Here is a 57671-nt window from a genome sequence, read left to right as displayed (position 1 = left end):
AGGCGGGGCTCGTGTACCTGCCGATGATCAGGTTCAGCGACGCGTGGGCGGCCATGCCGGGCTTCCTCGCCGGCAGCATGCTGCTCGTCCTGCCCTCGGTGTTCGCCTGGCTCGCCTTCTGTGCGGTCGTGGCGAGTATGGGTGTGCTTCAGGCGGTGTTCACCGGCCCGCCGCTCGATATCGTTTACTCGTCCATTTCGACGATAACGACCGGACTCGTGGTCTACGGTCTCTCCCGGCTCGCCGCGCTGGTGGTGGAATTGCACGCCGCACGTGCCGAAATGGCGAAGATGGCGGTTGTGCGAGAGCGTTTGCGATTCGCCCGGGATCTGCACGACCTGCTCGGCTACAGCCTTTCCGCGATCACCCTGAAGAGCGAGCTGACCCACCGGCTGGTCACCAAGAACCCCGCGCAGGCCAAGGACGAGCTGGTCGAGATCCTGGGCATCGCCCGGCAGGCGCTCGCCGACGTGCGCACGGTCTCCAGCAGCTATCGTGAGCTGTCCATCGAGGACGAATGCCGCTCCGCGCGGTGGGTGCTGGCCGCCGCGGACGTCGAGGTGCGGATGAAGCTCGACTACCGGGACCTGCCGGTGGCGGTGAGCACGGTGCTCGCCACGGTGTTACGCGAGGGCGTGACCAACCTGTTGCGGCACAGCAAGGCGGAATGGTGCGAGGTGACCGTGCGGCAAACGCAGCAACAGGTCACGATCGAGATCGTCAATGACGGCGTGCGCCAGGTGTCGCACGATTCCGGCAGCCACGGCGGCGGCGGATTGCAGAATCTCTCCAGCCGCGCGGCGGAGCTCGGTGGCGAGCTGATGACCGAACGCACCGGCGACGACGAGTTCCGCCTCCGCGCCACCATCCCCCTCCCCGTCCGCAAAGAGGAACCCCCCGCGGAGCTGGTCGGCGCCTGACCCCTCCGCCTCCCCGGGATTCAAAGTGTTGGTTGCGTTCCGGCGGACGGTGCGGATCTCCGGTGGTTGGTGGCTGGGTGCCGTCACGGTCCCCTGAGCTTGCGTCGGTCGGGACGTGGCTTGTGCCAAGCCACGTCAAACCCGGGTTGGGAGGGCGCTATAACCATCCGGCCGTAGTGGCGATGCGGATCGCGTCCACGCGGTTGCGGGCGTTCAGCTTGCCGATGATCGTCGTCAGGTAGTTGCGCACGGTTCCCGCGGACAGGAAGAGCGCCGCGGCGATCTCCACGGCCTCCATGCCTTCCGAGGCCAGGCGCAGGACCTCGATCTCGCGGGCGGTGAGCGGGCAGTCGGCCGAGTCCCACGCGGCCAGCGCGAGCTGGCTGTCGATCACCCGGCGGCCGGCGGCGACGCTGCGGATCGCGTCGGCGAGCTCGCGGGGTGGCGCGTCCTTGAGCAGGAACCCGCCCACACGGGCCGACAGCGCTCGGCGCAGCGTCCCGGGTCTGCCGAGGCCGGTGAGGATCAGCGTGCGGATCTTCGGCAGCCGCTCGTGCAGTTCGCTCGCCGCGGTGAGGCCGTCCTTGCCGGGGAGGTCGATGTCGATCACCGCGACGTCCGGCTCGAACTTGAGCGCGGTCGGCATGATGTCGGTTCCGGTGGAGACGTCCGCGACGACCTCGATGTCCGGCTCGAGGTTGAGGAGGGCCACCAAGGCGCCGCGGACCATGTGCATGTCCTCGGCCAGCATCACCTTGATCATGTCGTCCTCTCCCCGCAACCCGTTGCGGCCGAAGGAGTTTCCAGCACTGTCATCGATCGTGAGTGTCCGATCGGAACGGCGTTGCTCGGTATCTTCCCCTACCGGGAGCCGAAAGGGGTCAATCCGCATGATCACTGGTCCGATCGGGTGAGGGAGGTGTCGCGGATGGACCAGGCGGTGGGGATGCCGTAGTCGGCCGGTCGCAGACCGCTACCCGGGACGCAGGCCCACGACGAACTCCCCGATGGTCACCTCGGCCGGCCAGTCCAGCCGCAGCGCCTCGATCGCGGTGTCGCTCGCCCCCGCCGCGAGCGCGCACGGTGCCAGATTCATTGCCGTAGCAACGAGATAGAGCGTCTGCTGCAGCACGCCGACGTGCTTGAGCGCGGTCGCGTAGGCGATCCCGTCGTAGACCCAGGACAGCCGCGCCATCCGTGCGGTCATCGTGATCAGCGCGGGTGGCCGCTGCATCGTGCCGGTCAGCACCTTCGCGGCGTCGAGCAGCTCGGCCAGCTGTGCCTCGTCGGTGCTGATCAGCGTGAGCGCGTGGTCGAACGGGTCGTAGTGATAGATCCCGCGGACCAGACCGTCGCAGTTCTCGATCGTGACGTACAGCTCCAGCTCGTAGAGCGCGTCACTGCTGGGGTACGGGCGGTCGGACACGGTGTAGCCCACCCCGCCCGCGCCGGTGGCGTCCACCAGCGAGCGGACTCGCGCCGTGCGGTACAGCAACTCACCGAGCTGACGTGCGGAAAGCGGTTGCTCGGCGAACCCGCGGTAGGACCGGCGGCCCTCGATGACCTCGGTGAGCGACGGCTCGGCGGCACTGGGACCGCCAATTGTTGGGCGGTGCAACGAAAAGCGCCGCCCGTCCGGCACCGGCCGCACCGCCGGCTGCGGGGGCAGCGCGTCGACGTGCCGGTACGTCGCGCCGAGCGGCTCGTCGTGGCGGCCCAGCCGGCTGCGGCCGTGGAACAGCAGATCGTGGTGGGACCACTGGACGAGCCGCGGGTCGATGTCCTCGGCGAACCGCGCCGAACCGTTGTAGCGCTCGCCGACGAGCACCATCTCCGCGCCGACGAGATAGGCGACGATCTCGGCCACGAGCCCCGGGTCCATCGCCAGGCTCGCGGCGAGGTCGGTGACGGCGATCGCGCGACCGAGCCCGCCCGCGACCGCGCCGGCGAGCGGGCGGTGCAACACAACACGATGGTGTGCCAGCGGGGACTCGACCACGAGCTCGTCCTCGGAGCTGCGCAGGGCGGCGAACCTGGACAGCCGCACGACATCCGTGGGGTGCACGTCAGGCAGCGTGAACCGGGCCCGCTCGGACACCGGCACCGCGGACAGCAGCGGGCCGGCGAGGTCGTCGATGTCCATCGTGTGCACGACGACGCCGGGCAGCTTGTCGAGCATGTCGGTCAGCTCGGAGATGTCCCCGCCGGTGATGTTGGCGAGCGACACCGGGCCGAGCGTCATCCGGTCCAGGCACTCGCGGAGCACCGGCTTGGCGGTGTCGACCTCCAGCTCGCCCCACCGGGTGGACAGCGTCTGGACGCCGGCGTATGGACCGTCGGCCACGATCACGTCGTCCCGCAACGAGAACAGCCGGAACGTTGCCGGCTGCGGTGCGGGCGGCTGGACGGGCACTTGTGGTGACCTCGTTCCTCAGACGAACAGCGGGATGGGGTTGAGCTCGTCGTACGCGATGGGTTCGGTCCGCCGGCCGAGCCGGACGGGTACGTCGTAGAGCCGGCCGGGCGCGAACCGGGCCCAGAAGTGCCGCATGCCAGGCACGATCACCTTCACGACCGGCAGCCCGATGTCGGGCCGGGTCTGGTCGAGCACGAGCACCTGCATTCCCCGCGCCTCGATCAGCCGCCGGATCGCGGCGACGTCCACGGCGAGGTCGTCGGTCGGCCGGTAGTCGAAGTCGGCCGGTCCGCGGGCCGGCCTGGTCGGGTCCGGCGCCACGTACGCCTGGTTGGCGATGGTGGCGGTCCGCCACCATCGCATCGCGTCCTGGTCGGTCCAACCGTAGTCGCGGTCGCTGTCCGCGCCGGCGCCGACGCACGCGACGGCGGGCATCAGCTGGTTCATCTCGGTCAGCGCGCGGACGACCGCGACCTTCGGGTCGAGATGCGCGCCGAAGCCGAACATGATGTCCTCGCACACCTTGTCCGTGCGCCGGGACATCGCGGCCACGGTGGGGATGCCCAGGTCGGCGGTGAGGTCGAGCAGCCACACCTCGCGGTGGAGTCCGGTGTAGACCTCGCGCAGCTCGTCGACCCACGGGTCGGCGAACGCGTCGAGGTCCAGCGCGGGCACGGGCGTGCGGTTGTACCACCACAGCGCGACCGCGTCCCGCTCGACGATCTCCAGGAGCCCCTGCAGCACGGCGTCCTCGATGCTCGTCCCGGCGGCGTTGCCGTTGGAGTCGGCCCGCACCTGGCATCCGGTGACGGTGCCGGGTGCCTCGAAGTACAGCTGCCCGGTGGGCAGCAGCCGGTGCCGCTCCTCGGTGAGCGACCACACCGGCGTCCAGTCGAGCTCGGTGGTCTCGTCGAACGGGTCGCACACGAACTGGGAGCCGGAGTGCGCCGGGTTCCATGTGGACGCGCCGGCATGCTGCCGCTCGGCGTAGAGCAGGCAGGCGTTCGGGTGGACGGCCTGCCCGGCAAGGGATGCGTAGCTCGCGCGGATCCGGGCCTCGTCACCGTGGAAGTAGCCGCTGTGCCGCTCGAGTGCCTCGCACAGCGCGCTGACCCTGCCGTGCAGCGGGGTCACGCCCTTGCCGCCGTTCTCCGCGCGGAGCCCTTCGCGCAGGCCGTCGAGCGAGCGCGCGCCCATCGCGACGTTGGGGCCGGCGCGGAAGGAGTTGAAGAACGACGGCCCACGGCGGTCCCGGGTGATCTCCTTGACCACGCCGGTGACCGGGCTGATCAGGTGCTGGTAGCGGTCGAGGACCTGCTGCGGCGGGAGGGACCGGTGGCCGCCGCCGCAGCGGGACGCCTTGGCGCGGCTCGAGATCCGGACCGGGTGGTGTGCCCTGGCACGCATCAGCGTGTCGTCCCCGCACTGGTGGCACTGGGGTCGCGGACGCAGCTCGTGGTGCGTGCCGGAGAGGTCGAGGGTGTCGAACGTCCACACCTGGCGCTGGCCGGCGTAGCGGTAGCCGGCGAGCCACTTCAGCGTCTCGAGCGCGACCAGGTGCAGGGCGGTGGCCGCGAGCGGCGGCACCGAGATCGGCGGGCGCGGCGCGGGGCCGCTGCGGCCGAGCGCGGCCTGCAGGTGCGCCTCGGCCTGCCGGTGTGCCCACTGCCGGGTGGCGAGACACTGCCAGCACGCGGTGTCCGGCGCGCCGAACACGGGGCCGATCCAGGTCTGGGTGCCGAGCGGCTTCGCGAGGAGCCACGGGCGGCCTGCCGCGCGGTGGGCCGCGTCGACCGCGGCGAGCGCGGGGGAGAGGTAGTCGTCGCACAGCACGACCGACAGCGCGCTCGTGGCGTCGAGCAGGCTGTCGGTGCGGGTGGTGACGGTGAGGCCGGCGGCGGTCAGCGCGGCCAGGGCGGCCGCGGCGTCGATGCCGCGGCCCGGCTGGTCGGTCCGGCCGACCACGATGAGTTGTGCGGTGGTGGTGCGGGTGTTGACGGTGGCCTCGTTCGGTTCGAGGCCACCGGCCTCCCAGTAGGCGAGCGCCTTCTCGTCCGCGCCTGGACTCGCCGGCGGCCGCAGCGCGACCAGCCCGGCCTCCATCAGACGCACGAGCAGGGCCCCCACCTCCTCGCCCGCGACCCCGTGGGGCAGTGCGCGGCGCAGGCCGGCCAGGTCTCGGGTGCCGTCCAGCAGGGGCACGAGTGCCTCCGCGTGGGTGCCCCGGAGCGCGGTCACGCCGCGCTCGGACAGCACGTAGACAGCCTCACCTTCGACCACGTCGACCCGCAGGTGCCGCTTGAAGCCGACCAGCGACGTCGCGGACGAGACCGGGGAACTCATGACACCGCGACCTCCAGCGGCGTCGCGTTCGAGACCTTGCACCAGATCGTGGGAATGGCCATGCCCGCCTCGGGAATGGTGGGGGAGTCCAGCTCGTCGATGATGAGGTCGACGTGTAACGGCCTGGCCATGCTGGGTCCATCAGCCAGTAACGACATCACAAGCTCGGCGGTGCTCGCAGACATCTCTTGCTCCTCATGGAATGGTGGTGTCCTGCCGGTGGTGGTGTAAGCGATCGCTTGCTAGAACCTTGCCTGAGCGCCGGTGGAGCCGGCCAGTGCCAGGGTCACGAACCCCCATGTGTGTCCTCACTGGGCATACGTGACGGTTTCACTATTAATCCGACCGGCCCTGTGGATACCGTTCTAGTCGCATTCAAGTGACCTACACATTGCGAGGTCGTCGACATGAGCGAGCCTGCGAGCGAATCAATGACACAGGGCGACCGCGAGCGGCATCACCGAGCCTGCGAGGGGATGACATGAGCGTTCACCTGAGCGAATTGGAGTCGTTGTCCGCGGCGGAGAAGAACGACCTCATCGCCCTTCTTCTGGAAAGCAACGAGCGGACCGACAACCGAATCTCGCCCGATCTGCGGTTCGAACTGCTCGGCCCACTCGTCATCCGGTACGGCGGAATCGACATCGCCCCGAGCGCGCCGAAACTGCGTGCGATCCTGGTGACGCTGCTGCTGAACGCCAACCGCGCGGTGGGGGCCAACGAGCTGCTGCGGGAGGTGTGGGACGACGCGCCGCCCCGGTCGGCGCCGGCCACCCTGCAGACCTACGTCTTCAAGCTGCGCGGCCTGTTCCGGACCAGCCTCGGCCTGTCCGCGGAGTACGTGAACAACAAGCTGCTGCTCACCTACTCGGGCGGCTACATCCTGCGCGTCGAGCCGGAGCAGCTCGACATCACCGAGTTCGAGCGCCTGGTCGACGAGGGCACCGCGGCGCTGCGCGACGGCCGCCACGAGCTCGCCGCGGAGTGCCTGCACCGGGCGCTGCGCAGATGGCGTGGCTCGATCATCCACTGTGGACACTGGGGGACCAGGACCAGGGCGCAGATCGTGCGCCTCGAGGAGCGCCGGTTCTACGCCCAGATGCTGCGCATCGAGGCGGACATGTGCCTCGGCGGCCACCAGGAGATGGTGAGCGAGCTGGCCTCGATGGCGGTGGAGAACCCGCTGCACGAGTCGGCGCACGCGCTGCTCATGATCGCGCTGCACCGGTCCGGCCGGACCTCCGCGGCGTTGGACGTCTTCCGCGACTTCCGCCGGCGGATGATGCACGAGCTCGGCATCGAGCCGTCGGTCCGGCTGCAGTCGCTGCACATGGCGCTGCTGTCCGCGGCGCCGGTGCTCGGCGACCGCAGGCTCACCTCGGAGATGCTGCTCGACCTGATCACCGCACCCAGCAAGGCTGCTTGACAACTGGAGGCATGCGATGACCCGCTCCATTGTGGACACGCCCGAACCGGTACTCGCGCCGGCACCGTCCCGGTTCGGGCCGGACCCGGCGCTGCTGACCCGAGTGCTGCGGCCCTACCACGAGGAATGCCGTTACCTGAAGTCGGCGACGGTGTCGGTGAAGGACGGCCTGGCGGTGGCGCGCGGCGAGTTCCACGTGCCGAGCCCGTGCTACCTGGACACGACCGCGCACGTGAACGTCGCGGAGTTCAACATCTGCTACGACCAGCTGGCCTACTACCTGATCGTGAAGTCGATCAAGGAGAAGGCCGTGCCGGAGCTCGCCGCGTGGACCGTGGAGAACTACTGGGTGCGGCAGCTGCCGAACATCCTGATCACCCGGTTCCGCAGCGTCTACCGGTCGCAGATCTACTCCTCGACGTTCCGCGGCGAGGTCGCGTTCACGAGCTTCACCGAGTCCAACGTGCGCCGCCCGGTCCTGCTCACCCAGACGACGTGCCGGTTCTGGGACCACGACAAGGGCCGCTCGGACGGCGAGGTCCTGCTCGCGCTGGTCGACCCGCCGGGGGCGAACGCCGCTCAGGTCGCGGCATGAGTCGTCTCCGCACCTTGGCGGATCTCGCGAGGGTGCACGCTTCGACCAAGGCCGATCATCCGGCCATGCTCTGTCAGGGCCGTCGCGTCGACTACGCGACGTTGTACAAGCGGGCCAAGCAGGCCGCGCACGGTATCCGGGCCGCGGGCCTTCGTCAGGGTGACCGGCTCGCGTACCTGGGCAAGGAGTCCGAGCACTACTACGAGCTGGTGTTCGGCGCGGCCAAGAGCGGCACCGTGCTCGTGCCGGTCAACTGGCGGCTCACCGCGGCCGAGGTCGAGCACGTGCTCGCCGACTCGGGCAGCGCGCTGCTCTTCGTCGACGCGGATGCGGCCGAGCTCGCCGAGAAGGTCGTCACCGGGCTGCCGCGGGATGTCCGGGTGGTCGCGCTCGACCGGCCCGGTGAGCCCGGCGCGGTGTTCGTCGACTGGCTCGACACCCAGCCGGACACCGAGCTGCTCGCCCGGGTGCGGCCCGAGGACCCGATCATCCAGATGTACACCAGCGGCACCACGGGCCTGCCCAAGGGCGTGGTGCTCGCGCACCGGGGCTTCTTCGCCGTCCGCGACGCGCTCGCGTCCGAGGGTCTGGACTGGATCGACTGGCAGCCGGGCGACCGGAGCCTGGTCGGCGTGCCGGGCTTCCACGTCGGCGGGCTGTGGTGGGCGGTGCAGGGCTTCGCCGCCGGCGTCACCAATGTACTGATGCGCGCATTCACCCCGCCGGACGCGGTCGAGCTGATCCGCTCCCTCGGCGTGACGACCACCTGCATGGTGCCGGCGATGCTGCGCCAGGTGCTCGCCGAGCCCGGGGTGTCCACCGATGACTTCGCCACGCTGCGCAAGGTCGTCTACGGCGGCTCGCCGATCTCGGAGTCGCTGCTGGACCGGTGCATCGAGGTGCTCGGCTGCGACCTCGCCCAGATCTACGGGCTCACCGAGACCGGCAACACCGCGCTGTGCCTGCCTCCCGCGGACCACGTGCCCGGGGGTCGGCTGCAGGCGGCGGGCCGGCCGTACCCGGGCTTCGCGGTCGAGATCCGCGACGTCGACGGGGCCGTGCTGGCGCCTGGTGAGGTCGGCGAGGTGTGCCTGCGCACGCCGGGCGCCATGCTCGAGTACTGGAACCGCCCGGAGGCGACCGCGACCACGCTGGTCGACGGCTGGGTCCGCACCGGCGACGCCGGCTACCTGGACGGCGACGGATACCTGTTCATCCGGGACCGCATCAAGGACATGATCATCGTCGCCGGCGAGAACGTGTACCCGGCGGAGATCGAGAACGCGATCAGCGGGCACCCGGACGTCGCCGAGGTCGCCGTCGTCGGTGTGCCCGACCCGCGCTGGGGCGAGGCGGTGCACGCCTTCGTGGTCCCGGTGCCGGGTGCCGAGCTGGCCGCCGCGGACCTGGCAGGCTACCTGCACGGCCGGCTGGCCACGTTCAAGATGCCGCTGCGCTACGAGCTCGTCGACGCGGTGCCGCGCAACCCGAGCGGGAAGATCCTGCGCCGCGAGCTGCGCGCGAAGTACTGGCGCGACCAGGCCAGGTCCGTCAACTAGCGCCCACAAAGTCGCGAGTCCAACGCTCACGACCCGCGAGTCCAACGTTCACGTCGCCGTCGTCCATGAGAAGGGCTTTCGCTGTGAGCACCGCCATCAGTCTCGAGTCCGCGGGCGACCCGCGTGCCCCGCTGACCCGGCTCGGCCGGCTGCTGGACCCCGGGTCGACCGAGGTGCTGCACGAGCCGGACCGCGTCGCGGTCACGGCGGCGCGCGGCTACGTCGGCGGCGAGCGGGTCGTCGCGTTCTGCACGGACGCGACGATCAAGGGCGGCGCGATCGGCATCGAGGAGTGCCGCCGGATCACCCGCACGATCGACCTCGCGGCCGCCGAGGGCGCGCCGGTTGTCGGCCTGTGGCACTCGGCGGGCGCGAAGCTCGCCGATGGCGTGGAGGCGATGCACGGCATCGGCCAGATCTTCCGGTCGATGGTGCGCCACTCCGGCAAGGTGCCGCAGATCTCGGTCGTGCTCGGGCCGGCCGCGGGCGGGGCCGCGTACGGTCCCGCGCTCACCGACATCGTGATCATGGCGCCGGACGCGAAGGTGTTCATCACCGGACCGGACGTCGTGCGCAGCGTCACCGGCGAGGAGATCGACATGGTCGGCCTCGGCGGCCCGGAGGCGCACGCCCGCAAGTCCGGCGTGACGCACATGGTCGCCGAGTCCGAGCAGGACGCCTACGACCGGACCCGCGGGCTCGTCACGCTGCTCGGCCGGCCGGGCTCGTTCGACCCGGCGAGCACCGGGCCGCAGATGGACCTGCGCACGCTGCTGCCGGCGTCGCCGCGCCGCGCCTACGACGTCAAGCCACTGGTCGCCGCGATGCTCGACCAGGCCGACGGGTTCCTCGAGCTGCAGCCGAAGTGGGCACCGAACATGGTGGTCGGCTTCGGCAGGCTCTGCGGCGGGACGGTCGGCGTGATCGCGAACAACCCGCTGCGCAAGGCGGGCTGCCTCGACTCGCTGTCCGCGGAGAAGGCGAGCCGGTTCGTGCGGATGTGCGACGGCTACGGCATTCCGCTGCTGGTGCTGGTCGACGTACCGGGCTACCTGCCGGGCGTCGGCCAGGAGTGGGGCGGGGTCGTGCGCCGCGGGGCGAAGCTGCTGTACGCGTTCGCCGAGGCGAGCGTGCCCCGCGTGACGCTGGTGACCCGCAAGTCCTACGGCGGCGCCTACATCGCGATGAACTCCCGCTCGCTCGGTGCCACCGCGGTGTACGCGTGGCCGGAGGCCGAGGTCGCGGTGATGGGTGCGGAGTCCGCGGTCGGGATCCTGTACCGCAAGCGGCTCGCGGCCGCCGCCGACGACGAGCGGGAGGCGTTGCGGGCGACGCTCGTCGAGGAGCAGCAGCGCACCGCGGGCGGGCTCGACCGCGGCATCGCGCTGGGCGTGGTCGACGAGATCATCGACCCCGGCACGACCCGCTGGCGGCTGGCGTCCGCGTTCGCCGACGCCTATGCCTTCGGCGACCGTCCACGTGGGACACACGGGAACATACCGCTCTAGAACTCCTCCGAAACCGCCCGTTCACATGTCGTGGACGGGTGGGTTTGTGCTGGGTATCGGGTGTTTCGGGAATGGCCCGCGAGTTACCGGGCGATAGGGCCCGCCCTGTTTGACTTTCTCTGATGGCCGAGGTGGAGGGGAGAACATGGCTACTTCCTCCGAGCAGCTCGTGGCCGCGCTACGGGAGTCGCTCAAGGAGAACGAGCGGCTCTGGCAGCACAACCAGCAGCTGATCGCCGAGTCCAACGAGCCGATCGCGATCGTCGGAATGGCGTGCCGGCTGCCGGGCGGTGTGCGTTCGCCGGAGGATCTGTGGGAGCTCGTCGCCTCCGGCGGGGACGGCATCTGCGACTTTCCCACCGACCGCGGCTGGGACGTCGAGAAGCTGTTCGACCCCGACCCCGCCGCACCTGGCAAGTCCTACGTCCGCCGGGGCGGCTTCCTCACCGACGCCGCCGGGTTCGACGCCGAGTTCTTCGGCATCTCCCCGCGCGAGGCGCTGGCCACCGACCCCCAGCAGCGGCTGCTCCTCGAGGCGTCGTGGGAGGCGCTGGAGTACGCCGGCATCGACCCGAACACCTTGCGCGGCAGCAGGACCGGCGTGTTCGCCGGCGTGATGTACCACGACTACGCCAGCGGGTTCGCCACCTACCCGGAGGAGCTCGAGGGCCTCGTCGGCACGGGCCACGCGGGCAGCGTCGCGTCCGGCCGGGTCGCCTACGTGCTGGGCCTCGAGGGTCCGGCGGTCACCGTGGACACGGCGTGCTCGTCGTCGCTCGTGGCGCTGCACCTCGCGGTCCGCGCGATCCGCGCGGGTGACTGCGACCTGGCGCTGGCCGGTGGCGTGACCGTGATGTCCACGCCGGAGGCGTTCACCGAGTTCTCCCGGCAGCGCGGGCTGGCCCCCGACGCTCACTGCAAGTCGTTCGCCGCGTCGGCGGACGGCAGCGGCTGGAGCGAGGGTGTGGGCATGCTGCTGGTCGAGCGGCTGTCCGAGGCGCGGCGACGCGGGCACCGCGTGCTGGCCGTGGTTCGCGGCTCGGCGGTCAACCAGGACGGCGCGTCCAACGGCCTCACCGCGCCCAACGGCCCGGCGCAGCAGCGGGTCATCCGCGCGGCGCTGGACAACGCCGACCTTTCACCGTCCGATGTGGACGCCGTGGAGGCGCACGGCACCGGGACCTCGCTGGGCGACCCGATCGAGGCGCAGGCGCTGCTCGCCACCTACGGCAGGGACCGCGGTGCCGGTGACCCGCTGTGGCTGGGCTCGATCAAGTCGAACATCGGCCACACCCAGGCCGCCGCCGGCGTCGCCGGCGTGATCAAGATGGTGCAGGCCATGCGCAACGGCCGGCTCCCGCGGACGCTGCACGTCGACGAGCCGACGCCGAAGGTCGACTGGGACACCGGCGCGGTGTCGTTGCTTCTCGAGCCGCGTGAGTGGCCGCGGGGCGAGGAGCCGCGCAGGGCGGCGGTGTCGTCGTTCGGCATCAGCGGCACCAACTCGCACGTGATCCTGGAGGAGGCCCCTCCGGTCGAGCCGGGCGCGCCGGGATCGGTGTCGCTGCCGGCGGTGCCGTGGGTGCTGTCCGCGCGCTCCGACGCAGCGCTCACCGAGCAGGCCGCGCGGCTCGCGTCCCACGTCTCCGCCGACCCGTCACTGTCCGCTGTGGACACCGGCTTCTCGCTCGCCACGACCCGCGCGGGGCTCGACCGGCGCGCGGTCGTCCTGGGTGCCGACCGCTCCGAGCTGCTCGCGGGCGTGTCCGCGCTGGCGGCCGGTGAGGCGGCGCCGAACGTGGTGCGTGGCTCCGTGTCGGCCGGCCGGCTCGGTGTGCTGTTCACCGGGCAGGGCGCGCAACGCGCCGGCATGGGTGGGGCGCTGTACGAGGCGTTCCCGGTGTTCGCGGCATCGATCGACGAGACGTGGGGGCACTTCTCGCACGACCTCCCGCTGTGGGACGTGCCGCAGGACGAGCTGAACCGGACCGGCCTCGCGCAGCCGGCGCTGTTCGCCATCGAGGTCGCGCTGTACCGGCTCCTCCAGTGGTGGGGCGTCGAGCCCGAGGTGGTGGCGGGTCACTCGATCGGTGAGCTGGCCGCCGCTCACGTCGCCGGCGTCTGGTCGCTCGCCGACGCCTGCAGGGTCGTGGCGGCCCGCGGTCGTCTGATGCAGGCCTTGCCGAGTGGTGGAGCGATGCTCTCGGTTCGGATCAGTGAGTCGGAAGTAGAGCTCCCGAACGACAGGGTGAGCATCGCCGCGGTCAATGGCCCTAGCTCTCTGGTCGTATCGGGTGACACAAACGAGATCAGTGCTCTCGAAGCGGACTGGGTGTCTCAAGGGCGCAAGGTGAAGCGGCTGAGCGTGTCGCACGCGTTCCACTCGCCGCTGATGGAGCCGATGCTCGACGAGTTCCGCGCCGTCCTGGAGACCGTTGAGTTCAACGCGCCGCGGATCCCGGTCGTCTCGAACCTCACGGGTGAGCTGGCGGAGCCGACCTCGCCGGACTACTGGGTGCGGCACGTGCGCGAGGCCGTCCGGTTCGCCGACGGCGTCGGCACGCTCGTCGCCGACGGGGTGACCACGTTCCTGGAGCTGGGACCCGACGCGGTCCTGTCCGGCATGGGCGCCGACTGCGTCGCGGCGCTGCCGGACGCCGACGAGCTCGTCTTCGTGCCGGCGATGCGTCGCGACCACGACGAGGTGGCTACGCTCCTGCGCGCGGTCGCCGCCCTGCACACCCGCGGCATCAGTCCCGAGTGGACAAAGGTATTCGTCGACGCGCGGCGGGTCGACCTGCCCCGCTACGCCTTCCAGCACCGGCACTACTGGCTGGCCGCCCCCGCCGACGCGGGCGACATCGGCGCGGTCGGCCTGGCCGCGACCGGCCACCCGCTGGCCGGCGCGGCGGTCGACCTGCCCGAGTCGGGTGGCCTCGTGCTCACCGGCAGGCTGTCGCTGCGCACGCACCCGTGGCTCGCCGACCACGCGGTGGCCGGCACGGTGCTGGTGCCGGGCGCGGCGCTGGTGGAGCTGGCTGTGCGAGCCGGCGACCAGGTCGGCTGCCCGCGGGTCGACGAGCTCACGCTGGCCGCGCCGCTGGTCGTGCCCGCGGCGGGCGATGTGTGGTTGCGGCTCACCGTCGGGGCACCCGAGGCGGACGGCCGGCGCTCGGTGGCATTGCACTCGCGGCCGGCCGAGGGCACCTGGACCCAGCACGCCACCGGTGTCGTCTCCGACTCGGCGGCCACCCCGGCCGCGCTCACGGAGTGGCCGCCGGCCGGTGCCGCTCGGGTCGAGGTCGACAACGCCGCACTCGCCGAGGCCGGCTTCGACTACGGGCCGATGTTCCAGGGGCTGCGTCGGGTGTGGACCCGAGGCGCCGAGGTGTTCGCCGAGGTCGAGCTGCCCGAGGCAGGCCACGGGGACGCGGACCGGTTCGGCCTGCACCCCGCGCTGCTGGACGCCGCCCTGCACGCCGCGCTGGTCGCCGGTGCCGAGCCCGCGCTGCCGTTCGAGTGGCGTGGCTTCTCCTTGCACGCCAGCGGGGCGACCGCCCTGCGGGTGCGCCTCGCCGGTGGCAAGGTGGAGCTGTTCGACACCGCGGGCGCCCCGGTGGCGACCGTCGAGTCGCTCGTCACCCGCCCGGTCGACCTCGCCGCCCTGCGGGCCTCGCCCGAGTCGCAGTGGCTCTTCGGTCTGGAGTGGACACCGGTTTCCGCCGCCCCGGCCGACATCGTGACGTTCGGCGGTGACCTGGCCCCCGTCGAGGCCGCCCCGGTCGTCGCCTACGAGCTGCCCGCGTTCGCCGGCGTCGCGGAGGCGACGCACCGGGTGCTCGCGATCATCCAGGAGTGGCTGGCCGAGCCGAGGTTCGCCGAGTCCCGCCTGGTGTTCGTCACGCACGGCGCGGTGGCGACCGATGGCGGCGATGTGACCGACCTGCCCGGCGCGGCCGTGTGGGGCCTGGTCCGCTCCGCGCAGGCCGAGCACCCGGGCCGCTTCGCGCTCACCGACACCGACGGCCCCCTGCTCGTCGCGCCGGACGAACCCCAGCTCGCCGTGCGCGACGGGCAGGGCCTCGTGCCCCGCCTGGTCCGCCGGCCCGGCACCGGTGACCGCCCCGCGATCGACGGACCCGTACTCGTCACCGGCGGCACCGGTGGCCTGGGCGCGGCGGTCGCTCGCCATCTGGTCACCGAGCACGGCGTCGAGAAGCTCGTGCTCGTCAGCAGGCGCGGGCCGGACGCGCCCGGCGCCACCGAGCTGGCCGAGGAGCTGACCGGGCTCGGCGCGGACGTCACCGTCGCCGCCTGCGACGCTGCCGACCGGGACCAGCTGGCCGCGCTGCTCGCCGAGCACCCGGTGACCGGCGTGGTCCACGCGGCCGGGGTGCTCGCCGACGGCATGGTCGAGTCGCTGACCCCCGAACGGTTCGACGAGGTGCTGCGGGCCAAGGTCGACGCCGCGGTGAACCTGCACGAGCTCGCCGGCGACGCCGGGTTGTTCGTCCTGTTCTCCTCCGCGTCCGGGGTCATCGGCACCGCCGGGCAGGCCAACTACGCGGCCGCCAACTCCTTCCTCGACGCGCTCGCCCAGCACCGCCGGGCCACCGGCCGCGCCGCAACGTCGCTCGCGTGGGGTCTGTGGGCCAGTGGCATGGGGGCGGGGCTCGACGCCCGCTCCGGCGCCCTTCCGCTGTCCACATCGGAGGGTCTGGCGCTGCTGGACACCGCGATCGCGAGCGGTGCCGCGCTGACCGTCCCGATCAAGCTCGACCTGCCGGCCCTGCGCACGGCCGCCCGCACCGCACCGGTCGCGCCGGTGCTGCGCGGCCTGGTCCGGGTGCGCCGCACGGCCGGCGCCACGGCCGGGGAGACCGGGCTGCGGTCGCGGCTCGCCGGGCTGCCCGAGGCCGACCAGGACCAGCTGCTGCTGGAGCTGGTGTCCGGACAGGTCGCGACCGTGCTCGGGCACGGCGACCCGGCGGCGATCACGCCCGGCCGGGCGTTCACCGAGCTGGGCTTCGACTCGCTGACCGCGGTGGAGCTGCGCAACCAGCTGAACGCCGCCACGGGCCTGCGATTACCGGCGACGCTCGTCTTCGACTACCCGACGCCCCGCGCGCTGGCCCGGCATCTGCGGGCCGACCTGGTCGGCGCCTCCGCATCGTCCACTGTGGACACGGTGGCGCCGGCGGCCGCACCGGACGAGCCGATCGCGATCGTCGGCATGGCCTGCCGCTACCCGGGCGGGGTCGGCTCGCCGGAGGAGCTGTGGCGGCTGGTCGCCGACGGCGTCGACGGCATCACCCCGTTCCCCACCGACCGCGGCTGGGACACCGACCTGTACGACCCGGACCCCGAGCGACCGGGCAAGTCCTACGTGCGCGACGGCGGCTTCCTGCACGACGCGGCCGCGTTCGACCCGGAGTTCTTCGGTATCTCCCCGCGCGAGGCGCTGGCGATGGACCCCCAGCAGCGGCTGCTGCTGGAGATCTCGTGGGAGGCGTTCGAGCGGGCCGGCATCGACCCGACCTCGTTGCGGGAGAGCAGGACCGGCGTGTTCGCCGGCGCCATGTACCACGACTACGGCACCGGGATCGCCACCGCGCCCGAGGACATCGAGGGCTTCGTCGCCACCGGCACCGCGGGCAGCGTCGTGTCCGGCCGGGTGTCCTACGCGTTCGGCCTGGAAGGCCCCGCGGTCACCGTCGACACCGCCTGCTCGTCGTCGCTGGTGGCTCTGCACTGGGCGGCGCAGGCGCTGCGGACCGGCGACTGCGGTCTCGCGCTCGCCGGCGGCGTGACCGTGATGGCGAGCCCCGACTCCTACATCGGTTTCTCCCGCCAGCGCGGGCTCGCGCCCGACGGGCGGTGCAAGGCGTTCGCCGGGTCGGCGGACGGCACCGCGTGGTCCGAGGGTGTCGGCATGCTCGTGCTGGAGCGGCTGTCCGACGCGCAACGCAACGGCCGCCGCATCCTCGCGGTGATCCGCGGTTCCGCGGTGAACCAGGACGGCGCGTCCAACGGGCTCACCGCGCCGAACGGCCCGTCGCAGCAACGCGTGATCCGCGCGGCACTCGCCAACGCCGGTCTGTCCCCGTCCGATGTGGACGCTGTGGAGGCGCACGGCACCGGGACGTCGCTCGGTGACCCGATCGAGGCGCAGGCGCTGCTGGCGACCTACGGCCAGGACCGGGACCGGCCGCTGTGGCTGGGTTCGCTGAAGTCCAACATCGGCCACGCCCAGGCGGCGGCCGGGGTCGGCGGGATCATCAAGATGGTGCAGGCGATGCGGCACGGCGTGCTGCCGCGAACCCTGCACGTCGACGAGCCGTCGCCGAAGGTCGACTGGTCGGCCGGCGCGGTGTCCCTGCTCACCGAGCCGCGGGACTGGCCGCGTGGCGCCACGCCACGGCGGGCCGCGGTGTCGTCGTTCGGTTTCAGCGGCACCAACTCCCACGTGATCGTCGAGGAAGCCCCACCCGCCGTCGAGGCGCCCGACGGCATCGCCCCGCCGGTGGTGCCGTGGGTCCTCTCGGCCCGCACGCCGGCCGCGCTCGCCGACCAGGCCGCCCGGCTGCGGGGCCACGACGGCTCGCCTGCCGACATCGGCTACTCGCTGGCGACGACGCGGGCGGCACTGCCTCAGCGGGCGGTCGTGCTGGGGGCCGACCGCGACTCGCTGCTCGCCGGCCTCGACGCGCTGGCCACGGGCGCCCCGTCCGCCGACGTCGTCACCGGCGAGGTCTCTTCGGGTCGGTTGGCGGTGTTGTTCACCGGTCAGGGGTCGCAGCGGGTGGGCATGGGCCGCGACCTGTACGAGCGGTTCCCGGTGTTCGCGGCTGCGTTCGACGAGGTGTGCGGTGAGCTGTCGCTGGACGTGTGGGGGCTGTCCGAGGAGGAGTTGGATCGGACGGGCAACACCCAGCCGGCGTTGTTCGCGGTCGAGGTGGCGTTGTTCCGGCTGGTCGAGTCGTGGGGTGTCCGGCCGGACTTCCTGGCGGGTCATTCGATCGGTGAGCTGGCCGCCGCTCACGTGAGCGGGGTGTGGTCGCTCGAGGACGCCTGCAAGGTCGTCTCCGCGCGCGGTCGGTTGATGCAGGCGTTGCCGAGTGGTGGAGCGATGCTTTCGGTTCGGATCGCTGAACCGGAGCTGGAGCTGCCGAGCGATCGGGTGAGTATTGCTGCTGTCAACGGCCCCAGCTCTCTGGTCGTGTCGGGTGACGCGGACGAGATCGGTGCTCTCGAAGCGGAGTGGGTGTCGCAGGGGCGGAAGGTGAAGCGGCTGAGCGTGTCGCATGCGTTCCACTCGCCGTTGATGGAGCCGATGCTCGACGACTTCCGTGCGGTGTTGGAGTCGGTCGAGTTCGGCGAGCCGAGCATTCCGATCGTCTCGAACGTGACCGGGGAGGTCACCTCGCCGACGACCGCGGAGTACTGGGTGCGGCATGTGCGGGAGGCGGTGCGGTTCGCCGACGGGATCACCACCTTGTGCGCGCAGGGGGTGACGACGTTCCTCGAGCTGGGGCCGGACGCGGTGTTGTGTGGGATGGGCGCGGAGTCGGCTGAGGACGCGGTGTTCGTGCCGGCGTTGCGGCGCAACCAGGACGAGGTCGCCACGCTGATGAAGGCGCTCGCCGGTCTGCACGTGCGCGGGGTCAGTCCGGTGTGGACGACCGTCTTCCCTGGCGCGGCGACCGTCGAGCTGCCCACCTACGCCTTCCAGCACGAGTCGTACTGGCTCGCCGCCGGCACCGGCGTTGTCGATGCCGCGGGGCTCGGCCAGACGGCCACCGAGCATCCGCTGGTCGGCGCCGCCGTCACGCTCGCCGGGGCCGACACGACCGTGCTCACCGGCCGGCTCGCGCTGGCCACCCACCCGTGGCTCGCCGACCACGCCGTCGGCGGCACGGTCATCGTGCCCGGCGCCGCGTTCGTCGAGCTGGCGATCCGCGCGGGCGACGAGGTCGGCTGCCATCACCTCGACGAGCTGACCCTGCACGCGCCGCTGGTCCTCACCGGCACCGTGCACGTCCAGGTCACCGTGCGGGACGGTGCCGTGTCCGTCCACTCGCGACCCGAGCGGGGCACCGAGTGGACCCGGCACGCCAGTGGCACCCTCACCGCCGAGGCGCCCGCCGGCAGCGGTCTCGCCGACTGGCCGCCCAACGCCGAGCCGCTCGACGTCGAGGACTTCTACGACCGGCTCGACGGGTTCGGCTACGGCCCGACCTTCCAGGGCCTGCGCCGCGCCTGGCGCGACGGGGACGACACCTATGCCGAGGTCGAGCTTCCCGAGTCGATCGACGCGGGTGGGTTCGGCATCCACCCGGCCCTGCTCGACGCGGCCCTGCACGGCCTCCTCGTCGAGGAGACCGGTCCGGCCCGGCTGCCGTTCTCCTGGACCGGGGTCACCCTGCACGCCACCGGCGCCACCGCCGCCCGCGTCCGGCTCACCCGCACCGGCGAGGACGGCGTCCGCGTCCTGCTCGCCGACCCGGCCGGCGCGCCGCTGGCCGAGGTGGCCACGCTGGTCGCCCGGCCGGTGGAGCTGGCCTCGCTCAACGCATCCGGCGCCGAGCGAAACCTGTTCGGTCTGGAGTGGACACCCGCACCCGTGTCCGTTGTCGAGCCGGCCGGCGAGTGGGTCGTGCTCGGCACCAACACGCTCGGCCTCACCGCCGACTGCCACCCGGACCCGGCCACCCTGGTCGAGTCGCTCGATGCCGACCCCGCGCCCAGCATCGTGATCCACCCCGTCCCGGTCACCCACGAGTCGGACCTCGCCTGCGCGGTGCGGAAAGCCACGCACGACACGCTCGCGCTCGTCCAGGCCTGGCTCGCCCAGGAGCGCCTGGAGGGCTCGCGCCTGGTGTTCGTCACCCGCGGCGCGGTGACCACCGATCCCGACACCGCCCCGGACCTGCCCGGTGCCGCGGTATGGGGCCTGGTCCGCTCGGCGCAGTCCGAGCACCCGAACCGGTTCGTGCTGCTGGACATCGAGCCGGCCGCCGAGCACGTCGGCCAGGCGCTGGCCGCGGCGATCACCGAGCACGCCCACGAGCCGCAGGTCGCCGTCCGCGACGGCCGCGTCCTCGTTCCTCGACTGTCCCGAGTGGACTCCGTCGACGCGCACCCCGCGATCACCGGCACCGTCCTGGTCACCGGCGGCACCGGTGGGCTGGGCGCGACCGTGGCCCGGCATCTGGTGGCCGCGCACGGCGTCGAGAAGCTGCTGCTGGTCAGCCGGCGCGGGCCCGACTCGCCCGGAGCCGGCGAGCTGGTCGCCGAGCTGACGAACGGCGGCGCCCGGGTCACCGTGGCCGCGTGCGACGTGGCCGACCGGGACCAGCTCGCCGCGCTGCTCGCCGAGCACCCGGTCGCCGGCGTCGTGCACTCGGCCGGAGTGCTGGCCGACGGCGTGATCGAGTCGCTCACCCCGGAGCGGGTCGACACCGTGCTGCGGCCCAAGGTCGACGCCGCCGCCAACCTGCACGAACTGGTCGGTGACGCCGAGCTGTTCGTGCTCTTCTCCAGTGCCGCAGGCGTCCTCGGCAACCCCGGGCAGGCCAACTACGCGGCCGCCAACTCCTTCCTCGACGCGCTCGCCCAGCACCGCAGGGCGTCCGGCCGGCCGGCCGTGTCGCTCGCCTGGGGCCTGTGGGCCGGCGGTATGGGGCATGAGCTGGCCGGCGCCGACCTCGCCCGCATCAACCGCGGCGGCGCGCACCCACTGTCCACGGCGGAAGGCCTGGCCCTGTTCGACGCGGCGCTCGGGGGCGCGGCGGTGGCCGTGCCGATCAAGCTGGACATGCCGGCGCTACAGGCCAACGCCAAAGCGGGCGCGGTGCCGGCGGTGCTGCGTGGCCTGGTCCGCGGCCGCCGAACGGCGAGCGCGGCGACCACCGGCCGGTCCGACGTGCTGCGTGCCAAGCTCGCCGAACTGTCCGAAGCGGACCGTGAGCAGGCGCTGCTCGACCTGGTGACCGGCGAGGTCGCGGCGGTACTCGGGCACGGCGGCGCCGGCGCGATCACGCCGGCCAGGGCGTTCACCGAGCTGGGCTTCGACTCGCTCACCGCGGTCGAGCTGCGCAACCGGCTGGGCGGGGTCAGCGGGCTGCGACTGCCGGCCACGTTGATCTTCGACTACCCGACACCCAAGGCGCTCGCCGCGTACCTGCGTGCCGAGCTCGTCGACGACCAGCCGGTCAGGGTCCCCGTGACCGAACAGATCGCCCGGCTGGAGGCGTCGCTCGCGGCGGCCGACCCGGCTGACACCGACGGCACCGAGATCACCGTCCGGTTGCGACTCCTGCTGAACAAGTGGACGGACCGCACCCGGTCCGGCGAGGACGACGACGACCTCGACTCGGCCACCGCGGACACCATCTTCGACCTGCTCGACGACGAGCTCAAGGCATCGTGACCCGCCGCAAGGGAGTGACAGACGTGGCGAACGAAGAGAAGTACCTCGAATACCTCAAGCGAGTGACGGCGGACCTTCGGGAGACCCGCCGGCTCCTGCGCGAGGTCGAGGAGCGGGAGAGCGAGCCGATCGCGATCGTGGGCATGGCGTGCCGGTACCCGGGCGGTGCGAACTCGCCGGACGAGCTGTGGCAGCTGGTCGTGGACGGCGTGGACGGCGTGTCGCCGTTCCCCACCGACCGCGGCTGGGACCTGGACAACCTCTACGACCCGGACCCGGACCGGCCACGCAAGTCCTACCTGCGGCACGGCGGGTTCCTCGACGACGTCGCCGGGTTCGACGCGCGGTTCTTCGGCATCCCGCCGCGGGAGGCGCTGGCGATGGACCCGCAGCAGCGGCTGCTCCTGGAGGCGTCCTGGGAGGCGTTCGAGCGGGCCGGGATCGACCCGACCTCGTTGCGGGAGACCAGGACCGGCGTGTTCGCCGGCCTGATGTACCAGGGTTACCTGCCGGGCCTGTCGACCGCGCCGGAGGACGTCGAGGGGTTCGTCGCCACCGGCACCGCGGGCAGCGTCCTGTCCGGCCGGGTGTCCTATGTGCTCGGTCTGGAGGGGCCGGCGGTCACCATCGACACCGCGTGCTCGTCGTCGCTCGTCGCGATCCACAACGCCGTGCAGGCCATCCGGTCCGGCGACTGCACGCTGGCGCTGGCCGGCGGCGTGACCGTGATGTCCAGCCCGGACCCCTACGTCGGCTTCTCCCGCCAGCGCGGGCTCGCGCCCGACGGCCGGTGCAAGTCGTTCGCCGCCTCCGCCGACGGCACCGCATGGGCCGAGGGCGTCGGCATGCTGCTGCTGGAGCGACTGTCCGACGCGCGCCGAAACGGCCGGCGCGCCCTCGCGGTGGTGCGCGGTTCCGCGGTGAACCAGGACGGCGCGTCCAACGGGCTCACCGCGCCGAACGGGCCGTCGCAGCAGCGGGTGATCACTGCCGCGCTCGCGAACGCCGGGCTCGCGGCGTCCGATGTGGACGTCGTCGAGGCGCACGGCACCGGGACCGCGCTCGGCGACCCGATCGAGGCGCAGGCCCTGCTCGCCACCTACGGCACGGATCGCGACGAGCCGCTGTGGCTCGGGTCGGTCAAGTCGAACATCGGCCACACGCAGGCCGCGGCGGGGGTGGCCGGCGTGATCAAGATGATCCAGGCGATGCGGCACTCGCACCTGCCGCGCACGCTGCACGCCGAGGAGCCGTCGCCGAAGGTCGACTGGTCGTCGGGTGCGGTCGAGCTGCTGACCGAGCCGCGCGACTGGCCACGAAACGGCCATCCGCGCCGCGCCGGCGTGTCCTCGTTCGGGTTCAGCGGCACCAACGCGCACGTGCTGATCGAGGAGCCGCCGGCGGACGACGAGTCGGAGCCCGCCCCGGCGGAGGCCGCCGTGCCGGTCGTGCCGTGGGTGCTGTCGGCGAAGACCGGCGACGCGCTGACCGCCCAGGCAGCGCGGCTCGCGGCCCACGTGGCGGCGCGGCCCACGCTCGACCCCGCCTCGGTGGGGCTCTCGCTGGCCACGACCCGGGCGGGGCTGGACCACCGGGCGGTCGTACTCGGCGCTTCCCGCGAGGAGCTGCTGGCCGGTGTCGAGGCGTTGGCCCATGGCGAGGGCAACTCGGTGCGCGGCACGGTGGCCGGCGGCAAGCTGGCGGTGCTGTTCACCGGCCAGGGCTCGCAACGCGTCAACATGGGCCGAGCGCTGCACGAGCGTTTTCCGGTGTTCGCCGCGGCGGTCGACGAGGTGTGGAAGCACTTCTCCTTCGACCGGCCGATCTGGGACGTGTCCGAGGAGGACCTGAACCGGACCGGTCTCGCGCAGCCGGCGTTGTTCGCGGTCGAGGTGGCGTTGTATCGCCTGTTCGAGTCGTGGGGCATCATCCCGGACCTGCTGGCGGGTCATTCGATCGGTGAGCTGGCCGCTGCCCAGGTCAGTGGTGTGTGGTCGCTGGCGGATGCCTGTCGGGTGGTTGCCGCGCGGGGTCGGTTGATGCAGGCGTTGCCGAGTGGTGGAGCGATGCTCTCGGTTCGGATCGCTGAACCGGAGCTGGAGCTGCCGAGCGATCGGGTGAGTATTGCCGCTGTCAACGGCCCCAGCTCTCTGGTCGTGTCGGGTGACGCGGACGAGATCGGCGCTCTCGAAGCGGAGTGGGTGTCGCAGGGGCGGAAGGTGAAGCGGCTGAGCGTGTCGCATGCGTTCCACTCGCCGTTGATGGAGCCGATGCTCGACGACTTCCGGGCCGTGCTGGAGACGGTCGAGTTCCACGAGCCGAGTATTCCGATCGTGTCGAACCTGACCGGAGAGCCGGCGTCGCCGACCTCACCGGACTACTGGGTGCGGCATGTGCGGGAGTCGGTGCGGTTCGCCGACGGGATCACCACCTTGTGTGCGCAGGGGGTGACGACGTTCCTCGAGCTGGGGCCGGACGCGGTCCTCTCCGGCATGGGCGCCGACTGTGTCGACGGGGCCGTGTTCGTGCCGTCCCAGCGGCGCAACCAGGACGAGGTCACCATCGTCACCAAGGCGCTGGCGCAGCTGCACACCCGCGGCTTCAGTCCGGAGTGGACGGCCGTCTTCCCTGGCGCGGCGACCGTCGAGCTGCCCACCTACGCGTTCCAGCACGAGCGGTTCTGGCTCGTCGCGAACATGGGCTACGCCGACGCCACCGGGCTCGGCCAGGCCGCCGCCGGGCATCCGCTGCTCGGTGCCACGGTCGACCTGCCCGACTCGGGCGGTTGGGTGTTCACCGGCCGGATCTCGCTGCTGACCCACCCGTGGCTCGCCGACCACGCCGTCGCCGACACCGTGCTCGTGCCCGGCGCCGCGCTCGTCGAGCTGGCGGTGCGGGCCGCCGACCAGATCGACGCCGCCGGGGTCGAGGAGCTCATGCTGCACGCCCCGCTGGTGGTCCCCGACCACGGCAGTACGTGGCTGCGACTCGCCGTCGGAGCGTCCGATGAGGACGGTCGGTGCCCGGTGACCATCCACTCCCGACCCGAGCACGGCGCCGACTGGACCCGGCACGCGAGCGGCACGCTCGCCTCCGGCGAACCCGGCGACGCGTTCGACCTGACCGAGTGGCCCCCCGCGGGCGCCGAGCCGGTCGACGTCGCCGACCTGTACGACGACCTGCTCGCCGCCGGGTTCGGCTACGGCCCGACGTTCCAGGGTCTCCGGCGCGCGTGGACGCGCGACGGCGAGGTGTTCACCGAGCTGGAGCTGGACGAGGCCGGTCACGGCGACGCCACCCGGTTCGGCGTGCACCCGGCGTTGCTGGACGCGGCGCTGCACGGCATGTTCGTCGGTGGTGCGGGCAAACCTGGTGACAGCGCCGAGGTTCGGCTGCCGTTCGCGTGGAGCGGGGTCACCCTGCACGCGACCGGCGCCACCGCGGCCCGGGTCCGGCTCACCCCGACCGGCGACGGCGTGCGGATCCAGGTGGCCGACTCGGCCGGCAGCCCGGTCGTCTCGGTGCGTTCGCTGGTCCTCCGCCCGATCGAGTTGGCCGCGCTGCAGGCCGCCGCAGGCAAGGAGGAGCAGCGCCCGCTGTTCGGTCTGGAGTGGACGGCCGGGCCGAGGCCCACCCAGACGGACGCGACCGGGGTGAAGGTGCACCGGCTCGTGGAGAGCGACGTCCGGAAAGCGCTCCACGGGACCCTCGCGCTGCTGCAGCGGTGGATCGCCGAGCCAGGCGAGACCCGGCTGGTGATCGTCACCAGCGGCGCGGTCGCCCCGGAGAACGGAGGCGACGGTGACGTCACCGACCTCGCCGGCGCCGCCGTCTGGGGCCTGGTCCGCTCCGCGCAGGCCGAGCACCCGGACCGGTTCGCCCTGCTGGATGTCGACACCGACGACTCCATCGCGTCCGCGCTCGCGGCCACCGCCGACGAACCGCAGCTCGCGGTCCGCGACGGCCGGCTCCTGGTCCCGCGCCTCACCCGCGCGGAATGCCCTGAACGCGTCGTTGGAGACGGTGAACGTCCCGAGCGCGTCGTTCAGGGCACGGTCCTGGTCACCGGGGGGACCGGTGGGCTGGGCGCGACCGTGGCCAAGCATCTCGTCACCGCGCACGGCGTTGAGAAGCTGCTGCTGGTCAGCCGCCGCGGCCCCGCCGCGCCCGGGGTCGACGCGCTGGTCGCGGAGCTGACGGAGCTCGGTGCCGAAGCGACCGTCGCCGCGTGCGACGTCGCCGACCGGGAGCAGCTCGCCGCGTTGCTGGCGTCCCACCAGGTCGACGGGGTCGTGCACTCGGCCGGTGTGCTGGACGACGGGCTCGTCGAGTCCATGACGCCCGACCGGATCGACACCGTGCTGCGGGCCAAGGTCGACGCGGCGACCAACCTGCACGACCTCCTGCCGGACGCGAGGCTGTTCGTGCTCTTCTCGAGTGCGGCCGGCATCCTCGGCAACCCCGGCCAGGCCAACTACGCCGCGGCCAACTCCTACCTCGACGCCCTCGCCCGGCACCGGCACGCCACCGGCAAGCCCGCCGTGTCGATCGCCTGGGGCCTGTGGGCGAGCGGCATGGGTGACGAGCTGGACGACGCCGACCGAGCCCGGCTCGCCCGCACCGGCGCCACCCCACTGTCCACAGAGGAAGGGCTGGCGCTGTTCGACATCGCGATCGGGTCTACCCGACCGGTGCTCGTCCCGATCAAGTTCGACCTCCCGACGCTGGCGGCCAACGCGAAGACCACGCCGCTGCCGCCCGTGCTCAGCTGGCTGGTCCGCGCCCGCCGCGCAGCCCGCAGCCAGCGCGCCGGCCAGGCCGACGCGCTGCGCCAGAAGCTCGCCGGAATGCCCGTGGCGGAACAGGAACGCGAGCTGCTGGAGCTGGTCGCCACCAACGTCGCGACGGTCCTCGGGCACGCCGGCACCGGCTCGATCACCCCGGACCGCGCGTTCACCGAGCTGGGCTTCGACTCGCTCACCGCGGTCGAGCTGCGCAACCGGCTGAACGCGATCACCGGCCAGCACCTGCCGGCCACGATGGTCTTCGACTACCCGACTCCCGGCGCGCTCACGAAGTTCCTGCTCGCCGAGTTGGTCGGCGGCGGCTCGCCCGAGTCGGTCGCCGGCTCGCTCATCGGCGAGCTCGACCGGGTCGAGACGGCACTGCGCGGCATCGAGCCCGGCGACGAGGCCCGCGACCGCGTGGTCACCCGGCTGCGGGCGCTGCTCGTCGCCGCCACCGAGGCCGGTCCGGGCGGCGAGGACAGCGACACCGAGGTGCTGGAGCGCCTGCAGACCTCCAGCAACGACGAGCTCTTCGACTTCATCGACAACCTCGGAATCTGATTCCGAACGCAAGGAGATGGGTGGGTTTCCGTGGGAGACGTCGACAAGCTCCGGGACTACTTGACCAAGGTGACCGGTGAGCTGACCCGGACCAGGAACAAGCTGCGCGATGTCGAGGAGCGGGGCGCCGAGCCGATCGCGATCGTCGGCATCGGCTGCCGGTACCCGGGCGGGGTGAGCTCGCCGGAGGACCTGTGGCGGCTCGTCGCCGGCGGAACCGACGGCATCACCGCGTTCCCGGACGACCGCGGCTGGCGTCACGACGAGCTGTACGACCCGGACCCCGACAAGGCCGGCAAGTCCTACGTCTGGGAGGGCGGCTTCCTCGACGCGGCGGCCGACTTCGACGCGGAGTTCTTCGGCATCAGCCCGCGCGAGGCCGCCGCGATGGACCCCCAGCAGCGGTTGCTCCTCGAGACCACGTGGGAGGCGCTCGAGTACGCCGGCATCGACCCCACCTCGTTGCGCGGCAGCAGGACCGGCGTGTTCGTGGGCCACATGAACCAGGACTACGGCTTGGAGCTGCGGGCCGGCTCGGTGGAGTACGAGGGCTTCATCGGCACCGGCACCCAGGCCAGTGTCGCGTCCGGCCGGCTGTCCTATGTGTTCGGTCTGGAAGGGCCGGCGGTCACCGTCGACACCGCGTGCTCGTCCTCGCTCGTCGCGCTGCACCTCGCCTCCCACTCCCTGCGGCAGCGGGAATGCTCGCTCGCGATCGCCGGCGGCTCGACCGTCATCGCCGGGGCCGGCGTGTTCGTCGAGTTCTCTCGCCAGCGCGGCCTGTCCCGCGACGGCCGATGCCGCGCGTTCGCGTCCTCCGCCGAGGGCACCGGCTGGGGCGAGGGCGCGGGCGTGCTGCTGCTGGAGCGGCTGTCCGACGCGATCGCCAACGGGCACGAGGTGATGGCCGTCGTTCGCGGCTCGGCGCTCAACCAGGACGGCGCCTCCAACGGCCTCACCGCTCCCAACGGTCCCTCGCAGCAGCGGGTGATCCGCGCCGCGCTCGCCAACGCCCGGCTGTCCACAACGGACATCGACGTGGTCGAGGCGCACGGGACGGCCACCACGCTCGGCGACCCGATCGAGGCGCAGGCGCTGCTCTCCACCTACGGCAACGAGCGCACCGCCGATCGGCCGCTGTGGCTCGGCTCGGTCAAGTCCAACATCGGCCACACCCAGGCCGCAGCCGGGGTGGCCGGCGTGATCAAGATGGCGATGGCCATCCGCGCCGGGCTGCTGCCGAAGACCCTGCACGTCGACGAGCCGTCGCAGCAGGTCGACTGGACCAGCGGCACGGTCCGGCTGCTCACCGAGGCGAAGGACTGGCCGGCCGACCGTCCGCGCCGCGCCGGGATCTCCGCGTTCGGCTTCAGCGGCACCAACGCGCACGTGATCCTTGAGGAGTACCAGCCAGAACCCGCCGAGTCGCCCGCGCCGCCGGCCGTCACGGCCGCGCCGTGGCTGCTGTCCGGCAGGACCGCCGCGGCACTCCGCGCCCAGGCCGCGCGGCTGCACGAGCACCTCACCGCGCACCCCGAGCTGGACCCGCTCGACGTCGCCGGCACCCTCGCGGTCAGCCGCGCCGCGCTGGAGCACCGCGCGGTGGTCACCGACGGGCTCGCCGGCCTGGCCGCACTCGCCGCGGGCGAGGTCGCCGGTGCCGTCGTGCTCGGCAAGCCAACGGACATCGACACCGACGTCCTGCCCACCGACCCGTTCGCGCTCGCGGAGCTGTGGTTGCGAGGCGTCCCCGTGGCCTGGGCACCGGTGTTCACCGGCACGAGGCGGGTGCCGCTGCCGACCTACGCGTTCCAGCGCAAGCCCTACTGGATCATCGGCGACGGCAGCAAACCCGTGTCCGATGTGGACGCATGGCGCTACCGGGAGAGCTGGGTGCCGGTCGAGACCACCCCGGCAACGGGTGACTGGGTGATCGTGGCGCCCGACGGCGGGCACCCGCTGGTGGCCGCCGTCGAGGAGGCGCTGACCGCGCGCGGGCTGAGCACCCGCACCGTGTCCGAAGTAGACGGCACGGTCACCGCCGACGGCATCCTGTCGCTGCTCGCCCTCGACGAGGCCGACGGCTTGGCCCGGACCCTCGAACTGGTGCGGGCACTCGATACCGTCAACGTGCCGCTGTGGTGCCTCACCCAGGGCGCCGCCGGACCGGACGGGGTCACCTCCCCGGCGCGGGCCGCGGTGTGGGGCCTCGGCCGGGTCGTCGGCCTCGAGCACCCGCAGCGCTGGGGCGGCCTGGTCGACATCGACACCGCCGACTCCGTGGGGCTGCTGGCCGACGTGCTGGGCGGCCGCGAGGACCAGGTCGCGATCCGTGCCGGTGCCGTCGTCGCCCGCCGCCTCGTGCACGCCGACCCGGCCACCGACGTTCCACAGTGGACCCCGCGGGGCACGGTCCTCGTCACCGGTGGCACCGGCGGCATCGGCGCCGCGGTCGCGAAGTGGCTCGCCGACAACGGTGCCGAGCACCTCGTGCTCCTGTCCCGCCGCGGCGCGGACGCTCCCGGGGTCGACGAGCTGACCGCGGACCTCACCGAGCGCGGCGCCCGCGTCACGGTCGCCGCCTGCGATGTCGCCGACCGGGACGCGCTGGCCGACGTCCTCGAAGGGATCCGCGACCTCACCGCCGTGCTGCACGCGGCAGGCGTCCCGCAGCTGACCATGCTCGCCGACACCACCCGGGACGAGCTGGCCACGGTCATGACCGCCAAGGCGGCGGGCGCGGCCAACCTCGACGCGCTCCTCGGCGACCGGGACCTCGACGCGTTCGTGCTGTTCTCCTCCATCGCCTCGACGTGGGGGAGCGGCAGCCAGGGCGCCTACGCCGCGGCCAACGCCTACCTCGACGGCCTGGCGCGCCGACGCCGCGCGCAAGGCCGCAAGGCCACGTCCGTCGCATGGGGACTGTGGGGCGAGGTCGGCATGGGCTCCGGCGAGGTCGCCGCGCAGTTCGGCGACCTTGGCCTGCGCGCCATGCCGCCGGACCTCGCCATCGAGGCGCTGCGCCGCGCGGTCGAGCGGGACGAGACCTGCCTGACCGTCGCCGACATGGCGTGGTCGACGTTCGTGCCCCGGTTCACCGCGCTACGCCCGAGCCCGCTGCTCGACGCGCTGCCCGAGGTCGCCGCCCTCGCCAAGGACGACGCGCCGAAGGCCGACACGAGCGCGCTGGTCGCCGAGCTGCTTGAGCTGTCCGACGCCGAGCAGGAGCAGCTGCTGCTCGACCTCGTGCTCACCCACACCGGCCAGGTGCTCGGGCTCGGCGAGGGCGAGACCGTCGAGCCCGCGAAGGCGTTCAAGGACCTCGGCTTCTACTCGCTCACCGCGGTCGAGCTGCGCAACCGGCTCGCCGCGGCCACCGGCCTGGACCTCGCGCCCACGCTGATCTTCGACCAGCCGACGCCCGCGCTGCTCGCCGAGTACCTGCGGGCCGAGCTCCTCACGATCCGGCACGAGGTCGTAGTCGGCACGCCACTCGTGGCCGGCACGCCGGTCCGCGCCGACGAGCCGATCGCGGTCGTCGGCATGGGCTGCCGGTTCCCCGGCGGCGGCACCGACCCGCGGAAGTACTGGGACGCGCTGCTCGCCGGCACCGACGCGGTCACCGAGGTGCCGCCGGACCGCTGGGACGCCGGCGTGTTCTACGACGACGACCGCGACGCGGCCGGCAAGTCCTACACCCGCAAGGGCGCGTTCCTCGACGACATCGCCGGCTGGGACAACACGTTCTTCGGCATGTCCCCGCTGGAGGCCCGCAGGCTCGACCCGCAGCACCGGCTGCTGATGGAGCTGGTGTGGGAGGCGCTGGAGGACGCCGGCATCGCGCCGGACACGTTGCGCGGCAGCCGAACCGGGGTGTTCCTCGGGCTCGTCGACTCGCTGCAGTACATGAACCGGCAGATCGAGGCCGAGGGCGACAACTGCATCAACGACCCGTACTTCGGCCTCGGCGGCTCGCCGAGCGCCGCAGCGGGCCGGATCGCCTACCACCTCGACCTGCGCGGCCCGGCGTTCACCGTGGACACCGCGTGCTCGTCCTCCTTGGTGGCCACGCATCTCGCGGTGCAGAGCCTGCGCCGCGGCGAGTGCGACCTGGCGCTCGTGTGCGCCAGCTCCGCGACGATGCACCCGGACCTGTTCGTGCAGACCTGCAAGATGGGCATGCTCGCCGCGGACGGTCGGGTCAAGGCGTTCGACGAGACCGCGGACGGGTTCGTCATCGGTGAGGGCGGTGGCGTCGTCGTCCTGCAACGGGTCGCCGACGCCACCTCGACCGGCCGCCGCGAGCACGCGCGCATCCGCGGCTCCGCCCTGTCCCAGGACGGGCAGAGCAACGGACTGACCGCGCCCAACCGGGCCGCGCAGCTCACCGTCGTGCGGGCCGCGCTCGCCGACGCCGGCCTGACCCCGGACGACATCGGCTACCTGGAGGCGCACGGCTCGGGCACCGAGCTGGGCGACACCATCGAGTTCTCCGTGCTGCGCGAGGTGTTCGGCGAGCGGCAGGCACCCGACCCGCTGATGGTCGGCGCGGTCAAGACCAACATCGGCCACCTGCTCGCCGCCGCCGGCATGGCCGGGCTGATCAAGGCCGTGCACGCGGTGAAGCACGGCGAGCTGCCGCCGAACCTGCACATGACCAACCCCAACTCGGTGGTCACCCTCGACGGCACGGTGCGCCCGTTGCAGGCACGCCAACCGTTCCCCGGTACCGGCGCGCCGAACCGGGCCGGCATCAGCTCGTTCGGCTGGTCCGGCACCAACGCGCACGTGATCGTCGAGCAGCCGCCACCGGCCGGCGAGCCCGCGCCGGCGCAGAACCAGCAGCTGGTCGCGGTGTCGGCCGCCGGGCCGACGAGCCTGCGCCAGTCCTCCGACCGGCTCGCCGACCACCTCGATGCTCACCCGGAGCTGGCGCCGGCCGATGTCGCTTACACGACCCAGACCGGCCGCGGCTCGCTCGACCTGCGCCGCACGGTCGTGGGCGTGGACCTGGCCGAGATCGTGCGGAAGCTGCGTGCGGAAGCCGAGCCCACCCCGGTGACGGTCACCAACCAGCGGGTCGGCGTGCTGCTGCCGGACGCCGGCGAGCTGTGGCCCGGCCTGGCCGACGGGCTGTACCGGACCGAGCCCGCGTTCCGCGCCGCCGCCGACGAGTGTGCCGCGGTGATCGGCGAGCACGGCATCGCGATGTCCGACCGGGTCAGCGTGTTCGTCGTCGAGTACGCGCTCGTCGCGTTGCTGCGGCAGTGGGGCCTCGGGCCGTCCGCGGTGCTGGGACAGGGGACCGGCCGGCTCGTCGCCGAATGCGTGGCCGAGGTCTACGAGCTGCCGGACGCGCTGCGGCTCGCGGCCGGGGACCCGCTCCCGGAAGGCGCACGCGAGTCCACGCCACGGTTCCCCGTCCTCGACGGCACCCCGGACGGCCTCACGGCACTGGCCCGTCAGGTCGGTGTGCTGGTCGAGGCGGGCCCGGGCCGGGTTCTCACGGCGCTCGCCGAGGAGCACGTCCCGCAGCTGCCCGCGGTCGCGGTCCTGCCGGAGCCGGGCTCCGGCAGCACGGACGAGCGGGTCACCTGGCTCACCGCGCTCGGCACGCTGTGGGAGCGCGGCATGCCGGTGAACTGGGCCGCGGGCCATCCCGAGCCGCGCCGCCCCGCCACCCTGCCCACGTACCCGTTCCAGCGCACCAGGTTCTGGCCCGACGCGCCGACCTCCCCGCGCGACGCGTGCGCGGTGCCGCAACAGCGCGGCGCATCGGTGGACCAGCCGGCCAAGCGCGCGATTCGTTGCCACACCCCGAGCTGGCAGCGCGACGACGCGCACGCGCCGGCCGTCCCGGCCGCACCCGGCACGCTGGTCGTGTTCGCCGAGCGGCAGGGGATGGGAGCCGAGCTCGTCGAGCTGGCCACCGCGGCGGGCCACGAGGTCCACCTCGTCGAGCCGGGCCCGGCGTTCGACCCCGCCGAGCCGGAGCACTACAAGAAGCTGATCACCGACCTCGCCAGGACGGACAAGCCGCTGCGGATCGTGCACGCCTACGGGCTCAAGGAGTCCACTCGGGACACCGAGGCGACGCTCGAGTCGAGCTTCTACAGCCCGCTGTGGCTCGCCAAAGCGCTCGGCCAGGTGGTGTCCACCCGCTCGGTCGAGCTGGTCGCCGTGGTGTCGGAGGCCTTCGACGTGCTCGGCGGTGACATCGCCAACCCGCTGTCGGCCACCGTGCTCGGCGTCTGCAACTCGCTGACCAGCGAGCTGCCCCGCATCCAGGTCCGGTGCGTGGACATCGAGTCGAACGCCACCGCCGCACAGCGCGCGGACCGGGTGCTGCGGGAGGTCGAGCTGCTCGCCGCCACCCCGGCCACCGCGCCCGCGCCTGCCGAGACCGAGATCCAGGTCGTCGCCTGGCGCCGTGACCGCCGCTGGCTGCGAACCTTCGAGGAGGTCGAGCTGCCCGCCGTCGACGACCGGCAGGTGTGGCGGCCGGGCGGTACATACCTGATCACCGGTGGCACCGGCGGTCTCGGGCTGATCCTGGCCAGGCGGCTCGCCCCGCTCGGCGTGAAGCTCGCGCTCGTCGGGCGCACCGAGCTGCCGCCGGCGGACCAGTGGGCCGACCACCTCGCCGTGCACGGGCCCGGCGAGAAGGTCGCCAACATCCTGCTGGCCGTCAAGGGGCTGCGCGCCGCGGGTGCGGAGGTCCTGCCGATCGCCGCCGACATCACCGATCCCGACCAGGTCAAGCGGGTCTTCCACACGGTCCGCGAGAATTTCGGCGAGCTGCACGGCGTCGTGCACTGCGCGGGTGTCCCCGGCTCGGGCCTGATGCAGACGAAGACCAGGGACGCCGCGGCCACCGTGCTGGCGCCCAAGATCGCCGGCACGCTCGCGATCGCCGACGCGCTGCGCGCCGACCCGCCGGAGCTGCTCGCGCTCTACTCGTCCTCGGCCGCGGTCATCGGCGGGTTCGGCGAGAGCGACTACGGCGCGGCCAACGCGTTCCTCGACGCGTTCGCCGCCGCCGAGACCGGTGTCGTCGCGAAGCGCGTGGTGTCCGCCGCGTGGGCGGCGTGGGTGCAGGACAGCTGGCAGGCCGACACCCTCGCCAACGACGTCGTGCTGGCCCGCGCCCGCGAGTACCGCGACGAGTTCGGGCTCACCGACGACGAGGGCACCGACACGCTGAACCGGGTCCTGGCGGCCGGTTCGCCACACGTCCTGGTGATGACCAAGCCGATGCGCGAGCTCGCGTCCGACCTGGTCCGGCTGACCTCCGCGGACGGGATCCTCGACGAGCCGCAAACCGGCGGACCGAAGTACCCGCGCCCGGAGCTGCGGGTGCCCTACCTCGCGCCGCGCGGAAAGACCGAGAAACGGGTCGCCGCGGTGTGGCAGGACTACCTCGGCATCGAGGAGGTCGGCGTGCACGACCCGTTCTTCGAGCTGGGCGGCACGTCGCTCGTCGGCATCGCGGTGGTCAACCGGCTCGGCAAGGAGTTCGGCCTCGAGCTGGCCGCCGCGAGCCTGTTCGAGCGGCCCACCGTCGGCCAGTTCGCCGAGCTCCTCGCCGAGCTCGACCCCAGCAACGCAAGCGACTCCACCGGACCCACGACCGCGGCCGCGGCGACCACCAGCGCCGAACGCGGGGAACGCCGCCGCGCCCGTAGCGGCGCGACGGCCATGCGAGCCAGGAAGACACGAAGGTGAGGCAGGCGATGACCAGCAACGAACTCGCACCCTGTGACGCGGGCGCTGACGCGGGCGACGAGGTCAGTGCGAGTCCCGATGCGGGAACCGATCTCGCCGGCACCGACATCGCGATAGTCGGCATGGCGGGCCGGTTCCCCGGCGGCAAGGACGTCGGTGAGCTGTGGACCAACCTCCGCGACGGCCGCAACTGCATCGTGCGACTGTCCGATGAGGAGCTGCGGGCGTCCGGGGTGGACCCGGAGCTGCTCGCCGACCCGGACTACGTGCCGGCCGCCTCGGTGCTCGAGGACGTCGACCTGTTCGACGCGAGCTTCTTCGGCTACGTGGCCCGCGAGGCGCAGCTGATGGACCCGCAGCAGCGGCTGTTCCTGGAGAGCTCCTGGCACGCGCTGGAGAACGCCGGCATCGATCCGTCCCGTGTGGACGGTCCGGTCGGTGTGTTCGCGGGTGCCGCGATCTCCACCTACCTGCTCAACAACCTCGCCCAGCACCCGGAGCTGCTCGACCAGGTGGGCGCCGTGCAGATCGGGCTGGGCAACGACAAGGACTCGCTCGCCACCCGGGTGGCGCACGCGTTCGACCTCACCGGTCCCTGCTACAGCATCCAGAGCTACTGCTCCACCTCGCTCGTCGCGGTGGCCGCGGCGTGCACCAGCCTGGTCACCGGCGAGTCCGACGTCGTGCTGGCCGGCGGCACGGCGATCGCGGTGCCGCAGAAGGTCGGCTACGTCTACGAGCAAGGCGGCATGGCCTCCCCGGACGGGCTGTGTCGGGCGTTCGACGCGTCCGCGCAAGGCACTCCGATCGGCAACGGCGTCGGTGTCGTCGTGCTGCGCCGCCTCGACGACGCGCTCGCCGCGGGTGACCGGGTGTACGCGGTGATCCGTGGCTGGGCGGTCAACAACGACGGCGCGAACAAGGTCGGCTTCACCGCGCCCGGTGTACGCGGCCAGGCCGGCGTCGTGGCGGAAGCGCTTGCGGCGGCGGGCCTGGAGCCGGCGGACATCGACTACGTGGAGGCGCACGGCACCGGCACCCCGCTCGGTGACGCGGCCGAGATCGCCGCGCTGCAGCAGGTGTTCGATGTGGACGGTGCCGGGGTCACCCGGGTGGGGTCGGCCAAGACAAACATGGGCCACCTCGACCGGGCGGCGGGCGTCACCGGCCTCATGAAGGCCGCGCTGTCGCTGCACCACGAGGTGATCCCGCCGACGATCAACTTCGAGAAGGCCAACCCGCAGCTCGACCGGTCCCGCGAGCGGATCCAGGTCGTCACCGAGCTCACCCCGTGGCCGCGCGACGAGGAGCGCCCGCGCCGGGCCGGGGTCAGCGCGTTCGGCATCGGCGGCACCAACGCGCACGTCGTGCTGGAGGAGCCCGAGCCGGTCGACCGCGCCGACCGCGTGCCGCCCCGCGAGCACCAACTGCTGGTGTGGTCCGCGCGCAGCCGCGACGCCGCGTCCCGCACGGCCGCCCGACTGGCCGACGTCTTCGCGGAGTCCGATGTGGACGGTAAGGTCGACACCGCCGATGTGGCGTACACCTTGCAGGTCGGCCGCAAGACGTTCCACGAACGCGCGGTCGCCGTGGTGTCCGACGCCGCGGACGCCGCCCGCGCGGTGGGCGAGGACGCGCCGCAGCGGGTGCTGGTCCGCACCGACGCCAACACCGACCGGCCCGTCGGCTTCCTGCTCGCCGGCGTCGGCGAGCACTACAAGGGCATGGTCGGCGGCCTTCACCGCACCGAGCCGGTGTTCCGCGCGGCCATCGACGAGTGCCGGGAGATCTTCGCGAACCACCTGGGCACCGACCCCCTCGCCGACCTGGTCGCCGAGGAGAAGGGCGCCGGCGCCGGCTTGGCGGCACTGCTCGGCCGCGACACCTCCGACGACACGGCGGCAGCCACAGAGATTGCCCAGCCGGGCGTGTTCGCCGTCGACTACGCGCTCGGCCGGCTCGTCATGTCCTGGGGCATCACGCCCCGGGTGCTCGCCGGCTACAGCGTCGGAGAGTTCGTCGCCGCGGCGCTGTCCGAGGCGCTGACCCTGGAGGAGGCCGCGGGCCTCGTCGCGACGCGCGCCAAGCTGATCGCCACCCTGCCCGAGGGCGCGATGGCCGCCGTCCCCCTCTCCACCGCCAAGCTCACCAAGCTCGTCGGGCCGATCGGCGACCTCGGCCTGGACGTGGCCGCGGTCAACGGCGCCGGGGTGATCGTGGTGTCCGGCCCGGCCGACGCCGTCGCGAGCCTCACCGAGAAGCTCGCCGAGCACGACATCCCCGCCCGGGCGCTGCGCACCACGCACGCGTTCCACTCCCGGATGCTGCGCCCGATCGCCGACGAGCTCACCGGGTGGGCGCGGGAGAACCTGTCGCCGCGAACCCCGAAGATCCCGTACCTGTCCAACGTGACCGGTGCGCCGATCACCGAGCGGCAGCTCGCCGACCCCGGCTACTGGGCCGAGCACATGTGCCGCACGGTCCGCTTCGCCGACATGCTCACCGAGCTGTTCGGTGCGGACGGCGACGACATCCTGTTCCTGGAGATCGGCCCCGGCCAGTCGCTCGGCGCGATGGCCCGCAACCACCCCGCCTGCGGCACCGACCGCTGGTCGCTGCTCGTGCCGACGCTGCCCGCCGAGGCCGACCCGCGCCCGGACACCGCGGTGCTCACCGAGACGCTCGGCAAGCTGTGGCTGTCCGGTGTGGACATCGACTGGGCGGCCTACCACGAGGGCCGGATGCCGTTGAAGACCACGGTGCCCGACTACCCGTTCGAGCGGCAGAGCTACTGGATCGACCCGCCGAGCAGCGGCAAGGCCCGCCCGGCCGTGGCCGCCGCCGCACCCGCGGCCCAGGACGCCGAGGACCGCTTCTGGTCACCGGTGTGGTCGCGCAAGGCGGCGGGCACACCCGCCGCCGCACCCGCGAACCCCACCTGGATCCTCACCGACACCCGGGTCGGCGCGGACCTGGCCGCGCGGCTGTCCGGCGCGGGCGGCGCGGGCACGGTCGTCGTCCGGGCCGGCGACACGTACGCCGCGGGTCCGGAGTGGACGATCCGGCCGGACGTGCGCGAGGACTACGCCCGGCTGCTCGCCGACGCCGGCACCCCCGGCGAGGTCGTGCACCTGTTCGGCCTCGACGCCGACACCCCGGCGCGGACGCGGGCGCTGGGCTTCGACAGCGTCGCGAACCTGGCCGCCGTCCTCGGCGACGAGGTCGCGGACACCCTGCGGATCACCGTGGTCACCGAGAACGCCCGCGCGGTGCTCGACACCGACGTGCCGCGGCCGTACCGGGCGACCGTGCTCGGCGCGTGCATCGTCGGCGCCCAGGAGTACGCCGGCCTGATGATCAAGGCCGTCGACGTGCTGGCGGACGTCGACGTGCCGGCGCTGCTGGCGGAGGTCCGCGCGGACGACACCGACACGGCGGTCGCGTTGCGCGACAAGGACCGCTGGGTGATGGACTACCGGCCCACCCCGGCCACCGACGAGGCCCCGATCGAGATCGTCGACGGCGGCGTCTACCTCGTCACCGGCGGGCTCGGCCCGGTCGGCCAGCTGATCGCCGGCCACCTCGGCGCCGCCGCGAAGGGCGTCACCACGGTGCTCGTCGGCCGCGGTGGCCTGCCGCCGGAGGACGGGTGGGCCGCGATCGCGCCCGACGGCGAGGCGAAGTCGCTCGCCACCCGGGTCGCCGGCGTGCAGCGCTTGCGCGAGAACGGGGTCAACGCGATCCCCGCGGCCGCGGACGTCACCGACGAGGCCCAGCTGCGGGCGCTCGTCGAGCAGGTCACGGCCACGCACGGCCGGCTCGACGGCGTCGTGCACCTCGCCGCGGTCACCGACGCCAGCACCTTCGGCCCGATCTCCGACCTGCGCGAGGAGTCCGTCGCGATCCACCTCGCCGGCGGCAAGACCCGCGGCACCGCCGCCATCGAGCGCGTGCTCGCCGACCACCCGGTCGACTTCTGCGTGCTGTTCTCCTCGATGTCCTCGGTGCTCGGCGGCATCGGCTTCGCCGCCTACGTCGCCGCGAACACCTACCTCGACGCCGTGCCCTACCGCCACCGCGGCGAGGCCACCCGCTGGGCCGCGATCAACTGGGACACCTGGACCTCCACCGCCGAGATGGTCGACGGCGGCGGCATCGGCGACCTCGGCGCGTCGATGGTCGAGTACTCGATGACCGAGACCGAGGCGCTCGCCGCGTTCGACGCGGTGCTCGCCAACCCCGTGCCGCGCACCGTGATCAGCGCGGGCGAGCTGCCCAAACGGATCACCCAGTGGCTGGTGAAGGACACCGCCGACGAGCCGAAGTCGGTCGGCGCCCGCATGCCGCGGCCCACGCTCGCCCAGGAGTTCGTGCCCCCGACCGGGGAGCGGCAGCGCCAGCTCGCCGAGGTGTGGGAGGACATGCTGGGCATCGACGGCGTCGGCGCCCGGGACAACTTCTTCGACCTCGGCGGCACCTCGCTCATGGGGCTGCAGATGGTGAAGCGGATCCAGAAGGTCACCGGGGTCGCCGTGTCCGCGGTGAACCTGTTCGAGGCGCCGACCGTCCACGCGATGGCCACGCTGGTCGAGCAGAAGGGCGCCGCCGCGCCCAAGCCGAAGGCCAAGCCCGCGCCCAGGAAGGTCCAGGTGACCGAGCCGGTGCGGGAGGAGGGCCCGGTCGGCCGCGACTACCGCGAGGCCATCGCGATCATCGGGATGACCGGCCGGTTCCCCGGCGCGCCCACGGTGGACCAGTTCTGGCGCAACCTGCGTGACGGCGTCGAGGCGGTGACCACGTTCACCGAGGAGGAGTTGCTCGCGAACGGGGTGCCCGCGGACATCGCGACCGCCCCGACCTACGTGCCGAGGCGCCCGGTGCTCGACAACGTCCGTGGCTTCGACGCCGGCTTCTTCGGCTTCTCGCCGCGCGAGGCGGAGATCACCGACCCGCAGCACCGGATCTTCATGGAGTGCTGCTGGGAGGTGCTCGAGCAGGGCGGCTACGGCGCCGGGGACCACCGCGGCCGGGTCGGCGTGTTCGGCGGCACCAACATCAGCACCTACATGATGCGGATGATGATGGCCGCCAACGCCAACCCGCAGGAGGTCGGCGAGGCCGACGCATACCAGTTCGTCATCGGCAACGACAAGGACTCGCTCGCCACCAAGGTCTCCTACAAGCTCGGCCTCGACGGCCCGAGCCTGACCGTGCAGACGTTCTGCTCCACCGCGCTGGTGGCGCTGCACCTGGCCTGCCAGAGCCTGCGGCACGACGAGTGCGAGCTCGCGCTCGCCGGCGGCGTCTCGATCCACACCCCGGACCGGGTCGGCCACCTGCACGTGCCGGGCGGCATGGAGTCCTCCGACGGCCACGTCCGCACGTTCGACGCGGCCGCCAACGGCACGATGTTCGGCGACGGCGCGGGCGTCGTGCTGGTCAAGCGGCTCGCCGACGCCCAGCGCGACGGCGACGAGATCATCGCGGTGATCCGCGGCTCCGCCATCAACAACGACGGCTCGCTGAAGGTCGGCTACACCGCGCCGAGCGTCGTCGGCCAGGCCGCGGTCGTCGTCGACGCCATGCGCAACGCCGGCGTGCGACCCGAGGACGTCGGCTACATCGAGGCGCACGGCACCGCCACCCCGCTCGGCGACCCGATCGAGGTCGCCGCGCTGACCAAGGCGTTCGGTGACACCGAGGAGAAGCAGTACTGCCCGATCGGCTCGGTGAAGACCAACATCGGCCACCTCGCCGCGGCCGCGGGCGCCACCGGACTGATCAAGACCGCGCTCGCGTTGCGCAACAAGCAGATCCCGGCGAGCCTGAACTTCGAGACACCGAGCCCGGAGATCGACTTCGAGAACAGCCCGTTCTACGTCAACACCGAGCTGTCCGACTGGGACGTTCCGGAGGGCCGCAAGCGGATCGCCGGGGTCAACGCACTCGGCATGGGCGGCACCAACGTGCACGTCATCCTCGAGGAGGCCCCGGCCCCGCTGCCGGGCAAGGGCGACGGCGGCCCGGACCGGCGCTACGAGCTGATCACGGTGTCCGGCAAGAGCGAGACCACCGCGAACGAGTCGATCGGCCGGCTGGTCGAGCACCTGGCGGCCAAGTCCGACCTCGCGCTGGCGGACGTGGCCGGCACGCTGCAGACCGGCCGGGAGACCTTCGAGCACCGCCGGGTCCTGGTCACCGACATGACCTCGGACGTGACCGCCAACGCCGCGGCCGACAACCCGGCGCCGCCCGGGCTGCTCGTGCGCGCCGACCCGACCCGGGAGCGGCCGGTGAGCTTCATGTTCGCCGGGGTCGGCGAGCACTTCCCCGGCATGATCGCCGAGCTGTACCGGCGCGAGCCGGCGCTGCGGTCCGTTGTGGACGAGTGCGCGGCGGTGCTGCGCGAGGAGCTCGGCGTGGACCTGGTGCCGCTGCTCACCGCGCCGCGCACCTCCTCGGCCGGCCAGCAGGACTCGCTGCTCGCGATGCTGGGCCGGGCGGCGGCGCCGGAGGACCCGAACCGGGCCGCGCTCGCCCGCACCGAGCTGGCCCAGCCCGCGGTGTTCGTCGCCGAGTACGCGGTCGCGCGCCTGCTGATGAGCTGGGGCCTGACGCCGAACCTGATGCTCGGCTACAGCCTCGGCGAGTACGTCGCCGCGACCCTCGCCGGCGTGCTCACGCTGCCCGAGGCACTGCGCCTGGTGGCCTACCGCGCACGGCTGATCGCCAAGCTCCCCGGCGGGTCGATGCTGGCCGTGCCGCGGGCGCCCGAGGCGCTGCGCCGCGACTTCGCGGACCTCTTCGCCGCCGGCCTCGACGTCTCCGCGGTCAACGGCCCGGAGATCACCGTGGTCGGCGGCGAGACCGCGCGAATCGACGAGTTCGCGCTGCGACTGTCCCAGCAGGACATTCCCAGCACGAAGCTCCTGACCACACACGCCTTCCACACCCGGATGCTGGAGCCGGCCAGGGACGAGCTGGTCGCCTGGGTCACCGCGAACATCGAGCCCCAGGCACCGAAGCTGCCGTATGTGTCCAACGTGACCGGCGAGCGCGCCACCGAGGAGCTGGTCACCGCGCCGGAGTACTGGGCCCGGCACATGTGCTCGCCGGTCCGGTTCGCCGACGGGCTGACCACACTGCTCGCCGACCCCGACCCGGCGCTGCTGGAGATCGGGCCGGGCCAGTCGCTGTCCGCGATGACCCGGGTGCACCCGGCCTGCGTGCAGAAGCGCTGGCCGCTGGTGATGGCGGCGCTGCCCGCGTCGGCCGACCCGCGCCCGGACGACCGGGTGCTCACCGAGGCGGTCGGCCAGCTGTGGCTCACCGGCGTGCCGATCGACTGGGCCGCGCTGCAGGCCGGCCGGCCGCTGCGCCGGGTGCCGCTGCCCGCGTACCCGTTCCAGCGCAAGGACTACTGGCTGGAGCCGGCCCGCACCGAGCGCAAGCCCGCGTTCGGCGCGGACCTGATCAGCGCGGCCGGCTCGACCGGCCTGTCCGACGCGGAGAACCCGGCCGCGGCACTGACCTCGATGCCGCTCCTGCCGGAGGCCGACTGGCTGCACGCGCCGGTCTGGCGGCAGACCGCGCCCCGGGCGGCGAAGCTGCCGACCGCGCGCTGGCTGGTGTTCACCGACACCGGTGCGGCGGACGCGGTGAGCGGCCCGCTGGTCGAGCGGCTCCCCGGCACGGCCGTGCTCGTCCGCCCGGGCAGCGAGTTCGCCTCGGGCAGCGGGGAGCACACCGCCGGGTACACCGTGCGCCCGGGGGAGAACGCCGACCTCAAAGCCATGCTGCGCGAGCTGCGGGACGGCCCTGGCCTGCCCGAACGCGTGGTGCACCTGTGGTCGCTGTCCGGTAGTGCCGTCGAGCGGGGCATCCACACGCTCGTGGCCCTCGCTCAGGCGGCCAGTGACCTCGGCGCGGAGAAGTGGGCGCTCGACATCGTCACCGCCGGCAGCCAGCAGGTCACCGGTGCCGAGGACGTCGACGCGGAGAACGCCACCCTGCTCGGCCCGGTCCGGCTGGTGCCGGTCGAGTACCCCGGCACCCGCTGCCGGCTGGTCGACCTCGACCCGGCCGAGCTGGCGAACCCCGACCGTCTCGTGGCCGCGCTCGCGGTCGAGGTCGGCGACGCCGCCACCGAGGCACTGGTGGCGCTTCGCCGGGGCCGGCGCTGGGTGCCCGACTTCGAGCAGCTGGAGTCGCGCGAGCGTACGGACCTGTTGCGGGAGAACGGGGTCTACCTGGTCACCGGCGGTCTCGGCGGCATCGGCCTCGCGATGGCCGAGGGCCTCGCCCGGGAGTTCCACGCCAAGCTGGTGCTGTTCGGCCGCACCGGGCTGCCGCCCCGCGACACCTGGGACGCCGTGCTCGCGAAGCCCGATGTCAAGGACGAGGTGCGCCGCCGCCTGGAAGGCGTGCGCACGCTCGAGGAGTTGGGCGCCGAGGTCGAGATCGTCACCGGCGACGTGGGCAGTCAGTCCGATGTGGACGCCGCGGTCCGCGCCGCGGTCACGAGGTTCGGCGGGCTCAACGGCGTGCTCCACGCCGCCGGCCTGCCCGGCGTTGGCCTGATGCAGTTCAAGACCCGCGCGGAGATCGAGAAGGTCCTGAACCCGAAGGTCGCCGGGACCCTGGCGATCGACCGGGCGGTGCGCGACCTCGGCCCGGACAACCCGGTGGACTTCATCGCCCTGTTCTCCTCGATCACCTCGTCGACCGGCGGTGGTCCCGGCCAGGTCGACTACTGCGCCGCGAACGCGTTCCTCGACTCCTACGCCCTCCAGGCGGCGGGGCGGCCCGACGGCCCGCGGACCATCGCGATCAACTGGGGCGAGTGGGAGTGGAACGCCTGGGCGTCGGGCCTGACCGGCTACAGCAACGACGTGCAGGACTTCTTCCGCGGCTTCCGCAAGACGTTCGGCATCGGCTTCGACGCGGGGTGGCGCTCGTTCCAGCGGGCGCTCGCCAGCGACCAGCCGCTGGTCGTGGTCAGCACGCAGGACTTCGCCGGCATGGTCGCCGCCAGCGGGATGTTCACCGTCGACCTCGCGGTCGCCGCGCACACCGCCGAGGCAGGCGGCAGCGGGCGGCACCCGAGGCCGGAGCTGAACACCGCGTACGTCGCGCCTGCTGGCGAGGTGGAGACCGCGATCGCGGACGTGTGGGCGGACCTGCTGGGGCTGCAGCAGGTCGGCACCGAGGACAACTTCTTCGAGCTGGGCGGCAACTCGCTGGTCGGCGTGGAGATCATGATCCGCATTCGGCGCCGGCTCGGCATCGACGAACTGGCCCCGCACGTGCTGTACGAGGCCCCGACCGTGGGCGCCCTGGCCCGCCTGCTCGACGCGTCCGCGGTGGCCGAGTCCGATGTGGACAAGGCAGCCGAGCGCCGCGACCGCAGCGCGAGCCGCAAGGCCAACCTCCGCAAGCGAGGTAAGGCGGCATGAGTTACCGGCGAGTGGGCCGCTGGGTGGACCGCCCGACCTACGTTCTATCTGGCGGCCCGAATCGGTCACGACACGACGAATGCGGCGGTGAGGGAAGCAATGAGTGATCAGGACAGCAGCCGCGACGACGACTCCGTGGTTGCCGTCGTCGGGATGTCCGGGCGGTTTCCCGGCGCCGACGACGTCGAGCGGTTCTGGGCGAACCTCGTCGCGGGAGTACAGGGGATCCGGGACATCAGCGACGAGGAGCTGATGGCGGCCGGCGTGGACCCGGCCCTGCTGGCCGACCCGCGCTACGTCCGCCGCGGCGCGCCGCTGAACGACATCGAGCACTTCGACGCGGCGTTCTTCGGGTTCAGCCCGCGCGAGGCCGAGGTCACCGACCCGCAGCACCGGCTGTTCCTCGAGTGCTCGTGGGAGGCCCTGGAGATCGCCGGCTACCAGCCGAACAAGGTGCCCGGCAGGGTCGGCGTGTTCTCCGGCTGCGGCTTGTCCAAGTACGGCTTCGCGAACGTGCGGACCCGGCCGGACATCATGGCCACCACGCCGGAAGTCCAGTGGGCGGTGGGCAACAACAGCGACTCGCTGTCCAACACGGTCAGCTACAAGCTCGGCCTCACCGGCCCCGCGGTGGCCGTGCAGAGCTTCTGCTCCACCTCGCTCGTCGCCGTGCACCTCGGCATCCAGAGCCTGCTCACCTACGACAGCGACGTGGCGCTCGCCGGCGGCGCGTCGCTGGAGGTCCCGCAGGCCACCGGGTACGTCTACGAGGAGGGCGGCATCGTCTCCGCCGACGGCACGGTCCGCAGCTTCGACGCGGACGCCGCGGGCAGCGTCATCGGCAACGGCGTCGGCGTGGTCGTCATGAAGCGGCTGTCCGACGCGAAGCGCGACGGCGACCACGTCTACGCCGTCGTCCTCGGCTCGGCGTCCAACAACGACGGACGCAACAAGGCGGGCTTCACCGCGCCCGGCTCGGACGGCCAGACCGACGTGATCGCCTACGCGCACGAGGTCGCCGACGTCGAGCCGAGCACGATCGGCTACGTCGAGTGCCATGCGACGGGCACCAACCTCGGCGACTCCGTCGAGCTCGCCGCGATGGACCGGGCCTTCGCCGACCACGACGGCGCGACGCCGACGGTGCTGGCCTCGCTCAAACCGTCCGTGGGCCACCTGGACCGCGCGTCCGGCGTCGCGGGCCTGATCCGCGCGTCGCTGGCGGTGGACCGGGCGCTGCTGCCCGGCACCCGCAACTACCGCAACCCCAACCCCGCGCTCGCCGCCGCGGGCGCGAAGTTCACCGTGCTCACGGAGAACCAGCCATGGGAGCGCGGCGCGCACCCGCGCCGGGCCGGGGTCAGCTCGTTCGGGCTCGGCGGCACCAACGCGCACGTGGTCATCGAGGAAGCCGAGCGGGAGGAGCGCCCGGCCCAGCCCGGCCCGCACGCACTGGTCCTCTCCGCCCGCACGGCCGAGGCGCTCGACGCGGCCGCCGAGGCGCTCCGCGGGTACCTCGTGGACACGCCGGACGCCGACCTCGCCGACGTCGCGTTCACGTTGCAGGCCAGCCGGACCGGGTTCACCAACCGGCTCGCGGTGATCGCCGGTGACGTGGCCGAAGCGGTGGCCGCGCTCGCCGACCCGGAGCTCATCCGCCGCGCGACCCCGAACGCCACCTCGTCGGCCGCCGAGGCGGTGATCGCCACCAGCGCGAACGCCGCCGTCGAGCAGTGGCTGTCCGGTGTGGAGATCGACTGGTCCACGCTGCACGACGGGCACCGGCGCCGGGTCGCCCTGCCCACCTACCCGTTCCAGCGGAAGCGTTACTGGATCGAGCCCGGCGCGGGCCTCACCGCCGTCGCCGCGGTGCCGGCTTCCGGCATGGTGGCGGAAGCCGGCGCGAGCCCGGAGCGCGACCTCGCGACCTGGTTCTACCACCCGGTGTGGCACAACCGCCCCACACAACGGAGAGACGTAGCGGCCGCGGAGCGCGGCCCGTGGTGGGTGCTCGCCGCCGACGAGCTCGGCGAGCGGACCGCACAGCGGCTCGCCGAGCACGGCGCCGACACCGTGCTCATCCGGCCAGGCGACGGCTATCGTCATGTGTCCGCCGAGGACCACTTGCACATCATCGAGGTCGAGCCGAACTCCCGCTGCGACTACACCCGCGTCATGTCCGAGTTCGGCCGCCCGCGCACCGCGGTCCACGCGTGGACCCTCGGCGCGGACGGTTTCGATGAGGCGCAGCGGCTGGGCTTCCACGCCGTCCGGGTCGCCGCGGGCGCGCTCGCCGAGACCAACACCCCCGGCCCGCTCGAGCTGGTGCTGGTCACCGGCGGCGCGGTCGAGGCCGTCGGCGGCGACGTCCACCACCCCGAGCATGCGACGATGGTGGGCCTCGTCCCGGTGCTGGCCCAGGAGATTCCCGACTTCGGCTGCCGGCTCGTCGACGTGGACGTCGCGAGCTGCGCCGCCGAGCGCGGCCTCGACGACCTCGCCGCCGAGCTGATCGCCGAGGCGTGCACGCCGATCCGCGACCACGTGGCGCTGCGCCGCGCGGATCGCTGGGTGCAGGCCTACGACCAGCTGCGCATCGACGAGGCGACCGAAAGCCCCCTGCGGCACGGCGCGACCGTGCTGATCACCGGCGGCCTCGGCGACGTCGGCGCGGTGCTCGCAGAGCACCTCGCCACCACCCGCGGCGCCCGGCTCGTGCTCACCGTACGCACCGCGCTGCCGCCCGAGAACACCTGGGCCACCTACCTCGCCGACCACCCCGAGAGTGACCGGGCCGCCCGGCACATCCGGACCGTGCAAGGGATGCGGGCCCGTGGCGCCGAGGTGCTGGCGCTGTCCGCCGACGTCGCCGAACGCGACCAGATGGCCGCCGTCGTCGCCGAGGCGACGGCGCGGTTCGGCGCGGTCGACCTCGTCATCCACGGCGCGGGCTGCTCCGACCACCGCACGTTCGGCCCCGCGCCGTCGGTGAGCTTCGCCTCGTGCGACGCGCACTTCCGGCCCAAGATCGACGGCATCCGCGTCCTGGACGAGGTGCTGCCGGACGCCCCGCTGCGGATGACGGTCTCCTCACTGTCCTCCGTGCTCGGTGGCCTCGGTTTCTCCGCCTACGCCTGCGCGAACTCCGGTATGGACGGCTACGCCCGCCCGGCCGCCGCCGCGTCGGTCGGGCGGCCGGGCGGCCGGTGGATCTCGGTCAACTGGGAGGGCTGGGGCCTGCGGGACGAGGCCGAGCACCCGATGCCGGCGACCACGATCAAGGAGTACTGGATGCACGAGAACGAGGGCGTCGAGATCTTCGAGCGCGCCCTCTCGGTCGCGAACCGCGTGCGCCAGCTGGTGATCTCCTCCGGCCCGCTCGCGCCGCGCCTGGCCGCGTGGACCGGCGCCGGCTCGGACCTCGGCTCAGCCGAGGAACAGCAGGCACGGCACGAGCGCCCCGCACTGTCCACTCCGTACGAGGAGCCCGCCCCGGGCCACGAGACGGCGGTGGCCGAGATCTGGGGCGAGGTGCTCGGCATCGACAAGGTCGGCGCCAACGACAACTTCTTCGAGCTCGGCGGCCACTCGCTGACCGCCGTACGGCTGATGGGCCGGATCCGCACCACCTACGGCGGCGTCCCGATCACCGCCGTGATCGAGAACCCGACCGTCCGGGAGCTGAGCACCGTGCTCGGTGCGGTCAACCAAGCACAGTTGGCGAGTTAGGGAACCCGACCGTCCGGGAGCTGAGCACGGTGCTCGGTGCCACGAATCAGACACAGCTAGCAAGTTAGGGAGAACGCGATGGCCGTTTCTGGAGTGAGGGTTGGCGTGGTCGGCGCGGGTGTGATGGGCGCCGGCGTCGCACAGAACCTGGGGCAGGTCGGGCACGACGTGGTGCTGGTCGACATCAGCGAGGACGTGCTGAAGGTCGCGCGCGAGAAGATCGAGCTGAACTGCCGGATGAGCCGCATGCTCGGTGGCCCGGCGGTGGACGCGGACGAGGTGCTCGCCAGGATCACCTTCAGCATCGACCTGGCGTCGCTGGCCGACGTCGAGGCGCTGATCGAGAACATCACCGAGAACGAGAAGCTCAAGAAGGACCTGTACCCGAAGCTGGACGCGATCGTCCAGCGCGACGCCGTGTTCGTCGCCAACACCTCCGCCGTGCCGATCACCCGGATCGCGTCGTGGACCACCCGGCCATCCCAGGTCGCCGGCGTGCACTTCATGAACCCGGTCCCGATGAAGCCGGCCGTCGAGCTGATCCCGGGCGTGCACACCTCGCCCGAGTCGCTGGAGCGGGTGCGCCAGCTCGTGATCTCGATGGGCAAGAAGCCGATCGACGTCAACGACGCGTCGGGCTTCGTGTCCAACCGGGTCCTGATGCTCACCGTCAACGAGGCGGCCTACCTGGTCTACGAGGGCGTCGCCACCGCCGAGACGGTCGACGAGGTGTTCCGCAGCTGCTTCGGTCACCCGATGGGTCCGCTCGAGACGGCCGACCTGATCGGCGTCGACACGATCCTCTACAGCGTCGAGGTGCTCTACGAGCACTTCGCGGACAGCAAGTACCGGCCCTGCCCGCTGCTCAAGCAGATGACCGACGCCGGCCTGCACGGCCAGAAGTCCGGCCGGGGCTTCTACCGCTACGGCCCGGACCACAAGGCCCAGAACGCGGCGAAGAACCGGCTCGCCGCCGTCCCCACCGAGTCCTGAGGAGGAACCACCGCCATGTCCGACACCTACACCGAGATCCGGCAGTTCATCACCGCCAAGTACCCGGACATCGAGTTAGCCGACGACCAGGACATCTTCTCGCTCGGCTTCGTGAACTCGCTGTTCGCGATGGAGCTGGTGATGTTCATCGAGAAGACGTTCGCCACCCGCATTCCCAACGAGGAGCTGAAGCTCGACAACTTCCGTTCGGTGAACGCGATGGCCGACCTGGTGTCCCGGCTCGTCGGTGCGGCCGACAAGGCCGCCGCGATCTGATCGCCGGCTGATTCCTACGGGACCAGGAGGGTTTCCATGAGCAGCACGGCCATCGGCAGGGTCGGGGACACCGGCCGGCCACCGGTGCCCGACCTCGCCACGGTGCGCGAGTTCGTCGACACCGAGGTGATTCCCAACGCCGAGGCGTGGGACCAGGCCGAGGCGCTCCCGCGGTCGGTTCTGGACCGGGTCGGCGAGCTCGGGCTGTGGGCACCGTTCCTGCCGGCCGACGTCGGCGGCGCCGGGCTGGACATGATCACCCTCGGCAAGATCCACGAGGAGGTTGGCCGGGGCTGCTCGGGGCTGCGCAGCATGCTCACCGTCCACACCATGGTGTCGTGGGCGGTGTGGCGGCGGGGGAGTGCCGAGCAGCACGCGACGCTGCTGCCCCTGCTCATCTCCGGCGAGACGTTCGGCGTGTTCTGCCTGTCCGAGCCGGACAACGGCAGCGACGCCACGGCCACCGGCACCATCGCCGTCGAGGACGGCGACGGGTGGGTGATCGGCGGTCGCAAGAAGTGGATCACCGGCGGGCAGGTCGCGGACATCATGATGGTGTTCGCCCGCACCGGGCCGGGCATGAGCGCGTTCCTCGTTCCGGCCACCGCCCCCGGCGTCACGATCACCCCGATCCCCAACATGCTGGGGACCCGCTCCAGCATGATCGCCGAGATCGTGTTCGACGGCGTGCGGGTGCCGGCGAGTGCCATGCTCGGCCCGCAGGGCTGGGCCGCCGGCATGGTGATGACCGGCGCGCTGGACATGGGTCGCTTCAGCGTCGCCAGCGGCTCGGTCGGCATCATCCAGGCATGCCTGGACGCGTGCGTCGACTACACCTCCAAGCGCGAGGTGGCCGAGGGGAAGCTGCGCGACCTGCAGCTGATCCGCCGCAAGATCAGCGACCTGGTCACCAGCCTGCGGGCCGCGCGCCTGCTGTGCGAGGAGGCCGGCCGGCTCAAGGAAGCCGGTGACCCGGCGACGATCATGGCGACCTGGGTCGCCAAGTACTTCGCATCGACCAAGGCGGTCGCGGCCGCGAACGACGCGGTGCAGATCCACGGCGCCAACGGGTGCAGCCAGGACTTCCCGGCCGCCCGGCTGTACCGCGACGCCAAGATCATGGAAATCATCGAGGGCAGCACCGAGCTGCAGCAGACGTTCATCGCCGGCGAGGCGTACCGGGAGGCAGCGTAATGACCACTGTGGACCAGCCGGCCGCGGTCGAGCACACCGAGGCACTGGCGAAGCGCGGCAAGGTGAAGTGCGTCGTGTGGGACCTGGACAACACCCTGTGGAACGGCACGATCCTGGAGGACGGCGAGGTCACCGTGCGGCCGGCGGTGGTCGCCGAGATCAAGCGCCTCGACGAGATCGGCGTGCTGCACTCGATCGCCAGCAAGAACGACCACGACACGGCGATGGCGAAGCTGCGCGAGGCCGGCCTGGACGAGTACTTCCTGTACCCGCAGATCAACTGGAACCCGAAGTCGTCGTCGGTCGAGGCGATCGCCAAGGCCATCAACATCGGCGTCGACACGCTGGCGTTCGTCGACGACCAGGTCTTCGAGCGTGCGGAGGTCAACCACGTCCACCCCGCGGTGATCACCGTGGACGCGCTGGACCTGGAGACCCTCACCGCGCCTGCGTTCACACCGAAGTTCGTCACCGACGAGTCGAAGCTGCGCCGGCACATGTACCGCAGCGACGTCGCGCGCAACCAGGTCGAGACAGACTTCGCCGGCACGTCCGAGGATTTCCTGTCCACACTGGACATGCACTTCACGATCAGCCCGGCCGAGCGCGAGGACCTGCAGCGCGCGGAGGAGCTGACCGTGCGCACCAACCAGCTCAACTCGACCGGCCGCACCTACTCCTACGAGGAGCTCGACGAGCTGCGCCAGTCCGACGACCACCTGCTGTTCGTCGCCTCGCTCACCGACAAGTACGGCAGCTACGGCAAGATCGGGCTCGCGCTGGTCGAGAAGGGGCAGCCGCACTGGTACCTGCGCATGATGCTGATGTCCTGCCGGGTGATGTCCCGCGGCGTCGGCACCGTGCTGCTCAACCACATCATGGGCCTCGCCAAGGAGGACGGCGCCAAGCTGCGCGCCGAGTTCGTCGAGACCGGCCGCAACCGGGTGATGTACGTGACCTACGCGTTCGCCGGGTTCACCGAGGCCGAGCGGGACGGCAACCGGCTGGTGTTCGAGTCCGACCTGGCGCAGATCCAGCCGCCGCCCGGGTACCTCACCCTGGAGCTGACGTGACGAGGCCGGGCTGGCTGCGGGCGCGGGCGACGCCCCGGCTCGAGGAGCTGCCGGAGAACACGTGGCGCGCCACCGGTCAGGTGCTGGTCGTGGCGCTGCCGCGGATGATCCGCAACACGCTCGTGCCGAGCCTCACCTTCCTGGTCATGTCGAACCTGCTGGGCATCGAGCTGGGTGCGGTGCTCGCTCTGCTCGTGGCCGGCGGTCTGTACTACCTGGACAGGCGAGCCGGCCGCGGGTTCGTGGCCGGCATGGTGATGGCGTTCATCGTGCTCTCCGCGGCGGTGGCGGTGATCTCGCGGGAGCTGTCGCTGTTCTTCCTGCCGGTCGCCGCGGTGGACGTGGTGATGGCGACGTTCTGCCTGACGTCCGTGCTGGCCGGCAAGCCGCTGTTCGCCGCGGCCGCCAACGACTTCGTCACGATGCCGGCCGCCTCGCAGAACAGCACGGTGTACCAGCGGACCGCCAAGATCACCACGCTGCTGGGCATGGGTTACTTCCTCACCCGGGTGCTGGTGCGGATCGGTGCGTTCCTGGTGCTGCCCGAGGGCTGGTTCATCGCCGTCGCGATCATCCTGGAGCTCGTCGGCGACGCCGTCCTCATCACGATCTGCGTGCAGCTCAACGTGCGCAACACCTGGCACCCCGAGTTCGTCGCCACGACCTGGGGTCCGGCGGGGATGCCGCGGCCCGCGGTCGCCGGAAAGGGAACCGCATGAGTACCCCGACCACCCAGGGAACGCGCTGGTTGCCTTTCGGCGCCCCCTCCACCGCTGAGACCCGGGTGTTCTGCTTTCCGCACGCGGGCGCCAGCGCGGCCGTGTTCGCGCAGTGGCAGCGGATCGTCGGCGAGTCGATCCGGATCTGCCCGGCCCAGCCGCCCGGCCGGGCCGAGCGGCTGCGCGAGGAGCCGCACCGCGACGTCCGGTCCATGGTGGACGACGTCGTGTCGAGTTTGGACAGCCAGTTCACCGGAACCTACGCGCTGTTCGGGCACAGCATGGGTGCGCTCGTCGTGTTCGAGCTGGCCCGGCGGCTGCGGTCGATCGGCGCGCCGCCGCCCGCGCACGTGTTCGTCTCCGGACGGCCCGCGCCGCAGCTGCCCGAGAAGCGGCTGCAACTGCGCGACCTGCCGATCCCGCGGCTCGTCGGCGAGCTGCGCTCGATGGGCGGCACGCCGGACCTGCTCCTGCGGGACCCCGAACTGCTCGAGGCGTTCCTGCCGATGATGCGTGCCGACTTCTCCGTCAACGAGGCGTACGCCTACCGCGTCGAGCCGCCGCTGTCGGTCGGGCTGAGCGCGCTCGGCGGCTGGGCGGACCCGAGAGCGACCGAGCCGGAGTTACGCGGCTGGTCGGCGCAGACCAGCTCTCGGTTTGCCTGCCATCTCTTCCCGGGCGGGCATTTCTACGCCGAGCAGCACGCCGGCCAGGTGCTCGACATCATCCGCGACGAGCTGACCTGATGGAGACACCCGATGACCACCCTGCTGCCGGCCGATCCCCCCGACGTCACCGCGACCGCGGTCGCCACCGCGCCGCCCGATAACCGCAAGGTACGCCGCGCCTGGTACGCCTACGACTGGGCGAACTCGGTGTTCACCACGATCGTCACATCCACCTTCTACGGCCCGTACCTCACCGACATCACCGCCGACGCGGCGGACCCGTCCGGCTACGTCCACCCGCTCGGGATCGGGGTGCGCGCCGAGTCGCTGTACCCGTTCCTGGTGTCGCTGTCCCTGTTCTTACAGGCGCTCGTGCTGCCCGCGGCCGGCGCGCTGGCCCGCCGGGTGCCACGAAACCGGCTGCTCGGCGTGCTCGCGCTCACCGGCGCGGTCGCCACCGTCGCGCTGGCGCTGGTCACCGAGTCCAACTACCTCGCGGGCGGGATGCTGTTCGTGCTGGCGACGCTCGCGCTGGGCGCGTCGATCGTCGTCTACGACACGTATCTGCCGGAGATCGCGGCGCCCGCGGAGCGTGCGACGGTGTCGGCCCGCGGGTCCGCCGCCGGCTACCTCGGCACCGCCGTGATCCTGGTGGTCGGTGCGGTGCTGATGATCGGCCACTCCGCGTTCGGGCTCGAGGAGGGCACCGCGCTCGTGCTGTGCCTGGTGCTCGCCGGACTGTGGTGGGCCGGGTTCTCTACCATCCCGGTGCGGCACCTGCCGCCGACGCCGCTGCGGTCCGTATCGGACGAGCCGAAGGTGCAGTTCGGCAGGATGCTGCGCGAGCTGGTGCGGGACCGGCGGGTCGCCGCGGTGTTCCTGGTCGCGTTCCTGCTGTACAACAACGCGATCCAGGTGCTGTCCAGCCAGGGCACCACGTTCGTCGCCGAGGAGCTGGAGGTCGGCTCCGAGATGCTGATCGGCGGCGTGCTGTTCGTGAGCCTGCTCGCCGTGTGGTCGACGACGGTCGCCGGGCGGTTGGCCACGAAGTACGGCGGGCCGCGGGTGCTGCTGGCGAGCCTCGGGATCTGGCTGCTCGTGATTCTCGTCCAGGTGAGCGTCCAGCCCGGCGCGCTGATCATGCTGTGTGTGATGGGTGTCCTCATGGGACTCGTGAACGGGACCGGATACTCCCTTTCCCGGGCGGTGTTCGCGAACCTGACACCGCGGGACCGGTCCGGTGAGTACTTCAGTGTGTTCGAGATGGTGAACCGGTGTGGCAGCGCGTTCGGCGTGCTCCTGTTCGGCGCCGTGGTCCAGCTGACCGGCTCGTACCGGTGGGCGTTGGGGTCGATGTCGCTGCTGTTCGTCGGCGGCGCGTTGCTGCTGCTGGTGGTCGGCGTGCGCCGGCCGCGCGAGTCGGGCCTTCCGTCATGAGGGTGCTGCTGACAGAGTCCGCCAGCGCGTCGGCGCGTGAGGTGGTGACCGTGCTCGCCAGGCAGGGTCACCGGGTCGGGGTCGTGGAGCCGAAGCGGGACGGGCTGCTGACCGTGAGCAGGCGGGTGAAGTGGCGGCACAAGGTCCCGCTGTTCGGCGCGGAGCCGCTGGCGTACCTCGACGCGCTGAGCGAGGCGGTGGCGGCGCGACAGTACGACGTGCTGTTGCCGATCCACGAGCAGTTGGCCGTGCTGTCCCGGTATCCCGGCGCGATCGATGTGCCGTTCGCGGTGCCACCGTTCTCCTCGCTGGCGCGGGTGCAGGACAAGGCCGCCGCGGTCGAGCTGCTTCGGCTGCTGGGCATTCCGCTACCGGTCACGTCGCTCGTGTCGTCGGTGGCGGAGCTGCGGTCCGCGGCGTCGTTCCCGTGCTACGTCAAGCTGCCGATCTCCACGGGGAGCCGCGGGGTGTGGCATGTGGACGGTCCGGCGTCGTTCGCCGAGATCTCGGTTCGCACGGAGGTCGCGGACACCTTCGCGCGGGGCTGGCAGGTGCTGGTGCAGGAGCCGGTAGACGGCAGGTTCGTGATGGCGCAGACGGTGTTCGACCACGGCGTGCTGGTGGCGGCGCATGTGGTCGAGCGGGTTCGGGAAGGTGTGCAGGGCAGCGCGTCGGCCAAGGAGTCGGTGTCGATGCCCGGGCTGGTGTCGGACCTGGAGAAGCTGGGTGCGGAGCTGTCCTGGCACGGTGCCCTGTCGGTGGATGCGATCGTCGACTCTGTAGGCACGGCGCATCTGATCGACCTCAACCCGCGGCTTGTCGAGCCGGTGAACGCGTCGCTGGCCGGGGTCGACCTGGTGGGCGCGTTGCTGGACGTGTCGCTCGGCCGCTCGCCCGCGCCTCTTTCCGCCGGCCGGGTGGGAGTGCGGACGACGATGGCGCTGATGGCGGTGCTGCGACACGGCGAGCTGGGCCACAACCGGCGCGCGGTGGCGGCGGAACTGCTTTCCGCGCTGTTCCGGCGGGGTGTGTACCGGGAGAGCCCGGAGGAGCTGCTGCCGGTCCCGTTCGACCCGCCGGCGATCATGCCGCTGCTGGCGGTGGGCAGCACGTTGCTGGTCGACCCGGCGAAGTGGCGCTCGTTCTCGAAGCCCGCGACGGGTCCGACGACGGTGCTGAGCCCGGCGGCGTGGGCATCGCTCACGGACCAGCACTGAACCGTCCCGGGTCTCGTGCCCCTCCGGTCCTCGCGGGAGGTTGAGAAACCCCGCCGCGAAAACTCGAGCCGGGGTCAACCGGAGGTTTGGTGATCGTTACTCCCACGGCCGGCGCAGATTCGGGGAGATACCGGAGTTACGTGTGGGTAGCCACGATGATCCTGTCTTGAGTTTTGACGTTCTGGGGCTGGTTGGTGCACCCTGCTGATCATGAGTGCGGCCCTTGGTTGATCATTCGTCTTGGGACAGATCGATGATCGACACAAGGGCTGCGGTGATCGGTGTGCATCACGCCGAGAGCGGCATGGTGGGCGGGGAACGGGCCGGGTTCCGGCAGGAGTTCTACCGGTGTTTGACTCGGCGTGCGAATGCGTTGTTCGAGCTGCTGCTGGTGGCTGACGCGGGCTACGACGGTCCTCGGTCGGCGTTTCTCCTGCGCGACTTACCGGTCGTCGTGTTGGTTCGGATGCGCTCCGATCGAGTACTCCGCCGCCTACCCAGTCCACTTGCCGGACACGTTGGGGCGGCCTCGCCGCCACGGCGACGAGTTCGTCTGCGGCAACCCGGCCACCTGGGGCGAACCTGATGTCACCACCCACACCGACACCCGGCATTACGGCCCAGCATCGGCCCGCGCGTGGAACTGCTTGCTCCCACGTCTCGGCCTGGCCACCGACCTGCGCCGCCCATGGGAGAAGACCGCCAAGCCCGACCTGCTGACCCCCGCACGGGTTCGCCGCGGGTTTCTGAACCTCCGCACAACAATCGGCTCTCCAACCGGCGCACCGAAATCCAGCCGACCAGGTCCCGGACGCCTCGCCGGACTCAAGCTAGCGGGAGTTTCCTGGATAAGTTGATCTTGTGGTGCGTGTCCGCAGGTCAGGGCTATTGTTGATCTTGGGGTTGTGTATTACCTAACTGGCTGGTGCCCACCGGTGGAGTTCGTAGAGGTTGAACAGTTGCTGTTGGAGGTCGGTCCTGTCGGTGATCATGCGGCGGGCTTTGGGTCGGCCGCGTTGGCCGGGGTAGAGCAGCACGGTTTCTTCGATACCGGCCAGTTGGGCGAGTAGCTCGCGGACGGACAGGTGCAGGCCGGACTGTCGGGCGGTGCGGCGCATCAGGTGGGCGATCATCAGCGCGAGCACGCAGTAGAAGGTGTGGACTCGGATGTGGTTGCTGGTCCAGTGGTGCATCGGGGGAAACGAGACGAGGTGGGGTCTTTGAGTTGGCGGAAGCCGAACTCGGCGTCGGACTGGGAGCGGTATCCGGCGATGACCTCGGCGGTGGACCAGTTGTCGGTGTGGTCGGTGATGAGGATCCGTTTGCCGAAGATCCGGTCTTCCAGCGCGGCGCGAGCGCGGGGGTCGATGGTGTGGTCCAGCCGGATATCGGGTGGGGTGTCACCGGTCAGCCGCCAGGTCAGCACCTCGTTGACCCAGCGGGGTTTGCAGATGGCGGTGATCGTGGCTTCCAGTTTTTCCTTGCTGCGGCGGGCTTTGCCGCGGGCCAGGGTGTCGGCGATCTCGGCGAGCTTGCGGGTTGCCTTGGCCAGGGTCTGGTCGAAGCCGCGGGACTGGGCGTCGTGCAACTCTTGCGAGTGGGTCAGCACCGCGCGGTGCGAGAGCCCCAGCGCGTCCAGGGTGGTCTCGTGCGCGGTGATCCCGTCGAACTCGGCGACCGGCCGGTAGTCGCTGGCGGGAATATCGAGCAGCGCCGGGTGATCTGAGGGCGGCAGCGAGCCCACGTAGTGCAGGTGGTGCTCATCGAGTAGCGCGAAGTTGGGTTCGGAGTTTTGCCCGGCGTCGAAGACCACCGTCAACTCGGGTGCACCGGCGTCGAGTTCAGCATCGAGTTCGCGACGCCGGGCGGCCAGTTCGGTGATCATCTGCCCGAACTGGGTCACGTCGGGGCGGTCGCCGGGATAGGCATGCGACAGCAGCGGGATCCCGCCGTCGCGGGTGATCACCGGCCCGAGTCCGACCAACCGCAGATCGGTGCGTTTCTGCTTGGCCTTGCCCCGCTGCGCGATCGGCGCCCGCCCGTTGGGTGGAGTCGATGAACGTCGCGAAGTTGGTCATGTCCAACGCCAGCGACGAGGTGTCCACATCGAAGCGCTCGATCGCCGTCGCGGCGATCCGCCGCTCGATCTCGAGCAGCGCGTCGGCATCCACGGCGTGCATGGCGTCCCAGAACCGACGATGATCCAGCGCGGAGGCCTTGATCCTCACCAGACGGACCCCAGATGTTCCCGCAGACCGGCCCGTCTGTGCACAACACGGCGTCCGTCAGCTCTGAGCAGCGCGTCCGCCCGCAACGTTAGGCACCAGCGGACTCCTGGCGAAACTCCGCCAATCCGCGAACGGGCCACCGCGCTCGCCTTCCTGCACACCGATCACCGCATCCCTTGGATCGATCGTCCATCTGTCGCAAGAGGAATGATCGGCCCAGGACCGCGCCCATGATCAACCGGGGCGACGACAGTCAGCCCAGCGTTGCATCAGAACGGTGGTGGTGGTTCGGGGTGGGTGGGTTCGGGGTGGGTGATGGGTTCGGGGTGGTGGGGGTAGTGGAACCCGCAGGGTGAGACCCATTCCAGGGTGCTGCCGCGTTTGATGATCTTCCAGCCGCCGAAGGTCTT

The 57671-nt window shown here is 72.0% G+C and carries 25 protein-coding genes (1 of these 25 running past the window's edge); 19 read left to right on the top strand and 6 right to left on the bottom strand.

Annotated elements, in window-relative coordinates:
- Window positions 1–920: the 3' portion of a histidine kinase gene (locus GEV28_RS12935; RefSeq protein WP_291412022.1), read on the top strand. It extends 274 nt beyond the left edge of the window; the window shows 920 of its 1194 coding nt (coding positions 275–1194); its start codon lies off the left edge, out of view; the stop codon is at window positions 918–920.
- 157 nt (window positions 921–1077) lie between these two features.
- Here GEV28_RS12935 and GEV28_RS12930 read toward each other — a convergent pair whose 3' ends face one another.
- The 4 genes from GEV28_RS12930 to GEV28_RS12915 all read right to left on the bottom strand — a co-directional run bounded on the left by GEV28_RS12930 (window position 1078) and on the right by GEV28_RS12915 (window position 5810).
- Window positions 1078–1683 carry a DNA-binding response regulator gene (locus tag GEV28_RS12930; protein WP_291412020.1) on the bottom strand — a complete coding sequence of 202 codons (606 nt, stop codon included), beginning with the start codon at window positions 1681–1683 and terminating at the stop codon, window positions 1078–1080.
- Between the two features lie 210 nt (window positions 1684–1893).
- Window positions 1894–3333 (bottom strand): SagB family peptide dehydrogenase, encoded by a 1440-nt coding sequence (locus GEV28_RS12925; RefSeq protein ID WP_291412018.1) that lies wholly within the window; start codon window positions 3331–3333, stop codon window positions 1894–1896.
- 18 nt (window positions 3334–3351) lie between these two features.
- Entirely contained in the window at window positions 3352–5679 is a 2328-nt protein-coding gene (locus GEV28_RS12920) for a TOMM precursor leader peptide-binding protein (protein WP_291412016.1), read from the bottom strand.
- Window positions 5676–5810 carry a hypothetical protein gene (locus tag GEV28_RS12915; protein ID WP_291412014.1) on the bottom strand — a complete coding sequence of 45 codons (135 nt, stop codon included), beginning with the start codon at window positions 5808–5810 and terminating at the stop codon, window positions 5676–5678. The genes GEV28_RS12920 and GEV28_RS12915 overlap by 4 nt, the downstream gene beginning before the upstream one ends.
- Window positions 5811–6160: 350 nt before the next feature.
- Here GEV28_RS12915 and GEV28_RS12910 point away from each other — a divergent pair, with 350 nt between their 5' ends.
- The 17 genes from GEV28_RS12910 to GEV28_RS12830 all read left to right on the top strand — a co-directional run bounded on the left by GEV28_RS12910 (window position 6161) and on the right by GEV28_RS12830 (window position 55033).
- Window positions 6161–7105: an AfsR/SARP family transcriptional regulator gene (locus tag GEV28_RS12910; RefSeq protein WP_291412012.1), complete on the top strand. Its 945-nt coding sequence runs from the start codon at window positions 6161–6163 to the stop codon at window positions 7103–7105.
- Between the two features lie 16 nt (window positions 7106–7121).
- A complete protein-coding gene (locus GEV28_RS12905; RefSeq protein ID WP_291412010.1) occupies window positions 7122–7700 on the top strand; it encodes an FcoT family thioesterase in 579 nt (192 codons plus the stop codon).
- Window positions 7697–9259: a long-chain-fatty-acid--CoA ligase gene (locus GEV28_RS12900; protein ID WP_291412008.1), complete on the top strand. Its 1563-nt coding sequence runs from the start codon at window positions 7697–7699 to the stop codon at window positions 9257–9259. The genes GEV28_RS12905 and GEV28_RS12900 overlap by 4 nt, the downstream gene beginning before the upstream one ends.
- Window positions 9260–9342: 83 nt before the next feature.
- The gene (locus GEV28_RS12895; RefSeq protein ID WP_291412006.1) at window positions 9343–10767 is read left to right on the top strand and encodes an acyl-CoA carboxylase subunit beta; all 1425 of its coding nucleotides are present in this window, start codon (window positions 9343–9345) and stop codon (window positions 10765–10767) included.
- A gap of 145 nt (window positions 10768–10912) precedes the next feature.
- Entirely contained in the window at window positions 10913–21199 is a 10287-nt protein-coding gene (locus GEV28_RS12890; protein WP_291412004.1) for a type I polyketide synthase, read from the top strand.
- Window positions 21200–21222: 23 nt separating this feature from the next.
- Complete coding sequence (locus GEV28_RS12885) at window positions 21223–26547, top strand: type I polyketide synthase (protein WP_291412002.1); 5325 nt, start codon at window positions 21223–21225, stop codon at window positions 26545–26547.
- Between the two features lie 30 nt (window positions 26548–26577).
- A complete protein-coding gene (locus tag GEV28_RS12880; RefSeq protein WP_291412000.1) occupies window positions 26578–34272 on the top strand; it encodes an SDR family NAD(P)-dependent oxidoreductase in 7695 nt (2564 codons plus the stop codon).
- Window positions 34273–34280: 8 nt separating this feature from the next.
- On the top strand, window positions 34281–43727 hold the full coding sequence (locus GEV28_RS12875; RefSeq protein ID WP_291411998.1) for a type I polyketide synthase: 9447 nt from the start codon (window positions 34281–34283) through the stop codon (window positions 43725–43727).
- A 99-nt stretch (window positions 43728–43826) separates the two neighbouring features.
- A complete protein-coding gene (locus GEV28_RS12870) occupies window positions 43827–47456 on the top strand; it encodes an SDR family NAD(P)-dependent oxidoreductase (RefSeq protein WP_291411996.1) in 3630 nt (1209 codons plus the stop codon).
- Between the two features lie 78 nt (window positions 47457–47534).
- Window positions 47535–48449 (top strand): 3-hydroxyacyl-CoA dehydrogenase NAD-binding domain-containing protein, encoded by a 915-nt coding sequence (locus GEV28_RS12865; RefSeq protein WP_291411994.1) that lies wholly within the window; start codon window positions 47535–47537, stop codon window positions 48447–48449.
- 15 nt (window positions 48450–48464) lie between these two features.
- Window positions 48465–48725 (top strand): acyl carrier protein, encoded by a 261-nt coding sequence (locus GEV28_RS12860; protein WP_291411992.1) that lies wholly within the window; start codon window positions 48465–48467, stop codon window positions 48723–48725.
- Window positions 48726–48761: 36 nt separating this feature from the next.
- Window positions 48762–49919 (top strand): acyl-CoA dehydrogenase family protein, encoded by a 1158-nt coding sequence (locus GEV28_RS12855; protein WP_291411990.1) that lies wholly within the window; start codon window positions 48762–48764, stop codon window positions 49917–49919.
- Entirely contained in the window at window positions 49919–50992 is a 1074-nt protein-coding gene (locus GEV28_RS12850) for an HAD family hydrolase (protein ID WP_291411988.1), read from the top strand. Before GEV28_RS12855 ends, GEV28_RS12850 begins: the two co-directional genes overlap by 1 nt.
- Window positions 50989–51711, top strand: coding sequence for a hypothetical protein (locus tag GEV28_RS12845; RefSeq protein ID WP_291411986.1), 723 nt, complete (start codon window positions 50989–50991; stop codon window positions 51709–51711). The genes GEV28_RS12850 and GEV28_RS12845 overlap by 4 nt, the downstream gene beginning before the upstream one ends.
- Complete coding sequence (locus GEV28_RS12840; protein WP_291411984.1) at window positions 51708–52457, top strand: thioesterase II family protein; 750 nt, start codon at window positions 51708–51710, stop codon at window positions 52455–52457. The genes GEV28_RS12845 and GEV28_RS12840 overlap by 4 nt, the downstream gene beginning before the upstream one ends.
- 12 nt (window positions 52458–52469) lie before the next feature.
- Window positions 52470–53816 carry an MFS transporter gene (locus tag GEV28_RS12835; protein WP_291411982.1) on the top strand — a complete coding sequence of 449 codons (1347 nt, stop codon included), beginning with the start codon at window positions 52470–52472 and terminating at the stop codon, window positions 53814–53816.
- A complete protein-coding gene (locus GEV28_RS12830) occupies window positions 53813–55033 on the top strand; it encodes a hypothetical protein (protein ID WP_291411980.1) in 1221 nt (406 codons plus the stop codon). The genes GEV28_RS12835 and GEV28_RS12830 overlap by 4 nt, the downstream gene beginning before the upstream one ends.
- Window positions 55034–55947: 914 nt before the next feature.
- On the opposite strand, the gene GEV28_RS12825 is transcribed toward GEV28_RS12830, so the two are convergent.
- Both GEV28_RS12825 and GEV28_RS12820 read right to left on the bottom strand, forming a co-directional pair.
- Complete coding sequence (locus GEV28_RS12825; RefSeq protein ID WP_291411978.1) at window positions 55948–56178, bottom strand: hypothetical protein; 231 nt, start codon at window positions 56176–56178, stop codon at window positions 55948–55950.
- Complete coding sequence (locus GEV28_RS12820; protein WP_291411976.1) at window positions 56166–56999, bottom strand: hypothetical protein; 834 nt, start codon at window positions 56997–56999, stop codon at window positions 56166–56168. Before GEV28_RS12820 ends, GEV28_RS12825 begins: the two co-directional genes overlap by 13 nt.
- Window positions 57000–57088: 89 nt before the next feature.
- Between GEV28_RS12820 and GEV28_RS12815 the strand changes: the two genes are divergently transcribed.
- Window positions 57089–57235 (top strand): hypothetical protein, encoded by a 147-nt coding sequence (locus GEV28_RS12815; RefSeq protein WP_291411974.1) that lies wholly within the window; start codon window positions 57089–57091, stop codon window positions 57233–57235.
- Window positions 57236–57671 lie beyond the last annotated feature (436 nt).

It is taken from the genome of Actinophytocola sp. (assembly GCF_009379765.1).
In the GTDB taxonomy this organism is placed as follows: domain Bacteria; phylum Actinomycetota; class Actinomycetes; order Mycobacteriales; family Pseudonocardiaceae; genus Actinophytocola.
The sequence above is the reverse complement of the archived record's forward strand: the minus strand, read 5'-3'. Positions and strand labels throughout refer to the sequence as shown.

Coding starts and splice junctions, on each gene's coding strand:
- GEV28_RS12900 (WP_291412008.1), top strand. CDS start 7,697: ATGAGTCGTCTCCGCACCTTGGCGGATCTCGCGAGGGTGCACGCTTCG.
- GEV28_RS12915 (WP_291412014.1), bottom strand. CDS start 5,810: ATGGCCAGGCCGTTACACGTCGACCTCATCATCGACGAGCTGGACTCC.
- GEV28_RS12840 (WP_291411984.1), top strand. CDS start 51,708: ATGAGTACCCCGACCACCCAGGGAACGCGCTGGTTGCCTTTCGGCGCC.
- GEV28_RS12905 (WP_291412010.1), top strand. CDS start 7,122: ATGACCCGCTCCATTGTGGACACGCCCGAACCGGTACTCGCGCCGGCA.
- GEV28_RS12870 (WP_291411996.1), top strand. CDS start 43,827: ATGAGTGATCAGGACAGCAGCCGCGACGACGACTCCGTGGTTGCCGTC.
- GEV28_RS12930 (WP_291412020.1), bottom strand. CDS start 1,683: ATGATCAAGGTGATGCTGGCCGAGGACATGCACATGGTCCGCGGCGCC.
- GEV28_RS12815 (WP_291411974.1), top strand. CDS start 57,089: ATGAACGTCGCGAAGTTGGTCATGTCCAACGCCAGCGACGAGGTGTCC.
- GEV28_RS12920 (WP_291412016.1), bottom strand. CDS start 5,679: ATGAGTTCCCCGGTCTCGTCCGCGACGTCGCTGGTCGGCTTCAAGCGG.
- GEV28_RS12890 (WP_291412004.1), top strand. CDS start 10,913: ATGGCTACTTCCTCCGAGCAGCTCGTGGCCGCGCTACGGGAGTCGCTC.
- GEV28_RS12910 (WP_291412012.1), top strand. CDS start 6,161: ATGAGCGTTCACCTGAGCGAATTGGAGTCGTTGTCCGCGGCGGAGAAG.
- GEV28_RS12875 (WP_291411998.1), top strand. CDS start 34,281: ATGACCAGCAACGAACTCGCACCCTGTGACGCGGGCGCTGACGCGGGC.
- GEV28_RS12865 (WP_291411994.1), top strand. CDS start 47,535: ATGGCCGTTTCTGGAGTGAGGGTTGGCGTGGTCGGCGCGGGTGTGATG.
- GEV28_RS12855 (WP_291411990.1), top strand. CDS start 48,762: ATGAGCAGCACGGCCATCGGCAGGGTCGGGGACACCGGCCGGCCACCG.
- GEV28_RS12860 (WP_291411992.1), top strand. CDS start 48,465: ATGTCCGACACCTACACCGAGATCCGGCAGTTCATCACCGCCAAGTAC.
- GEV28_RS12850 (WP_291411988.1), top strand. CDS start 49,919: ATGACCACTGTGGACCAGCCGGCCGCGGTCGAGCACACCGAGGCACTG.
- GEV28_RS12835 (WP_291411982.1), top strand. CDS start 52,470: ATGACCACCCTGCTGCCGGCCGATCCCCCCGACGTCACCGCGACCGCG.
- GEV28_RS12830 (WP_291411980.1), top strand. CDS start 53,813: ATGAGGGTGCTGCTGACAGAGTCCGCCAGCGCGTCGGCGCGTGAGGTG.